At 65.2% G+C, this 56,453-nt stretch carries 54 protein-coding genes, 1 other RNA gene and 5 pseudogenes (1 of these 60 only partly in view); 20 read left to right on the top strand and 40 right to left on the bottom strand.

All coding sequences use genetic code 11. The annotated features are described in order from the left end of the window. Positions 1-47: 47 nt before the first annotated feature. Both ACVWWN_RS31430 and ACVWWN_RS31425 read right to left on the bottom strand, forming a co-directional pair. Positions 48-1,160 (bottom strand): hypothetical protein, encoded by a 1,113-nt coding sequence (locus ACVWWN_RS31430; RefSeq protein ID WP_457147336.1) that lies wholly within the window; start codon positions 1,158-1,160, stop codon positions 48-50. Continuing rightward, on the bottom strand, positions 1,160-2,290 hold the full coding sequence (locus ACVWWN_RS31425) for a phosphotransferase family protein (protein WP_457147335.1): 1,131 nt from the start codon (positions 2,288-2,290) through the stop codon (positions 1,160-1,162). The genes ACVWWN_RS31430 and ACVWWN_RS31425 overlap by 1 nt, the downstream gene beginning before the upstream one ends. A 46-nt stretch (positions 2,291-2,336) precedes the next feature. On the opposite strand from ACVWWN_RS31425, the gene ACVWWN_RS31420 reads away from it, so the two are divergent. The 3 genes from ACVWWN_RS31420 (at position 2,337) to ACVWWN_RS31410 (ending at position 4,259) form a co-directional block, all read left to right on the top strand. Beyond that, complete coding sequence (locus ACVWWN_RS31420; protein ID WP_457147334.1) at positions 2,337-2,939, top strand: TetR/AcrR family transcriptional regulator; 603 nt, start codon at positions 2,337-2,339, stop codon at positions 2,937-2,939. Between the two features lie 80 nt (positions 2,940-3,019). Next, positions 3,020-3,508: a hypothetical protein gene (locus tag ACVWWN_RS31415; RefSeq protein ID WP_457147333.1), complete on the top strand. Its 489-nt coding sequence runs from the start codon at positions 3,020-3,022 to the stop codon at positions 3,506-3,508. A gap of 58 nt (positions 3,509-3,566) precedes the next feature. Further along, on the top strand, positions 3,567-4,259 hold the full coding sequence (locus tag ACVWWN_RS31410) for a PIG-L deacetylase family protein (RefSeq protein ID WP_457147332.1): 693 nt from the start codon (positions 3,567-3,569) through the stop codon (positions 4,257-4,259). A 115-nt stretch (positions 4,260-4,374) separates the two neighbouring features. Here ACVWWN_RS31410 and ACVWWN_RS31405 read toward each other — a convergent pair. The 18 genes and pseudogenes from ACVWWN_RS31405 to ACVWWN_RS31320 all read right to left on the bottom strand — a co-directional run bounded on the left by ACVWWN_RS31405 (position 4,375) and on the right by ACVWWN_RS31320 (position 22,129). Continuing rightward, a pseudogene (locus tag ACVWWN_RS31405) lies at positions 4,375-5,077 on the bottom strand (enoyl-CoA hydratase). A gap of 22 nt (positions 5,078-5,099) precedes the next feature. Beyond that, on the bottom strand, positions 5,100-6,671 hold the full coding sequence (gene nuoN / locus ACVWWN_RS31400) for an NADH-quinone oxidoreductase subunit NuoN (RefSeq protein WP_457149351.1): 1,572 nt from the start codon (positions 6,669-6,671) through the stop codon (positions 5,100-5,102). A 14-nt stretch (positions 6,672-6,685) separates the two neighbouring features. Next, entirely contained in the window at positions 6,686-8,257 is a 1,572-nt protein-coding gene (locus ACVWWN_RS31395; protein WP_457147331.1) for an NADH-quinone oxidoreductase subunit M, read from the bottom strand. After that, the gene (gene nuoL, locus ACVWWN_RS31390) at positions 8,254-10,164 is read right to left on the bottom strand and encodes an NADH-quinone oxidoreductase subunit L (protein ID WP_457147330.1); all 1,911 of its coding nucleotides are present in this window, start codon (positions 10,162-10,164) and stop codon (positions 8,254-8,256) included. Before nuoL ends, ACVWWN_RS31395 begins: the two co-directional genes overlap by 4 nt. A 7-nt stretch (positions 10,165-10,171) precedes the next feature. Beyond that, a complete protein-coding gene (nuoK, locus tag ACVWWN_RS31385; RefSeq protein WP_457147329.1) occupies positions 10,172-10,471 on the bottom strand; it encodes an NADH-quinone oxidoreductase subunit NuoK in 300 nt (99 codons plus the stop codon). Continuing rightward, positions 10,468-11,241, bottom strand: a complete 774-nt coding sequence (locus ACVWWN_RS31380) for an NADH-quinone oxidoreductase subunit J (RefSeq protein WP_457147328.1) — start codon at positions 11,239-11,241, stop codon at positions 10,468-10,470. The genes nuoK and ACVWWN_RS31380 overlap by 4 nt, the downstream gene beginning before the upstream one ends. Continuing rightward, on the bottom strand, positions 11,238-11,762 hold the full coding sequence (gene nuoI / locus ACVWWN_RS31375; protein WP_457147327.1) for an NADH-quinone oxidoreductase subunit NuoI: 525 nt from the start codon (positions 11,760-11,762) through the stop codon (positions 11,238-11,240). The genes ACVWWN_RS31380 and nuoI overlap by 4 nt, the downstream gene beginning before the upstream one ends. Then, positions 11,755-12,984: an NADH-quinone oxidoreductase subunit NuoH gene (nuoH, locus tag ACVWWN_RS31370; protein ID WP_457147326.1), complete on the bottom strand. Its 1,230-nt coding sequence runs from the start codon at positions 12,982-12,984 to the stop codon at positions 11,755-11,757. Before nuoH ends, nuoI begins: the two co-directional genes overlap by 8 nt. Next, positions 12,981-15,374 carry an NADH-quinone oxidoreductase subunit G gene (locus tag ACVWWN_RS31365; protein ID WP_457147325.1) on the bottom strand — a complete coding sequence of 798 codons (2,394 nt, stop codon included), beginning with the start codon at positions 15,372-15,374 and terminating at the stop codon, positions 12,981-12,983. The genes nuoH and ACVWWN_RS31365 overlap by 4 nt, the downstream gene beginning before the upstream one ends. Positions 15,375-15,408: 34 nt before the next feature. Then, positions 15,409-16,725, bottom strand: a complete 1,317-nt coding sequence (gene nuoF, locus ACVWWN_RS31360; protein ID WP_457147324.1) for an NADH-quinone oxidoreductase subunit NuoF — start codon at positions 16,723-16,725, stop codon at positions 15,409-15,411. After that, the gene (gene nuoE, locus ACVWWN_RS31355; RefSeq protein WP_457147323.1) at positions 16,722-17,597 is read right to left on the bottom strand and encodes an NADH-quinone oxidoreductase subunit NuoE; all 876 of its coding nucleotides are present in this window, start codon (positions 17,595-17,597) and stop codon (positions 16,722-16,724) included. The genes nuoF and nuoE overlap by 4 nt, the downstream gene beginning before the upstream one ends. A 28-nt stretch (positions 17,598-17,625) precedes the next feature. Then, the gene (nuoD, locus tag ACVWWN_RS31350; protein WP_457147322.1) at positions 17,626-18,951 is read right to left on the bottom strand and encodes an NADH dehydrogenase (quinone) subunit D; all 1,326 of its coding nucleotides are present in this window, start codon (positions 18,949-18,951) and stop codon (positions 17,626-17,628) included. Continuing rightward, complete coding sequence (locus ACVWWN_RS31345) at positions 18,951-19,682, bottom strand: NADH-quinone oxidoreductase subunit C (RefSeq protein ID WP_457147321.1); 732 nt, start codon at positions 19,680-19,682, stop codon at positions 18,951-18,953. The genes nuoD and ACVWWN_RS31345 overlap by 1 nt, the downstream gene beginning before the upstream one ends. Next, positions 19,679-20,233 carry a NuoB/complex I 20 kDa subunit family protein gene (locus tag ACVWWN_RS31340; protein ID WP_457149350.1) on the bottom strand — a complete coding sequence of 185 codons (555 nt, stop codon included), beginning with the start codon at positions 20,231-20,233 and terminating at the stop codon, positions 19,679-19,681. Before ACVWWN_RS31340 ends, ACVWWN_RS31345 begins: the two co-directional genes overlap by 4 nt. After that, positions 20,224-20,598, bottom strand: coding sequence for an NADH-quinone oxidoreductase subunit A (locus ACVWWN_RS31335; RefSeq protein ID WP_457147320.1), 375 nt, complete (start codon positions 20,596-20,598; stop codon positions 20,224-20,226). The genes ACVWWN_RS31340 and ACVWWN_RS31335 overlap by 10 nt, the downstream gene beginning before the upstream one ends. Positions 20,599-20,772: 174 nt before the next feature. Beyond that, positions 20,773-21,186, bottom strand: a complete 414-nt coding sequence (locus tag ACVWWN_RS31330) for an Rv3143 family two-component system response regulator (protein ID WP_457147319.1) — start codon at positions 21,184-21,186, stop codon at positions 20,773-20,775. A gap of 10 nt (positions 21,187-21,196) precedes the next feature. Next, entirely contained in the window at positions 21,197-21,724 is a 528-nt protein-coding gene (locus ACVWWN_RS31325) for a YceI family protein (protein ID WP_457147318.1), read from the bottom strand. 24 nt (positions 21,725-21,748) lie between these two features. Then, positions 21,749-22,129: a nuclear transport factor 2 family protein gene (locus ACVWWN_RS31320; protein WP_457147317.1), complete on the bottom strand. Its 381-nt coding sequence runs from the start codon at positions 22,127-22,129 to the stop codon at positions 21,749-21,751. A gap of 93 nt (positions 22,130-22,222) precedes the next feature. Here ACVWWN_RS31320 and ACVWWN_RS31315 point away from each other — a divergent pair, with 93 nt between their 5' ends. Then, a complete protein-coding gene (locus ACVWWN_RS31315) occupies positions 22,223-22,852 on the top strand; it encodes a class I SAM-dependent methyltransferase (protein WP_457147316.1) in 630 nt (209 codons plus the stop codon). 64 nt (positions 22,853-22,916) lie between these two features. Here ACVWWN_RS31315 and ACVWWN_RS31310 read toward each other — a convergent pair whose 3' ends face one another. The 10 genes and pseudogenes from ACVWWN_RS31310 to ACVWWN_RS31265 all read right to left on the bottom strand — a co-directional run. After that, positions 22,917-23,264: a DUF6285 domain-containing protein gene (locus ACVWWN_RS31310; RefSeq protein WP_457147315.1), complete on the bottom strand. Its 348-nt coding sequence runs from the start codon at positions 23,262-23,264 to the stop codon at positions 22,917-22,919. Then, a pseudogene (locus ACVWWN_RS31305) lies at positions 23,261-24,233 on the bottom strand (phosphotransferase family protein). The gene ACVWWN_RS31310 and the pseudogene ACVWWN_RS31305 overlap by 4 nt, the downstream one beginning before the upstream one ends. Beyond that, on the bottom strand, positions 24,218-25,456 hold the full coding sequence (locus tag ACVWWN_RS31300; RefSeq protein ID WP_457147314.1) for an acyl-CoA dehydrogenase family protein: 1,239 nt from the start codon (positions 25,454-25,456) through the stop codon (positions 24,218-24,220). Before ACVWWN_RS31300 ends, ACVWWN_RS31305 begins: the two are co-directional and overlap by 16 nt. Before the next feature lie 30 nt (positions 25,457-25,486). Beyond that, a complete protein-coding gene (locus ACVWWN_RS31295) occupies positions 25,487-26,179 on the bottom strand; it encodes a TetR/AcrR family transcriptional regulator (RefSeq protein WP_457147313.1) in 693 nt (230 codons plus the stop codon). A 4-nt stretch (positions 26,180-26,183) separates the two neighbouring features. Then, complete coding sequence (locus ACVWWN_RS31290; protein ID WP_457147312.1) at positions 26,184-27,101, bottom strand: hydroxymethylglutaryl-CoA lyase; 918 nt, start codon at positions 27,099-27,101, stop codon at positions 26,184-26,186. Further along, positions 27,098-28,300 (bottom strand): CaiB/BaiF CoA transferase family protein, encoded by a 1,203-nt coding sequence (locus ACVWWN_RS31285; protein ID WP_457147311.1) that lies wholly within the window; start codon positions 28,298-28,300, stop codon positions 27,098-27,100. Before ACVWWN_RS31285 ends, ACVWWN_RS31290 begins: the two co-directional genes overlap by 4 nt. Beyond that, complete coding sequence (locus ACVWWN_RS31280; protein ID WP_457147310.1) at positions 28,297-29,481, bottom strand: alpha/beta hydrolase family protein; 1,185 nt, start codon at positions 29,479-29,481, stop codon at positions 28,297-28,299. The genes ACVWWN_RS31285 and ACVWWN_RS31280 overlap by 4 nt, the downstream gene beginning before the upstream one ends. A gap of 75 nt (positions 29,482-29,556) precedes the next feature. Further along, positions 29,557-30,196, bottom strand: a pseudogene (locus ACVWWN_RS31275) (hypothetical protein). 92 nt (positions 30,197-30,288) lie between these two features. Beyond that, positions 30,289-30,687, bottom strand: coding sequence for a nitroreductase/quinone reductase family protein (locus ACVWWN_RS31270; protein WP_457147309.1), 399 nt, complete (start codon positions 30,685-30,687; stop codon positions 30,289-30,291). A 170-nt stretch (positions 30,688-30,857) separates the two neighbouring features. Continuing rightward, a pseudogene (locus ACVWWN_RS31265) lies at positions 30,858-31,218 on the bottom strand (TetR/AcrR family transcriptional regulator); the annotation flags it as partial. Between the two features lie 306 nt (positions 31,219-31,524). Between ACVWWN_RS31265 and ACVWWN_RS31260 the strand changes: the two are divergent. Together ACVWWN_RS31260 and ACVWWN_RS31255 are read left to right on the top strand one after the other, a co-directional pair. Further along, positions 31,525-32,499, top strand: coding sequence for an esterase family protein (locus ACVWWN_RS31260; RefSeq protein ID WP_457147308.1), 975 nt, complete (start codon positions 31,525-31,527; stop codon positions 32,497-32,499). A 71-nt stretch (positions 32,500-32,570) separates the two neighbouring features. Further along, the gene (locus ACVWWN_RS31255) at positions 32,571-33,569 is read left to right on the top strand and encodes an MDR family oxidoreductase (protein ID WP_457147307.1); all 999 of its coding nucleotides are present in this window, start codon (positions 32,571-32,573) and stop codon (positions 33,567-33,569) included. Between the two features lie 17 nt (positions 33,570-33,586). On the opposite strand, the gene ACVWWN_RS31250 is transcribed toward ACVWWN_RS31255, so the two are convergent. The 4 genes from ACVWWN_RS31250 to ACVWWN_RS31235 all read right to left on the bottom strand — a co-directional run bounded on the left by ACVWWN_RS31250 (position 33,587) and on the right by ACVWWN_RS31235 (position 38,132). Continuing rightward, on the bottom strand, positions 33,587-34,795 hold the full coding sequence (locus ACVWWN_RS31250; RefSeq protein ID WP_457147306.1) for an acyl-CoA dehydrogenase family protein: 1,209 nt from the start codon (positions 34,793-34,795) through the stop codon (positions 33,587-33,589). 41 nt (positions 34,796-34,836) lie between these two features. Continuing rightward, positions 34,837-36,225, bottom strand: a complete 1,389-nt coding sequence (locus ACVWWN_RS31245; RefSeq protein ID WP_457147305.1) for an acyl-CoA dehydrogenase family protein — start codon at positions 36,223-36,225, stop codon at positions 34,837-34,839. 749 nt (positions 36,226-36,974) lie between these two features. After that, positions 36,975-37,277: a hypothetical protein gene (locus ACVWWN_RS31240; protein ID WP_457147304.1), complete on the bottom strand. Its 303-nt coding sequence runs from the start codon at positions 37,275-37,277 to the stop codon at positions 36,975-36,977. 63 nt (positions 37,278-37,340) lie between these two features. Then, on the bottom strand, positions 37,341-38,132 hold the full coding sequence (locus tag ACVWWN_RS31235) for an inositol monophosphatase family protein (RefSeq protein ID WP_457147303.1): 792 nt from the start codon (positions 38,130-38,132) through the stop codon (positions 37,341-37,343). A 23-nt stretch (positions 38,133-38,155) separates the two neighbouring features. Here ACVWWN_RS31235 and ACVWWN_RS31230 point away from each other — a divergent pair, with 23 nt between their 5' ends. Continuing rightward, positions 38,156-38,518 carry a hypothetical protein gene (locus ACVWWN_RS31230; protein WP_457147302.1) on the top strand — a complete coding sequence of 121 codons (363 nt, stop codon included), beginning with the start codon at positions 38,156-38,158 and terminating at the stop codon, positions 38,516-38,518. Here the strand turns inward: ACVWWN_RS31230 and ACVWWN_RS31225 are convergent. Next, positions 38,515-39,879, bottom strand: a complete 1,365-nt coding sequence (locus ACVWWN_RS31225; protein WP_457147301.1) for an FAD-dependent oxidoreductase — start codon at positions 39,877-39,879, stop codon at positions 38,515-38,517. The genes ACVWWN_RS31230 and ACVWWN_RS31225 overlap by 4 nt on opposite strands. Positions 39,880-40,061: 182 nt before the next feature. Here ACVWWN_RS31225 and prfB point away from each other — a divergent pair, with 182 nt between their 5' ends. From prfB to ssrA, 9 genes are all read left to right on the top strand, one after another. Then, positions 40,062-41,168 carry a peptide chain release factor 2 gene (prfB, locus tag ACVWWN_RS31220; protein WP_457147300.1) on the top strand — a complete coding sequence of 369 codons (1,107 nt, stop codon included), beginning with the start codon at positions 40,062-40,064 and terminating at the stop codon, positions 41,166-41,168. Further along, positions 41,158-42,153 (top strand): mechanosensitive ion channel family protein, encoded by a 996-nt coding sequence (locus ACVWWN_RS31215; protein ID WP_457147299.1) that lies wholly within the window; start codon positions 41,158-41,160, stop codon positions 42,151-42,153. The genes prfB and ACVWWN_RS31215 overlap by 11 nt, the downstream gene beginning before the upstream one ends. After that, positions 42,150-42,611, top strand: coding sequence for a hypothetical protein (locus ACVWWN_RS31210; RefSeq protein ID WP_457147298.1), 462 nt, complete (start codon positions 42,150-42,152; stop codon positions 42,609-42,611). The genes ACVWWN_RS31215 and ACVWWN_RS31210 overlap by 4 nt, the downstream gene beginning before the upstream one ends. Positions 42,612-42,643: 32 nt before the next feature. Beyond that, the gene (gene ftsE / locus ACVWWN_RS31205) at positions 42,644-43,333 is read left to right on the top strand and encodes a cell division ATP-binding protein FtsE (protein WP_457149349.1); all 690 of its coding nucleotides are present in this window, start codon (positions 42,644-42,646) and stop codon (positions 43,331-43,333) included. Further along, positions 43,334-44,227 (top strand): permease-like cell division protein FtsX, encoded by an 894-nt coding sequence (gene ftsX / locus ACVWWN_RS31200; protein WP_457147297.1) that lies wholly within the window; start codon positions 43,334-43,336, stop codon positions 44,225-44,227. Positions 44,228-44,229: 2 nt separating this feature from the next. Further along, entirely contained in the window at positions 44,230-44,724 is a 495-nt protein-coding gene (smpB, locus tag ACVWWN_RS31195; protein WP_457147296.1) for an SsrA-binding protein SmpB, read from the top strand. Further along, entirely contained in the window at positions 44,721-45,566 is an 846-nt protein-coding gene (locus tag ACVWWN_RS31190) for an EamA family transporter (protein WP_457149348.1), read from the top strand. The genes smpB and ACVWWN_RS31190 overlap by 4 nt, the downstream gene beginning before the upstream one ends. A 160-nt stretch (positions 45,567-45,726) precedes the next feature. After that, positions 45,727-46,572 (top strand): maleylpyruvate isomerase family mycothiol-dependent enzyme, encoded by an 846-nt coding sequence (locus ACVWWN_RS31185; protein WP_457147295.1) that lies wholly within the window; start codon positions 45,727-45,729, stop codon positions 46,570-46,572. Between the two features lie 95 nt (positions 46,573-46,667). Continuing rightward, positions 46,668-47,036: a transfer-messenger RNA gene (gene ssrA / locus ACVWWN_RS31180) on the top strand. A gap of 73 nt (positions 47,037-47,109) precedes the next feature. Here ssrA and ACVWWN_RS31175 read toward each other — a convergent pair. Continuing rightward, a complete protein-coding gene (locus ACVWWN_RS31175) occupies positions 47,110-47,643 on the bottom strand; it encodes a dihydrofolate reductase family protein (protein WP_457147294.1) in 534 nt (177 codons plus the stop codon). Positions 47,644-48,141: 498 nt separating this feature from the next. Between ACVWWN_RS31175 and ACVWWN_RS31170 the strand changes: the two genes are divergently transcribed. Both ACVWWN_RS31170 and ACVWWN_RS31165 read left to right on the top strand, forming a co-directional pair. After that, complete coding sequence (locus ACVWWN_RS31170; protein ID WP_457147293.1) at positions 48,142-49,146, top strand: glycosyltransferase family 4 protein; 1,005 nt, start codon at positions 48,142-48,144, stop codon at positions 49,144-49,146. Next, on the top strand, positions 49,143-50,879 hold the full coding sequence (locus tag ACVWWN_RS31165; RefSeq protein WP_457147292.1) for an alpha-glucosidase: 1,737 nt from the start codon (positions 49,143-49,145) through the stop codon (positions 50,877-50,879). The genes ACVWWN_RS31170 and ACVWWN_RS31165 overlap by 4 nt, the downstream gene beginning before the upstream one ends. A 50-nt stretch (positions 50,880-50,929) precedes the next feature. Here the strand turns inward: ACVWWN_RS31165 and ACVWWN_RS31160 are convergent, their stop codons facing one another. Then, on the bottom strand, positions 50,930-51,436 hold the full coding sequence (locus ACVWWN_RS31160; protein ID WP_457147291.1) for an STAS domain-containing protein: 507 nt from the start codon (positions 51,434-51,436) through the stop codon (positions 50,930-50,932). Positions 51,437-51,719: 283 nt separating this feature from the next. Then, positions 51,720-52,226 (bottom strand): fatty acid desaturase family protein, encoded by a 507-nt coding sequence (locus ACVWWN_RS31155; protein WP_457147290.1) that lies wholly within the window; start codon positions 52,224-52,226, stop codon positions 51,720-51,722. Positions 52,227-52,597: 371 nt separating this feature from the next. On the opposite strand from ACVWWN_RS31155, the gene ACVWWN_RS31150 reads away from it, so the two are divergent. Continuing rightward, positions 52,598-54,286 (top strand): CotH kinase family protein, encoded by a 1,689-nt coding sequence (locus ACVWWN_RS31150; protein ID WP_457147289.1) that lies wholly within the window; start codon positions 52,598-52,600, stop codon positions 54,284-54,286. A 30-nt stretch (positions 54,287-54,316) separates the two neighbouring features. Here ACVWWN_RS31150 and ACVWWN_RS31145 read toward each other — a convergent pair. Next, positions 54,317-55,736 (bottom strand): annotated as a pseudogene (locus ACVWWN_RS31145) (penicillin-binding transpeptidase domain-containing protein); the annotation flags it as partial. A gap of 20 nt (positions 55,737-55,756) precedes the next feature. On the opposite strand from ACVWWN_RS31145, the gene ACVWWN_RS31140 reads away from it, so the two are divergent. Beyond that, a complete protein-coding gene (locus ACVWWN_RS31140; RefSeq protein WP_457147288.1) occupies positions 55,757-55,897 on the top strand; it encodes a hypothetical protein in 141 nt (46 codons plus the stop codon). Here ACVWWN_RS31140 and ACVWWN_RS31135 read toward each other — a convergent pair. Further along, positions 55,894-56,453, bottom strand: the 3' portion of a protein-coding gene (locus ACVWWN_RS31135; protein WP_457147287.1) for a TetR/AcrR family transcriptional regulator. 70 nt of this gene lie beyond the right edge of the window; 560 of the gene's 630 nt are visible here — the last part of the coding sequence; its start codon lies beyond the right edge, outside the window — the gene reads right to left on this strand; the stop codon is at positions 55,894-55,896. The genes ACVWWN_RS31140 and ACVWWN_RS31135 overlap by 4 nt on opposite strands.

The raw sequence follows: 56,453 nt of genomic DNA, 5'->3' as shown, positions 1-56,453 counted from the left end.
GGGCAGCCGACCAAGGAATCGGTGGCGGAGCGCCGGTTGGGGAGTGGTCAGGGGGCGACGGTCAACCAGTCGGCGAATCCCGACGGATCATGCCGGCCGAGCGCGCCGTGCTCGAACAGGCCCCAGCCCTCGACGGACTTGCCGTCCTCGCGGCAGACCGCGCGGCCGACATGATCGATGACGCCGAAGCCGGCCCGGCCCACGATGGCCGGATCGGTCATGTCGTAGGTGAGGCGCTCGGTGAACTTCTCGCCCTTCCACATGCCGTGCAACCAGTCCGAATCACCGCCGTATCCGCCGCCGACGTGGATCGGTACCGGGAGCTTGGACTCGACCTCGAATACCACCGCCGCTCCGTCCGGGGTGGTGGCCTCGATGGTGGCGCCGTGGGGGATTCGGGTGCCGGAGTTGTAGTGAATCTGCACCCGGGGCCAGCCCAGCTGCTCGAAGCGGCCGTCGTGCCAGATCCTCGTGCAGTCGTTGAGACTGCGGAACCCGTCGGGCTCTTCCTGGATGATCAGGCAGATCGCATAGTCGTCGAAGGCCATCGGCACGTACAGCCACCACATGCCCTCGAACGGCGGATGCGCGGGCCGGCCGACAGGCTCGGGTTCACCGATCGGCCTGATACCCCAGGAGCGGTCGCGACTGCCGATCCACACCGCCGGGTCGACCTCGATCTCCTCGCCGTCGACCACGATAGCGCCACTCCAGGATCCGACCTGAGCAAAGCGCTGCGCGTCCAATGTGATTCGCGTACCGCTGCGCAGCTGATGGCGTTGCTCCTGGATGACGTCGAAGAGCCCGTTCCAGGTCAGGTCGACTGCGACGCCCTCGGTCTCCTCGAGGATGATGCGCAGCTTGTGCAACGGTTCGGACACCTCGACGCGGTAGCCCAGCACGTGCTGGTTGAGCCGGTCCTGGTCGACGGCGTCACTCAGATGCACCGCCGTCTGAGTCTGCCCGCGCCGGATGAGGACGAACGCGTCCTTGACCCCCAGGTTGGGGTAGTAGCCGATCCCCGTGATCAGGAAAACGTTGCCGGTGCGGTCGTGCGCATTGAAGTAGGACCTGTCGTAGAAGTTGCGGTCCGATGATCCCGGCCACGCGATCGGCTGGGGGATCTGGTGGATCGGGAATTCGTCGGTTGGTCCGAGCATCAGGCCTCTTCCATGAGCCGCTTGAGCAGTGCGCCGTGGTAAAACAGCGATTCGACGTCGTCGGGCTTCTCGATCTCGCCGAACCGCACCCGCCGGGCGCTGGTGCGCATGAACACGCAGGCCCAGATCACGCCCGAATACACATAGAACCAGTGCAATTCGCCGAGTTCGACACCGGTGAGCTCGGCATAGGTCGCTTTCACATCTTCTTCACGCATGAAGTCGGGGAGGCCGGGTAGGCCGGCAAGGCCGGCCAGCTCCTGAAACACCATGTGCGCGAATATCATCCATGCCGCGTCCATCTCGCGCGGCCCGAGGGTGGCCATTTCCCAGTCGAGCACCGCCACCGGCTGGAAGCCAGAGTAGAGCACGTTGCCGACACGGGAGTCGCCCCAGATCAGGACGGGATCTGTGGCCGCCACGTCGGTGGGGAAATTCTCTTCGAGCCAGTTCAGGGCGCGGTCGAGCAGTTTCGAGCGGCCGATGTCGGGAACTGCGAACTGATACCAGGATTGCAGCCAGTTGAGGTTGCGCCGCAGCGCATTCGGGTCCGAATCGTCGGCCAGAAATCCGAATACCTCGCCTGCCTGCGGGATCGAGTGCAGCTTGGCGATCACCTCGACGGTGCTGTCCTGCAGTTCGCGCCGGTTCTCGGCCGGGGCGTCGGCGAACCAGTTGCTGCCGAACGTATAGGGCATCACGTCCGGTGGTACTCGGCCCTCGACGTAGTCCATCAGGAAGAACGGTGTGCCGAGCACCGAGCCTGCCGCATCGAGCCAGCGCACCCGCGGCACCGGGACGCCGGTCTTCTCACCCACCAGCCGGATCACGTCGAACTGGTGATCCATCCGGTACGACGAGAACACGGGAACGTCCTGCGCGGTGGGCGCCACTCTGGCCACCCATTTCTCCTCCCGGCGTTGTCCGTCCTCGTCCCACCGGCCGGTCAGGATGATCGTCTCGGAGGACATGCCGTTGGCGTCGACGCCGCTCTCGACCGCGATCTCGGGCGTGACCCCGCCGGGCATCACCGTCGCCAGCCATCGCGACATCACATCCGGCAGCGTGCTGACGTCGCGGCTCGAATGTTGGAGACGGCTGACATCTTCGACAGCCGGTTCACTGGGCATGGGAACCCTTCCTTCGGCCGACAATTACGATACGGTGGGTAGCGTTATGAAAGCAGACTCGTTCACGGATGACAAGATTCCGGGCGCCGGGCGGCCCCGCGATCCGCGTATCGACGCTGCCATATTGCGCGCCACGGTGGATCTGCTTGTCGAAATCGGCTATTCGAACCTCACCATGGCATCAGTGGCCGAGCGGGCGGGCACCACCAAGACAGCGCTTTACCGAAGGTGGTCGAGCAAGGCCGAACTGGTGCACGAGGCGGCGTTCCCCGCCGCGCCGACGGCGATCGAGACGCCGCCCGGCGATATCGCCGCCGACATCCGCGCGATGATCGGCGCCGCCCGAGACGTGTTCACCAGCCCGCTCGTGCGCGCGGCGCTGCCCGGGCTGATCGCCGATATGGCTGCCGACGCCGAACTCAACGCGCGGGTGATGGCCCGTTTCGTCGACGTCTTCGCCGCCGTGCGCGCGCGTCTCGCCGACGCCGTCGCGCGTGGGGAGGTGCAGACCGGTGTGGACCCCGATCGGCTGGTCGAGGTCATCGGCGGCGCCACACTGCTACGGGTCCTCCTGCAACCGGACAAACCCCTTGGGCAGGACTGGGTCGACCAGACCAGTGACATCGTCATCCACGGCGTGGTGGCGTAGGAAACCCGGTCGGCTGTGAAGTCAGTCATACATTGGCAGTCTCGGGCAGTCTTGGCGGTCGATAATTCGATTAAGTATGTATGACCGGTAATCCACCTGCCCGCGAAGATGTGGGCAGTACGGCAGGCGACGTCTCCTGGACCGAGTGGGAGATTCCTCTCGTCTCTGTCCGTGCCCGCCTCAAGGCCTGGTTGACGCCCGGCCGACTCGACCGTCTGCTCGCGGTAGGAGCACCCGCTCCGGCGGGAAGTGCACTGGCTCTCCATGCCGCGCGAATCACTTCCGCGTCGGAGCGCAACGCAATCGCGGATTCTCTCGGCTTCAGCCTGGAACTGCTCCGCTCCGATATCCCGACTCCACATCCTCGGATCCCGATACACCGGCACAACATCGCCGCAGTCGAGGCGCTGATCGAAACGATCACCTCGCGGTTGCGCTCCCGTCAGCCCGTCGGCGTCCGCGGGATGGCTCGGCTGCGGGCCGTGCTGAGCGACGGCTGCGGACCCTTCTACGACGGCGGCAAAGGCGACCTGGAGGGACGGCTCGGCGCCGTCATCGCCGCACTCTGAGGTTGGTCGACAGCCAAAATCCGCAGTCCAGGGCTCCGCAGCGGAGGATGATCGGGCCATGGTTTCGCCGTGGCTCGAACCGTTTCCCACCCAGTGGCGCTCGGCCTTGATATTGATGCCGCATCCCGACGACTGTGAATACGGTTGTGCAGCAGCGGTGGCCAAGTGGACGGCCGAGGGCAAGACGGTGCACTATGCCTTGGCATGCCGGGGTGAGGTCGGCATCGAGGGAATGTCAGCCGACCGGGCCGGCCCGCTGCGCGAGGGCGAACAACGTCGGTCGGCCGCCATCGTCGGCGTGCACCACGTCGATTTCTGGGACTTCCCGGACAGCAACATTCGCAACACACCGGAGCTGCGCGAGAGGATCGCACAGACCATCGTCACGCTGGCGCCCGACCTGGTCATCACCACCTACAGCGGCGACGAGTGGGCACCCGGTGAGCCCAACCAGCGAGACCACATCGAGTTCTCCAATGCCGTTGCCGTGGCCTATGATTCGCTTGCCGACCCACCGCGGTGGCTGTTCGAGGACGGGCCGGAGGTCACCCACGCCGAGATCATCGACGACGATTGCTTCGAGCGGGCCATCGCCTCGCTTGCCGCGCACGATGTGTATCTGTCGGTCCTGGACCCCGACACACCCGTGGCCGAACAGGCTCGCAATCAGGTGGACATGATCACGACGCCGCGTCCGCAGTTCGGTGGCCGCCGGACGGTCGAGTTCATTCTCAGGCGGCGGACCCCTTAACCGCGACAGTGCGTGTCCGCGCCCGACACGCCGTCGAAAATGACAAGTTCGCGCACGCTCGCGGAGGTGTTCAGCCGTCGATCCGGCGCTTGTTGCGCACCGACACCTCACGGAACTAATCGCCAAGGCCGTCGAAGTCGCGATGCTGTGCGAACGCGATCTCCGCCTCGGCGGCCAGGGCCGGGTCGATCATCGGTGCCGCCCCCGTCGTGAAGATCCCCTTCAGCGCGGCCATTTTCGCGGCGGGAACCTCGCCGATCTGACCGGCCAACTCCAACGCCCGTTCCAGCAGTCGAGCGTGAGCGACGACTTCGGTGACCAGTCCGATAGGCTCGACGCGGGCGGCATCGACCACCTCACCCGTCATGGACAGCCGGCGGGCCATCGCGAGACCGACCAGCCGGGGCAGCCGGGCGGTCATGCCGCCGCCGGGCAGGATGCCGACGCGACTGTGGTTATCGGCGAATACCGCCCGCTCCGAGGCGTCAGGAAGTCGCAGCCGAGCGCCATCTCCAGGCCACCGGTGAACGTTGCGCCGTTGATCGGGGTGCGCATGGCGGCGACCGCCGCGATGCAACTCTGCGAGCGAAACTCCTCGAAGAACTTCAGCCCGTCGCGCTGGGCCTCCGGAGGTCGACACCGGCACAGAATGCCGGACCGGCACCGGTCAGCACGACCGCGCGGACCGACTCGTCGGCGTCGGCCTCGGTCAAGGCCGTATAGGCGGCCTTGATCAGGTCGCGACTCAACGCGTTTCGGGCCTCGGGGCGATTGAGCGTCAATACGCTGACCGCGCCGTAACCGGCGGTGCGGACCAGCGGGTTCGGTCATGCAGGCAAGCTAGCGCAGGAAGTGGTTTGCGGTGTCCACCAGATCCAGCAGGGGCTGCGGCAGCGCGCCGAGGGCGAACGTGATGGCGGCGGTGATCGTGACGACGGCGGTGGTCAGGACGCTGGGCACCACGACCTCCGGCGCATCATCCGGCGGTTCGGTGAAGAACATCAACACGATGACCCGGACGTAAAAGTATGCGGCAACAGCGCTGGCGATCACGCCGACCACGACCAGCGGGATGGCGCCACCCTGGCCCGCGGCCTTGAACACCGCGAACTTGCTGACAAACCCGCTCGTCAGCGGTATACCGGCGAACGCGAGCAGGAAAAGCGAAAAGACAATGCCGACAACAGGGTAGCGCCGCCCGAGTCCGGCCCACCGCGACAACGCGGTGTCCTCTTCACCGTCGGTGTCGCGTACCAGGTTCACGACCGCGAATGCACCAACCGTGCTGAAACCGTAAGCGAACAGGTAGAACAGTGTCGATGACAGGCCCGCGTCGTTAGCGGCGATGACACCGGTCAGAATGAATCCGGTGTGCGCAACAGCGGAATACGCCAGCATCCGCTTGACGTCGCTCTGGGTCACCGCGGTCACCGTCCCGACCGCCATCGTCAGGATCGCCACCGCCCACAGCACGGGTCGCCAATCGTCGCGCAGCGCAGGAAGTGCAACGTAGAAGATGCGCAACATCGCACCGAACGCAGCGATCTTCGTGGCGGCGGCCATGAACGCCGTGATCGGTGTCGGCGCACCCTGGTAGACGTCCGGGATCCACGAGTGGAACGGCGCGGCCCCGACCTTGAACAACACCCCCACCAGCAGCAGCGCGATGCCGATCAGCGCCAGTGGGGTCTTGCCGGATCCGGACGCCGCCTTGTCGGCGATGCCGGCGAGGTCCAGCGTGCCGGCGTAGCCGTACAGCATCGCGGCACCGTAGAGGAAGAACGCGGATGAAAACGCGCCGAGCAGAAAATATTTGAGCGATGCTTCCTGCGACAGCAGCCGCCGTCTGCGGGCCAGGCCGCACAGCAGGTACAGCGGCAGCGACAGTACCTCCAGAGCGATGAACATGGTCAGCAGGTCGTCGGCGGTGGGGAACAACAGCATGCCGCCGATGGCGAACATCGTCAGCGGGAACACCTCGGTCTGCATGATCCCGGCTTTGGTGGCCAGTTGTTCGGCGACGCTGCCTGCGACCGCGGACGCCTGCGGGGTGAACGCGTCGAGGCCGCCGGCGCCGCCATCGGCTCTCGAGCGCGCGGCGATGCGACGCTCGGCGATCAGCAGAATGCCGAGGATTCCGACCAACAGAACGGTGCCCTGGATGAACAATCCCGGAGCATCGATGGCGACCGCGCCGAGCACGGCCTGGCGACCCGGACCGCCATGCAGATCCCGGGCGAGCACGACGACGGCGACGAATGCAGCGACGAGGCCGACGAGGCCGAGCACCAGTTGGGCGGAATACCGGCGCTCGCGGGGGAGGAAGGCCTCGAGCAGCACGCCGACGACCGCGACACCGAACACGATCAGCATCGGGGAGAGCAGACCGTATTCCACGGCGGGAGCGATCATCCCGAGAGCTTGCGTCATCGTGCCGGGCCTTCCGCGATCTTGGGAGCCGGGTCAGGCTGGTCGATGATGGTCAAGGTATGGCTGACGGCCGGGTTGATGATGTCGAGCGCCGGCTTCGGGTAGACGCCGAGCACCAGCAGCAGGGCGATCAGCGGGGCGATCACGGCCAGTTCCCGGGGCACCAGGTCGCGGAGGCGGTCGTTGCCCTCTCGGACCGGGCCGGTCATCATCCGCTGGTACATCCACAGGATGTAGATCGCCGAAAGCACGAGCGCCGCCGACGCGAATACGGCCAGGGCGGGGTAGCGGGTGAAAGTGCCGATGAGGACCAGGAATTCACTGATGAACGGAGCGAGGCCTGGCAGGGACAGCGTTGCCAGGCCGGCGACCAGGAAGGTCCCGGCGAGCAGCGGTGCCACCTTCTGAACGCCACCGTAGGCATTGATCAGGCGGGTACCCCTGCGTGACACCAGGAACCCGGCGATCAGGAACAGCGCAGCCGTCGAGATCCCGTGGTTGACCATGTAGAGCGTGGAGCCCGACTGACCCTGGCTGGTCATCGCGAAGATGCCGAGGATGATGAAGCCGAAGTGTGATATCGACGTGTAGGCGATCAACCGCATCATGTCGACCTGCCCGATCGCCACGATGGCACCGTAGAGGATCCCGATCACCGCGAGCGTGATGATCAACGGACGGAAATACATTGACGCGTCGGGGAAAAGCTGCAGGCAGTAACGCAGCATGCCGAAGGTGCCGACCTTGTCCATGACGGCCATCATCAACACGCCGCTCGCCGGTGTGGCCTCCACCGCGGCATCGGGGAGCCAGCGGTGCAACGGCCACAACGGCGCCTTTACCGCGAACGCGAACATGAATCCACCGAAGAGCAGGTTCATCACGACCGGGCTGAGCGCGAACTGGCCGCTCGACACCGCGGTGACGATCTCGCGGAAGTCGAAGGTGCCCGCAGCGAACGCATGACTCTGTGCGGTCACCACGTAGAGGCCGATCACCGCGGCAAGCATGATCAGGCCGCCGAAAAGGTTGTACAGCAGGAACTTCACTGCCGCTCTGGAGGATTCGCCGCGGTTGCCGCCGAAGCCGCCGATGAGGAAGTACATCGGGATGAGCATGGCCTCGAAGAAGACGTAGAACAGCAGGATGTCCAGCGAGACCAGCGACATCAGCACCATGCCTTCGACGGCCAGTGTCAGCGCGAAGTAGGTGTGCACCGAACGGCCGCCCCAGCCGATCTGGTCACTGGCGTCGTTCCAGCCGGCGATGATCAGCAGCGGCATCAACACCGCGGTGAGCACCACCAGGGCGAGGGCGATACCGTCGACACCCAGGATGTACCCGGTGCCGAAGGAGGGTATCCACGTATGTGATTCGACAAACTGGTACTGCTCGCCGCCGGGACGGAAGCCCACCGCGACTACGAGAGTCACCGCGAGCACCGCGATCGAGATCGCCAGCGCCAGCCACTTCGCCACCGTGCGCAGCGCCGCGGGCAGCAGGATGACCACGGCGGCGCCGACGGTCGGAATGGCCCACAGCAGTGTCAGCCAAGGAATGGTGCTCACCACAGTCGCACCGCCAGGATCGCGGCGACCACCAGGGCCGCACCGCCCAACATGGACAGCGCGTAGGAGCGGGCGAACCCGGTCTGCAACTGCCCCAAGCCATCCGAGAAACGTCCGACCAGTCGGGCCAGTCCGTTGGCCGCACCGTCGACGGCGTCGTCGTCGATCTCCACCAGACCCTCCGTGACGAGCCGGCCCGGCTCCATGAACACTCGCTCGTTGAACGCATCGCCGTAGAGGTCCCGGCGGGCCGCCACAGTCAGCACGGAACCGGCAGGCACCTCTGCCGGCACGGCCCGTGTGGCGTACATGCGGTAGGCGATGCCGATGCCGACGGCGACCACTACCAGTACCACCGTGGTGACCACCCAGGCGGGCGTGGCGTGCGCGGCCTCATGGCCGCCGACGACGGGTGCGAGCCAGTGCTGCAGGGTGCCGCCGATCGCCAGGGCGCCGCCGGAGACCACCGACCCGACCGCGAGCAGGATCATCGGCAAGGTCATGACCGCAGGCGACTCGTGCGGATGAACACTCGCTCGATCTTCCGTCACTTCGCTCGCCCCTGCCTCCCAGCGCTTTTCACCGAAAAACGTCATCAGCATCACCCGCGTCATGTAGAACGCGGTGATGCCGGCGCCGAGTATCGCCGCTCCGCCGAGTACGAAGCCTTTGGCCCCTCCCGCGCCGAGCGCGGCCTCGATGATCCCGTCCTTGGAGAAGAACCCGGCCAGTGGGGGGATACCGATGATCGCGAGATAGCCCAGCCCGAACGTGGCGAAGGTGATGGGCAGCGCCCTGCGCAGTCCGCCGTAGCGGCGCATGTTCACCTCGTCGTTCATGGCGTGCATGACCGATCCGGCGCCCAGGAACAACCCGGCCTTGAAGAAGCCGTGGGTGAGCAGGTGCATGATCGCGAACGCGTAGCCGGCCGGCCCCAGTCCCGCCGCGAGCACCATGTATCCGATCTGCGACATCGTGCTGGCGGCGAGCGCCTTCTTGATGTCGTCCTTGGCGCACCCGACGATCGCCCCGAACAGCAGGGTCACCGCGCCGACGATCACGACGCCGGCTTGTGCGGCCGGTGCCAGGTCGAACACGGGGCCGGACCGCACGATCAGATAAACACCGGCGGTGACCATGGTGGCGGCGTGGATGAGCGCCGACACCGGGGTCGGGCCTTCCATCGCGTCCCCCAGCCACGACTGCAGCGGCACCTGAGCCGACTTACCGCACGCGGCGAGCAACAGCAGCAGACCGATGGCCGTCAGTACGCCCTGCCCGAGTTGCGGCGCGGCGGCGAAGACCCCTTCGAAGGAGATTGAGCCGATGTAGGTGAACATCACCATCAACGCGATGGCCAGGCCGAGGTCTCCGACGCGGTTGACCACGAACGCCTTCTTGGCCGCGGTGGCCGCCGACGGCTTGTGCGACCAGAACCCGATCAGCAGGTAGGACGCCAGACCGACGCCTTCCCAGCCGACGTAGAGCCCGAGGTAATTGTCGGCAAGCACCAACAGCAACATCGCCGCCAGGAACAGGTTCAGATACGCGAAAAACCGCATGCGGTCGGGGTCTTCGGCCATGTACCCGATCGAGTAGATGTGGATCAGCGACCCGACGCCGGTGATCAGCAGCACGAAACAGACCGACAGTTGATCGAGCTGCAGACCGAAGTCGACGTGCAGGGCGCCGACCGGCACCCAGGAGAACAGGGTCTCGTGCACCCCGCGGTGCTCGGCGTCGCGGCCCAGCATGTCCGCGAACAGCACGGCTCCGAGAGCGAACGACGCGATCGCGGCGGCGCAGCCCAGCAGGTGGCCCCAGCGGTCCGTCCGCCGGCCGACGAGCAGCAGGATCACCGCACCCGCGAGGGGAAGGGCGATCACCAGCCACAACAGAGTTGTCATGCTGTCCTCAGTGTTTCAGCAAGCTGGCATCGTCGACCGAGGCCGAGCGGCGGGTCCGGAAAATGGTCATGATGATGGCCAGTCCGATCACCACCTCGCAGGCGGCGACCACCATCGTGAAGAACGCGACGACCTGGCCGTCCAGATGTCCATGCATGCGCGAGAACGCTACGAACGCCAGATTGGCCGCATTGAGCATCAGCTCGACACACATGAACATGATGATGGCGTTGCGGCGCAACAACACCCCGGCGGCGCCGATGGTGAACAACAGTGCCGACAGGTACAGGTAATTGTCGGGATTCATCGATCACCCTGTTTTCCGTTGGTCGGCACCTCGATCGTCTGTTTCTGCAGGATCGGGCTGATCGACAGTTCGGAGCCCGTGCCGTCGGGCAGCCGTGCCGGTGTGTCGACGGCGTTGTGCCGCGCGTACACGCCGGGATTGGGCAGCGTCGTGGCATGGCCGCCTGGCCGGAACCGTTCCTCGGCGAGCTCTCGCTGCGTCTTGCGATGTTCGAAGCGCTCACGGTGCGCCAGCACCATCGCGCCGAGCGCAGCGGTGATCAGCAGCGCCCCGGTCAACTCGAACGCCCACAGATACTTCGTGAAGATCAGCGCGGCGAGCCCCTCCACGTTGCCGCCCGCATTGGCCTGCGCCAGGCCGGTGAATCCGGCCACGGACACGTTGCCGATGCCCGCGATGAGCAGAACGCCGAAACCCACTCCGGCTGCCAACGCCGCGATGCGTTGTCCACGAATGGTTTCCACAAACGACTCAGACAGATCGACGCCGATCAGCATCAGCACGAACAGAAAGAGCATCATCACCGCGCCGGTGTACACGACCACCTGCACGACACCCAGGAACAGGGCGTCCTGGGCGATGTAAAGTACCGCCAGCGCGATCATCGTGCTGGCCAGGAACATCGCCGAGTAGACCGCCTTCGGTGCGGACACCACGCCGATCGCGCCCACCACGGCGACGGCACCGAGCACCCAGAACAGCACGGCCTCCGTCGTGGTGGTATGCCCGGCGGTATCGGCGGTGAGAGCAGCGACGACGTCGACCCTCACTGCACATCCTGGGTGATGGGTTTGATTTTCCCCAAGTAGTAGTCCTCGTCGGTGCTGCCCGGCGCCATCGGATGGGGCGGCGACTCCATCCCAGGCTGCATCGGCGCGAGGAGTTTGTCCTTGCCCCAGATGAGGTCGGCGCGATTGTCGTCGGCCATCTCGTACTCGTTGGTCATCGTCAGTGCGCGGGTGGGGCAGGCTTCGATGCACAGGCCGCAGCCGATGCAGCGCAGATAGTTGATCTGGTAGACCCGCCCGTAGCGCTCCCCGGGTGAAAATCGTTCGCCCTCGGCGTTATCGGCACCCTCGACGTAAATGGCATCAGCGGGGCAGGCCCATGCGCACAGTTCGCAACCGATGCACTTCTCCAGCCCATCCGGATATCGGTTCAATTGGTGTCGGCCGTGGTAGCGCTTGGCCACAGGTCCGGGCTTCTCCGGATACTCCTCGGTGATGGGCTTCTTGAACATGGTGCCGAGGGTCACTGCGAATCCGGCGATGGCATCGAGGAACTTAGGCATCAGCTCGCTCCTTCCTGGGCAGCGGCGGAACCGGGAAGGCCCCGGCGGCGGGTGCCACGACTTGTTGCGGGATCTTGCGAATGCTTCTGGCCCGCAGAGTTCTCCACAGCACGAACAGCAGGATGAGGGCCACCACGATGCCCACCGTGATCAAACCGGTGGCCCATGCCTCGTAGCCGTGGGTGCGCAGGCTGTGGGTGATGGCGACGATCATGATCCAGGCCAACGACACCGGGATCAGGATTTTCCAGCCCAGTGCCATGAACTGGTCGTAACGCATCCGGGGGAGGGTCGCCCGCAGCCACATGAACAGGAACAGGAACAGCCATACCTTGGCGATGAACCACAGCAGCGGCCACCATCCCGTGTTGGCGCCGTCCCACATGTTGATCGGCCATGGGGCGTGCCAGCCGCCGAGGAACAGTGTGGTCGCCAACGCCGAGACGGTGGTCATGTTGACGTACTCGGCCAGCATGAACATCGCGAACTTCAGCGAGGAGTACTCGGTGTGGAATCCGCCGACGAGTTCACCCTCGGCCTCCGGCAGATCGAAAGGCGCCCGGTTGGTTTCGCCCACCATCGCCGTCACGTACACGAGGAACGACGGCAACAGCAGGAAGACATACCAGGTGCCCTGTTGGGCCGCCACGATGCCCGACGTGGACATGGTGCCCGCATAGATGAAGACGGCTGCGAAGGACAGCGCCATCGCGATCTCGTAGGAGATCACCTGCGCGCTGGAGCGCAGGCCGCCCAGCAGCGGATAGGTGGAGCCGGAGGCCCAGCCGGCCAAGACGATGCCGTACACCCCGATTGAGGTGACGGCGAGGATGTAAAGCACCGCGACGGGCAGATCGGTCAGCTGTAGCGCGGTGCGGTGCCCGAACACCGACACCTCCCCGCCCAGCGGGATGACGGCGAACGCCATGAACGCCGGAATGACCGAGATGACCGGCGCCATCAGGTACACCCACTTGTCCACACCGGCGGGGATCAGACCTTCTTTCAGCGCGAGTTTGACGCCGTCGGCCAGTGACTGCAGCAGGCCGAGGGGGCCGACCCGGTTGGGGCCGAAGCGCATCTGCATGCGTCCGAGGATCTTGCGCTCGATCAGGATCGCGGTCAGCACCGTCAGCAACAGGAACACGAAGATGCCGAGCGACTTCGCCAGGATCAGCCACCACGGGTCGTGGCCGAACAGCGTCGGGTCCGGATACGTCACGAGTCCGACCGTCCGATCGACACGACGGCGCCGGTGGCCACCCCGAGCTGCAGGTGCACGGTGGATCCGGCCGAGTTCAGCGGCAGCCACACCACCCGGTCTTCCATCTCGGTGACTGCCAGCGGCAGCGTGACCGCACCGCGATCGGTCCCGACGGTGACCAGATCACCTTCAACCGCGCCTATTTCGGCGGCAGTGCCCGCCGAGAGCCGGGCGACAGATGGGCGGGCAGTGCCTGCCAGATACGGTTCGCCATCCTGCAATCGGCCGAGGTCGAGCAGCATCCGCCAGCCGGCGAGCACGGCCTGACCCGGCTCGAGTCGCGGTGGGCGCGGCGGAGAAACCTGCAGTGCGTCCGGTCGCGCCCCTGACCACAGCCCGAGCCGGGCCAGTTCTTCACCCGCAGCGAGTGCGGTCGGCAGGTTGAGGTCGACGCCGATCTGGTCGGCCAAAATGTTCAATACGCGCCGGTCCGGATTGGCGTTGGTGTGCAGTGACGACTCGAATGGCCGAATCCGTCCCTCCCAGTTCATGAATGAACCGGCCTTCTCCACTACCGGTGCGACGGGAAAGACGACGTCGGCCAGCGCGGTGACCGCGCTTTCCCGCAATTCCAGGCTGACTACGAACGGCGCGGCTTCGACGGCGGCCAGCGCGGCCTCGGGGTCGGGCAGATCGGCGAGCTCGACGCCGCCGATCAGCAGCGCGCCGAGTTCGCCGCCGCGCGCCGCACTCAGAATGCCGCTCGTGTCTCGGCCGACCGTGGCGGGCAGCGTCGAGATGTTCCAGGCGCCGGCGGTCTGCTCGCGGGCGGCGGGATCGTTGACGGGCCGGCCGCCGGGCAGCAATCCGGGGAGGGCGCCGGCCTCCAGCGCGCCACGCTCACCGGCGCGACGCGGGACCCAAGCCAGCCGGGCGCCGGTCGCAGCGGCCAATCTGATTGCCGCGGAGAAGGCCCCGGGCGACGTGGCCAGGCGTTCGCCGACGAGGATCATCGCGCCGGGCAATGCGAGCAGTTCGTTGTCGGTGAGGTCATCCAGCGCGGTGGCTTCGGCGCCGGGCGCACAGCGGATGAGCGTGCCGGCCATCTTGCCCAATGCCCGCGTGGCGAAGGGCGCGACCGACAGCACCTGCAGGGAGTGCTTGCGGGCCGCCTTGCGCAGCCGCAGGAAGACGATCGGCGATTCCTCTTCCGGTTCGAGCCCGACCAGCAGAACAGCCGGCGTGCTGTCCAGATCGGCGTAGGTGACCGACATCGACCGGCCGGCGACGTGTGCGGCGAGAAAGTCGGCCTCTTCGGCGCTGTGTGGCCGGGCGCGAAAGTCGATGTCATTGGTGGCCAGCACCATCCGGGCGAACTTCGAGTAGGCGTAGGCGTCCTCGACGGTGGCACGACCACCCACCAGTACTGCGGCGCTGCCCGTCGCCGCGGCAAGCCCGGCCGACGCTACGCCGAGCGCTTCCGACCACGACGCGGGCCGCAGTTTGCCGTCGTCGTCGCGCAGGAGCGGTGTGGTGATGCGATCGCCGATCGTCGGGTAGGCGAACGCCCACCGGCCTTTGTCGCAGTTCCATTCCTCGTTGACCTGAGGATCGTCGCCGGCCAAGCGGCGCAGCACCTTTCCCCGGCGGTGATCGGTACGTTGAGAGCATCCCGACGAGCAGTGCTCGCACACACTGGGGCTGGACACCAGATCGAACGGGCGGGCGCGGAACCGGTACGCGGCGCCGGTGAGCGCACCCACCGGGCAGATCTGCACGGTGTTGCCGGAGAAGTACGACTGGAACGGCTCGCCGGGGGCGATGCCGACCTGTTGCAGCGCACCGCGTTCGAGCAGATCGATGAAGGGGTCGCCGGCGATCTGATCGGAAAACCGGGTGCAGCGGGCACACAGCACGCAGCGCTCCCGGTCCAGCAGCACCTGTGAGGAGACGTTGATCGGCTTGGGGAACGTCCGCTTGACGTCCTCAAAGCGGGTCTCGACGCGGCCGTTGGACATCGCCTGGTTCTGCAGGGGGCACTCGCCGCCCTTGTCGCAGACCGGGCAGTCCAGCGGATGGTTGATCAGCAGCAGTTCCATCACGCCGTGCTGGGCCTTGTCCGCAGCCTCCGAGGTGTGCTGGGTCCGCACCACCATGTCCGGTGTGACCGTCGTGGTGCACGACGCCATCGGCTTGCGTTGCCCCTCCACCTCCACCAGGCACTGCCTGCATGCACCGACCGGATCGAGCAGCGGATGGTCGCAGAAGCGGGGAATCTGGACGCCGATCAACTCGGCCGCCCGAATCACCAAGGTGCCTTTGGGCACACTGACTTCGACGTCGTCGATGGTCAGGTTCACCATCTCCACCGGGTTCGCTTCGGTGCTGGCATCAGCGGTCTGTGTCATCTACACCCCCAACCTTCCCACCTCGCGGTCAAAGTCACACGCCCGCCTCTTCGGCGGCCATCAGCGTGGAAGCGTGCGGATCGAACGGGCAACCCTCGCCGAGGTGCGCGAGATACTCGTCACGGAAGAACTTGATCGACGACAGGATCGGGCTGGCCGCACCATCACCCAACGCGCAGAACGACTTTCCGAAGATGGTGTCGGAGATGTCGAGCAGCTTGTCGATGTCGGCATCGGTACCCGTGCCCGTCTCCAGGCGCTCGTAGATTTGCCCGAGCCAGTACGTGCCCTCGCGACACGGCGTGCACTTTCCACACGACTCGTGTGCGTAGAACTGCGTCCATCGGCGCACCGCGCGCACCACGCAGGTGGTGTCGTCGAAGATCTGTAGCGCCTTGGTGCCGAGCATCGATCCGACTCCCGCCATGCCCTCGTAATCGAGTGGGACGTCGAGGTGTTCGCCGGTCAGCAGGGGAGTCGAGGACCCGCCGGGAGTCCAGAATTTCAGGGTGTGGCCCGCCCGCACGCCACCCGCGTAATCCAACAGCTCGCGCAGCGTGATCCCCAGCGGGGCCTCGTACTGTCCGGGCGTTGTGACGTGCCCGGACAGCGAGTACAGGGTGAAGCCCGGCGACTTCTCCGAGCCCATCGACCGGAACCAGTCGACGCCGTTGAGCAGAATCGGGGGAACGCTCGCGATGGACTCCACGTTATTGACCACCGTCGGGCAGGCGTAGAGCCCGGCCACGGCGGGGAACGGCGGCCGCAGCCGGGGCTGGCCGCGGCGGCCCTCGAGGGAGTCCAACAGCGCGGTCTCCTCGCCGCAGATGTACGCGCCCGCCCCGGCGTGGACGATCAAATCGAGATCGAAGCCGGAGCCGCGGATGTCGGCACCCAGATAACCGGCGTCATAGGCTTCCGTGACCGCGGCCTGCAGTCGGCGCAGGACCGGTAGTACCTCGCCGCGGACATAGATGAACGCGTGGTGCGCCCGGATCGCGTATGCGGCGATGATCGCCCCCTCCACCAGGAAGTGAGGCGTGGTCAGCATCAGCGGAATGTCTTTACACGTGCCGGGTTCGGACTCGTCGGCATTGATCACCAGGTAATGGGGTTTGGCCCCGGCGCCGGTGTCGTCCTGTGGGATGAACGACCACTTGGTCCCCGTCGGGAATCCGGCACCGCCACGGCCCCGCAGCCCGGAGTCCTTCACTGTCGCGATGACGTTGTCGGGATCCATACGCAGCGTACCTTCCAGCGCGCGATAACCGTCGTGGCGGCGATAGGTCTCGATGGACCATGGCTCGGGCTCGTCCCAGAACCGGCTGAGCACGGGAGTGAGGGGGGTCATGATGTCGAATCCGTTGCAGTGGGATCGGTTTCCGGTGTCGAGGGCTCGGCCGGGACTGTCGCCGACGGCGCAGGCGCCGGCTCGTCCTTGGTGGTCTCGACGGCGGCGGCTTCAGTGCGCTCCGGCTGGCTCCGCGCGGCATGCCCAGATGCGTCCGGTGCGTCCGGTGCGCTCATCCCGCGGTCCCTGGCGATCTGTAAGCCGGCGAGGGTGGCGGCGCCGGGTTGCCCGCCGGGTGAACCCGAACCGGGAAGTCCGGCAAGGGTCCTCGACGTCTCCCGGAAGGTGCACAGGGCCCCGCCGCGGGTCGGTAGCGGAGGGTCACCCGCGCCGCGGAGTCCGTCCACCAGCTCGCAGGCCGACGACGGAGTCTGGTTGTCGAAGAACTCCCAATTCACCATCACGACCGGGGCATAGTCGCATGCCGCGTTGCACTCGACATGCTCCAGGGTGACCCGGCCGTCATCGGTGGTCTGGCCGGCGTCGATGGCCAGATGATCTTGCAGCGCTTCGAGAATGGCGTCGCCGCCCATGATCGCGCACAGCGTGTTCGTGCACACACCAACCAGGTACTCGCCGGTCGGTGAGCGCCGGTACATCGAATAGAACGTGGCGACCGCGGTGACCTCGGCGTCGGTGAGGCCGAGCCGGGCGGCGCAGAACGCGATACCCGCCGGCGTGAGACAGCCGTCCTCCGACTGCACCAGATGCAGCAGCGGCAGCAGCGCCGACCTGGCGCTGGGGTAGCGTGCGATGATCTGCTGCGCCTCGGCCGTCAGCCGGGTCGCGACATCGGCGGGGTACGTCTTGAGCCCGTTGATCGGCGGCCCGGGTTCATCGGGGCGCTGCCCGAGTTCGAGAAATACGCTCATGACCGTCTGTTCTTCGCGCAAGCGCTCATCACCTGTCCACCCCGCCCATCACCGGGTCGATCGACGCCACCGCCGCGATCGCGTCGGCGACCATGCCGCCCTCGCACATCGCCGCCACGGCCTGCAGGTTGTTGAACGACGGGTCTCGGTAGTGCACCCGGTAGGGCCGGGTGCCGCCGTCGGACACCATGTGCACGCCTAGTTCGCCGCGCGGTGACTCCACCGCTGTATACACCTGTCCGGCCGGCACCCGGATACCTTCGGTCACGAGCTTGAAGTGGTGGATCAGCCCCTCCATCGAGTGGCCCATGATCTTGGCGATGTGTTCGGGGGAGTTGCCCAGTCCGTCGGGACCGACTTTGAGATCGGCGGGCCAGGCCAGTTTCTTGTCCTCGATCATCACCGGCCCGGGCTTGAGCCTCTCCACGCACTGCTCGACGATCTTGATCGACTCGTGCATCTCCTTGACGCGAATGAGGTAGCGGCCGTAGGAGTCGCAACCATCGTCGGTGATGACGTCGAAGTCGTAGGTCTCATAACCGCAGTACGGCTGTGCGCGCCGGAGATCGTGCGGCAGACCGGTGGAGCGCAGCACCGGGCCGGTGATGCCCAGCGCCATGCATCCGGTGAGGTCCAGATAGCCGATGCCCTGAGTGCGTGCCTTCCAGATGTAGTTCTCGTTGAGCAGGTTCTCCAAGTCGCGCAACCGTTTCGGCAGCAACTCGAGCAGTTCGCGGATCTGCGGCACGGCCTCGTCGGGTAGGTCGACCGCCACGCCGCCGGGCCGGATGTAGGCGTGGTTCATCCGCAGCCCGGTGATGGTCTCGAAGACCGACAGGATGAGTTCGCGTTCGCGGAATCCGAAGAACATCGCGCTCATCGCGCCCAGTTCCATGCCGCCGGTAGCCAGCGCCACCAGGTGGCTGGAGATGCGGTTGAGTTCCATCAGCATCACGCGGATGACGCTGGCGCGCTCCGGAATCGCGTCGGTGACGTCCAGCAGCTTCTCCACACCCAGGCAGTACGCCGTCTCGTTGAAAAACGGTGATAGGTAATCCATTCGGGTCACGAATGTGACGCCCTGCGTCCAGTTGCGGTATTCGAGGTTCTTCTCGATGCCGGTGTGCAGATAGCCGATTCCGCAGCGGGCCTCGATGATGGTCTCGCCCTCGATCTCGAGGATGAGCCGGAGCACACCGTGGGTGGACGGATGCTGTGGTCCCATGTTGACCACGATTCGCTCGCCCGCGTGCTCGTGGGCCGCCGCCACCACCGCTTGCCAGTCCTGGCCTCCGACGACCACGACCGTGTCCGTACCGCCGCCGTCCTCGGGCGGAGTCATGGGGGTGTTCATCAGCTGTAGGCCCTCCGCTCGTCGGGCGGTGCAATCTCGGCGCCGTGGTACTCCACCGGTATGCCGCCCAACGGGTAGTCCTTGCGTTGCGGGTGACCCACCCAGTCATCGGGCATTTCGATGCGAGTCAGTGCGGGGTGACCGTCGAAGACGATGCCGAAGAAGTCGTAGGTCTCCCGTTCGTGCCAGTCCGTGGTGGGGTAGACGCCGAACAGCGACGGGATGTGCGGGTCGGCGTCGGGCGCGGCGACCTCGAGGCGGATGCGTCGGTTATGGGTGATCGACATCAGCGGGTAGACGGCGTGCAGTTCGCGCCCGGCGTCGTTCGGATAGTGCACCCCGCTGACCCCGAGACATAGTTCGAATCGCAGACCCTGGTGGTCGCGGAGCATCTGCGCCACCGCAGGCAGTTGCTCGCGGGCCACTTCCAGCGTCAGCTCGTCCCGGTAGACCACCACTCGCTCGATCGAGCCGGCGTAGCTGGCATCGCCGAGCGCGTCGGCCAGTGCGTCGACGACCTCGTCAAAGTAGCCGCCGTACGGCCGCGGTGAGCTTCCCGGCAACGCCACGGGTCGAACCAGGCGACCATAACCCGACGTGTCACCGCTGCCTTTGGCGCCGAACATGCCGCGGCGCACACCGATGATCTCGGGAGCGTCGTTGCCGGCTCCGGTGCGTGCGACGTCGGAATCCGTGACGGCAGGCTGGTCTTCGCCCGAGGGGCCTGTCAACGCAGCAACCCCTTCAGCTCGATCGTCGGGGGGATGGCCAGCGCGGCCGCTTCCGCCTCGCGGATCGCTTCCTCGCGGTTGACGCCGAGCGGCATTTGCTGAATCTTGTCGTGCAGCTTGAGGATCGCGTGCAGTAGCATCTCCGGCCGTGGCGGGCACCCGGGCAGGTAGATGTCCACCGGCACCACGTGGTCGACGCCCTGGACCACGGCGTAGTTATTGAACATCCCGCCGGAGGAAGCACACACTCCCATCGCCAGCACCCATTTGGGTTCGGCCATCTGGTCATAGATCTGGCGCAGCACCGGCGCCATCTTCTGGCTGACCCGACCGGCGACGATCATCAGGTCGGCCTGCCGCGGGGTCGCCGAGAAACGCTCCATGCCGAAGCGCGCAATGTCGAACCGTGGGCCTGCCGTCGCCATCATCTCGATGGCGCAACAGGCCAGCCCGAAGGTCGCCGGCCACAGCGAACCCTTCCGCACGTAGCCGGCCACCTTCTCGACCGTGGACAGCAGGATCCCGCCCGGCAGCCGTTCTTCTAGTCCCAACTCAGGCCTCCCCGCCGCCATACGTAGGCGTACGCAACGAACACAACGATCATGAAAAGCAACATCTCTACCAGCGCGAACAGGCCGAGACTGTCGAACGCGACCGCCCACGGGTAGAGGAAGACGATCTCGATGTCGAAGACGATGAACAGCATCGCTGTCAGGTAATACCTGATCGGAAATCTTTGTCCGGTGGCCTGCTTGGCGGGATCGGACAGCTCCATCGGTTCGATGCCACACTCGTAGGCCTCGAGCTTGGAGTGGTTGTACCGCCGCGGCCCGATCAGCACCGCGATGGCGACCGAGCCGACCGCGAAGGCAGCGGCTATCGCGCCGATCACCAGGATTGGCGTGTACAGGTTCATGCCGTTCAACCGCTCCCTCGTGGGCTGTCGATGTGAGCTAACCCACAGCCTAGCGAGGATTTGGTTGCATGCCACATATTTTGGTTAGTATCGCTACTAGCACCGTGTCGCTATGCCGTCATGCCACGAAAAAGCAAGGGTGACAGTCAGTTTCAGGTCAGGCGCGATCAGGCGCTACTGAACCGGGGCGCGCAGCAGCGCGACCACGGCGTCACCCAATCGGATCGGGTCGATCGGGTGAGGGACCGCGGCCTCCGCGCGCGACCAGCTGGCCAGCCACGCGTCGTCCGCACGCCCGGTGAGCACCAGGATCGGTGGGCAATCGGTGATCTCGTCCTTGAGCTGCTTGGCGATTCCCATGCCGCCGACGGGCGTGGCCTCGCCGTCGAGAATGACGAGGTCGAATCCGCCTTCGTCCATCTGTGTGATCACCATTGCCCCGGTGGCGACCTCGACGTAGGTCAGCTCGGGAAGATCGGGGTGGACCCGTTTGCCCAAGGCGAGTTGCACCTGCTCGCGGGTCCGCGGGTTGTCGCTGTAGACCAGGATCCGCAACGGACGAGATGCCAGCGGGGATGCCTGAGCCATGCGCCAGATGCTAGCTGCGCCGGAATACGACGTCAGCCGAAATCGTGGTCGTGTCGACGACCATTCCCAGCAGGTTGCCGTCCACGCCGAAATCCTTGCGGTCGATGGTGGCTTGCGCTGTCACCCGTACGCGGCCGTCATCGAGCACCCTGACGTTTGCGCGCAGGGGCACCGGCGCGGTGGTGGCCTTCACGGTGAGCTGGGCTCGCAGGTCGACGGTGTCTGCCCCGGCGTCGGCGCCGGTGACGACGACGCTGATCTCGGGAAACTTCTCGACGTCGAAGAAGTCCGCGGACCTGAGGTGGTCATCCCGCTTGCGGTTCTTGGTGTCGACTGTCGTCGCCTTGATGTCGATTCTGCCGAATACCGTTTGGGCACCCGTGATTTGGCCGTCGCCAGTGAACTCGCCGAAACGACCCTTCACGGGCGCGATGCCCCACAACGATCCGCATTTGAAGCCGATCGTCGATTGTTCTGGCACCGCCGTCCAGACACCAACCGACGCGGGGTCGGCCAGAAGGTCCTCCACGCTACTCATATATCACCTTTCGTGGGCTTGCGGTCACCAGGGGGGCGATCCCCGCCGGATGAAGTATTCGTCGAACCGGCTGATCAGGCCGTTGGCGCGGAGCTTGATCACGATGCAGACGCGCAGGGCGATCGAACCCGCCGTTGCGGCCCTTCGCGTGCAGGATGTGCTGCTGGACGCTCCGCCGTCGAACAACCGGCGGTCAAGGATCTCGTACCGACGGTCGGTGGTCGTGTTGACGAACCACATGACCACGCGCAGCGCGCGCTCCTTGTCGGGGTCATGATCGGCGACCTTCGAGACGACGAGGTCTTCGTTCCACAATTGCCCGACCATCGCGATGTCGCTCTGCTCGATCGCCTGGAACAGGCGGTCGGCGACATCGGCGATGGCACTGGAATCCGTGACGGGCATCGGCCCCTCCTCCCTGCCGATGGTGTACCAGGCCGCCGCCATGTCAACAACGGGGTTGACCTCAACCCCGCTTGAGGTGGAACCATCGAGTTGATGGACACCACACCCGCGGTTACCCGGTTCGACGACCTCTACCGATCCCGCACCGCACCGTGGGTCATCGGTGAGCCGCAGCCGGCGATCGTTGAGCTGGAACGGGCCGGCAAGCTTCAGGACAAGGTGCTCGACATTGGTTGCGGCACCGGTGAACACACGATTATGCTGACCGGGCTCGGCTACGACGTGTTGGGTGTCGACTTCGCTCCGGCGGCCATCGAGCAGGCGCGCGCAAACGCCGGGCAACGGCGTGTCGATGCCCGCTTTGAAATCGCCGACGCCATGAACCTCGACGCCACCGACGTCTACCAGACGATCATCGACAGCGCCCTCTTTCACATCTTCGACGACGCCGACCGGGCGAAATATGTGCGCAGTCTGCACATGGCGTCGCGCCCGGGCGGGTTCGTGCACGTCCTGGCCCTTTCCGACGCCGGTCGCGGGTTCGGACCCGAGGTCAGCGAGTCCGACGTCCGGGGGGCGTTCGGCGACGGCTGGGTGTTGGAGGCGCTGGACTCCGCCAGATACCGCGGAGTGGTGCAGGAGATGCACACCGAGGCGATCGGGCTGCCCGTGGGCACGCTGGTGGATGAGCCCGCCTGGCTTGTGCGGGCCCGCCGGGTCTGACGCGACTTCTGCATGAGAGCTGTGAATGCGCGCGGGATCCACGATGCTGGTGCAGAAATCGTCGTCATGACCGCTTGTCGTAGCCGGGATGGGCGACCGCGAGCCTTCGACGCACCAGGGTGCGCAGGACGGGCAGCAGGGCTTCGGCGCGGTGGTCCAACTCGCCGGCCCGGATCGCGGCGGCCAGCTGCGACTCCTGGCTGAAGCCGACGCTGGCCAAGGCGCTGCGGACCTCGGTCTCTGGCTCGTCGAGCAGCTCACGTTCGACCATGCGCAGCATGTTGGCGGCGACCCGGGCGTGGAAATCGACCTGCGCTTCGGGGTGGGTGGCCGCGCGCACCTCGTTGTCAAGGAAGTCGGCCACCGCCGCGACCAGTTCGGCCGCGGTGGGCCGTCCGTACAGCCAGTTCACCTCGGACCGCCTCCCTCCAGCAGATCGAGCACATCCCACTCGGTTTCGGCCACTCGCCTGCCGATCGCGGCGAGCTCCACCGACGGGGTCTGCCCGGACAGGTGCCGCTCCGCCTGAAAACGGCAGATGACTCCCCAGCGCAGAGTGGCCAGGGTCAACCACCAGCGAAACGCCGTGCGGTCGATGTCTGTCGCCGCGGCCGCTTCGTACGCCGAAAGGAACGCTTCCACGCCGCCCAGCCCGCCTGCGCCGAGCCGCTCGGGGGCACCGAACCGCCAGGCCCGAATGCAGAACCAGGCCAGGTCCTCGTACGGATCGCCGATGTGCACAAGCTCCCAATCCAGCACCGCGGCCAGACCGGATTCGTCGACGATCAGGTTGCCCATCCGGAAGTCGCCGTGGACCAACCTTGGCGGTCCCGGCGCCGGCCGGTGAGCGGACAGCCAGCGGAACGCCCACTCGAATGTGGCCGTGGTGTCGCCCATCTCGTCCAGCCGCCCGCGCCATTCCGCGAGCTGGTCCGTCTCGGTGAGGCCGACGCCGCCGGGGTCGGCGCGATGGATCGCGGCGAGCGCCTGCGCACATTGTTCCAGCAAGCGAGGCGCCCCACCTCATCGAGGCTCCGGTGGATCCGCCTGCCGAGTGTCTCACCGCCGATCGCTTCGCAGATCAGAAACGGATTGCCCAGCACCGCAGGAGAACTGTCGGCAGTAAGGACGTGGGGGACTGGAGTGCCCGCGGCCGCCGCGCGCCGCTGGACCGCCGCCTCCAATTCCATGCCGGCGTGTACGTCGTCAGGGGGCCGGTGCGCAAGATCAATGACCGCCGCCCGGTACTGGTGATCGCATCGAAAGCCCACGTGGTGCGACTGGCGCCGCCGGTCAACGCGGTCAGATTCTCCACGATGACATCCTCGCCGAGGTGCGGGCGCAGCACCGTGGCGGGTTCGTCCTTCACTTCCGGCCGAATCCGAAGAGCCGCTGGGCCACCCGGCGAATCTGGATCTCCTCGGCGCCCTCGGGGATCCGGTAGCGGCGGTGATGACGGTAGATGTGTTCGAACGGCTCGTGACGGCTGTATCCGACCCCGCCGAACACTTGCATCGCGCGGTCGGCGGCCTCGCACACCAATCGGTTCGCGCGATAGTTGGCCATCGACACCTCGTCAGAGACCTCCATATGGTGACCGCGGTCGAGGTGGCTGGCGGCGTAATAGACCAGCAGGCGCACCATCTGTGCCTCGGTCTGCAGTTCCACCAACGGCCACTGCACGGCCTGGTTCACCGCCAGCGGTTTGCCGAACACATTCCGGTCGTTGGCGTACGCGACGGCACGGTCGATGCAGTACTGAGCGGCGCCGAGGCTGCTCGCCGCCTGCCGAATCCTGTTCTCGTGCAGAAAGGTCTGACCCACCTCCAGCCCACGACCCACCTCACCGAGCACAGCATCCCCGGGCACTTGAACATCGTTGAGCTCGACCTCGCCGTGATCGGTCGGCATGTTGAACGTCCACCAGTAGTAAGGCACGGAGAATCCGAGGGTGTCGGTCGGCACGAGGAACGCGGTGATGCCCCGCGGCTGGCCAGGATCACCGGACGTTCGGGCGAAAACGAGGTCGTGCGTAGCCCGGTGCACGCCGGTGTTGAACCGCTTGCCGCCGTTGATGATCCACCCGTCGCCGTCGGACACCGCGCGAGTCTCCAACCAGGTGGCATCGGAGCCGTGGTTCGGCTCGGTCAACCCGAACGCCATCGAGCGTTCACCGGTGATCAGCGCCTCGGTCCATTCGGCCTTCTGCGTATCGGTGCCGAACCGGTCCATCATGATGACCTGCGGGAAGTTGCCCACGATCGATGACTCGTCCTGCAGGTCATTGTGCAGCCCGAGACCCTTGTGTGCCAGATGTTCCCGGATGACCGCCATATCGATGTTGGTGCCGTCCCTGCCGCCGAACTGAGCCGGCAGGCCGTATCGCAGCCAGCCTGCCTTGTCGGCACGCCTGCGCATCTCGCCGAGCAGGTCCTCCCAGGCTCGCCGCGGCGTGCCACCGTTGTCCCAGTCGGTGCGCGCATACTCGCGGCGCTGGTCGAAATACTGAATGTGGTCGCGTTCCAGCGGTTTGATTTCGGCCTCGATGAACGCGTCCATCTCGGCGAGTAAGCCGGGAAGATGTGCTGGGAGGTTGAAATCCACAGTGGGTTCTCCTTCGTTCGACCGAAATCGTCAAAACCCGTAGAGGGTCTTCTTCCAAATCCTCGACAGCGTGATGATGGCGTCCTCGTCGCTGACCTGGACTCCGAGACCGGACGCGCCGACGAAGACGGTGGTGAAATTCTCGAACAGCAGGGCGATGGCGGCCGCGGTCAGCGGGGGATCGAGATCAGCACCGTACCCCTGCTCCTGGGCGCGACGCACGGATGCCGCCACGATGTCCATGCCGAACCGGCGGAATTCATTCTGCACGGCGGCGAACCGGGTTTGGGTGGCGGCCAGCTGGGTGACCGCGATCATGATGCCGATGTTCTGCTTGAACATGTTCCAGTAGCCGGTCACCACGGAGGTGAAGAAGGCTTCGTCGTCCGGTGAGTCCGGCAAGTGCACGCTCAGGCCCGACGGCGCCACGATGTCGTGCAGGAATGACTCGGCGAGCGCGGCCAGCAGATCCTCTTTGTCGGCGAAATACCGATAGAACACCGCAGGCGACTTTCCGGCTGCCGAGGTGATGTCGGACAGCGTTGTTCCGTGAAACCCGCGTTCGGCGAAGAGCTTGCGGGCCGCCTGCTCGATTGCCAGACGGGTCTGGCGGCCCTTGGCGCTCAGCGTATCGGCAGAACCGTTTTTGCTCCTCGCGTGCGCAGAGCCGTTTTTGCTCCTCGCGTGCGCAGAGCCGTTTCTACTCCTCGCGTCCGCGGCCATGTGGTTACTCGCCGAGAATTCGGTCACCGGCCCGCAGCAGCGAACTTGGCAGGTCATGGCCGACCAGCTCCTGCGCGACGCGGGCACCTGCGATCGCGGTCTGCAGATCGACATGCACGTGGATTCCGCTGTCTCGCAAGAGATAGACAAGATCTTCGGTGGCGATGTTTCCGCTTGCGCCGGGCGCGAAGGGGCAGCCGCCGAGCCCGCCGACCGAGGCGTCGAGCCGGGTGATGCCTGCTGTCACCGCGGCGTAGGCGCTGGCGAGTCCGGTACCGCGCGTGTTGTGGAAGTGCGCACCGAGTGGCGTGTCGGTGATCAGCGGCCGGATCCGTTCGACCAGATCCCGCACCCGTCGTGGCGTAGTCGTCCCGATGGTATCGGCGATCGCGAGCCGGTCGGCGTCGTTGCCGAGTGCCGCGGCGATCACGTCGACGACCCGCTGGTGCGGCGTCGGCCCATCGAACGGGCAGTCCCACGCCGTGGCGACGATCACCTCGACGGTGGCGCCACTGTCGTGGGCGATCGCGACGATCTCGGGGATGAGCGCCGTGGACTCTGCCGTCGTGCGGCCCACGTTGGACCGGCTGTGGCCGTCGGCGGCCGACACCACGTACTCGATCGACCGCAGCCCCGAGGCGATCGCCCGCTTGGCACCGTTGGGGCTGGCCACCAGGGCGGAGAACTCGATGCCGTGAGAGGAGCGGAATCCGTCCAGCTCGCCCGCGAGCTGCGCGGCGTCGGCCAGCGCAGGCACCTTTGACGGCGACACGAAGGCCGTGGCCTCCATCTCGCGGACGCCGGTGGCGGCCACCGCGGCGAGAAGTTTCAGCTTCGAGGCCAACGGAATTGGATCTTCGATCTGCAGCCCGTCGCGCAGCGAGACGTCCCGGATATCGACATGTTCCGGCAGATCGGTCACAGCACACCCTCGGCACGCAAAGAGTCCAGCTCGGCGTCGGACTTGCCGAGCAGCCCGCGGTAGACCTCGTCGTTGTGTTGTCCCGGCCGGGCTGGACCGGCGCTGCGAATGGTCCCCGGCGTCTCCGAAAGCACCGGTATCACACCGGGCCCCAGCACCGTTCGGCCTACTCGCTCGTCGAAGTGCTCGGCGATCATTCCGCGGGCCAGCAGCTGTGGGTCCGTGACCACTTCGGCCACGGTGTTGATCGGCCCGCTGATCACCCCGGCCGCGCCGAGGATGGAGATGATGTCGGCGGGCCGGCGAACGGCGGCCCAGTCGCCGATGATCTTGTCGAGCTCGTCCTGATTGCGTCCACGGGCCACGTGGTTGGCGAATCGCTCGTCGGTCGCCAGTTCATCCCGGCCCATCGCCGCGCACAGCCTGCGAAAAACGGTGTCCTGGTTGGCGGCGATCACCACCCAGTTGCCATCGACCGTCGGATAGATGTTCGACGGCGCGATGCCCTCCAGCCTGGTGCCCGAGGGTCCGCGCACCACACCGCCCACGTCGTAGTCGGGGATGGTGGATTCCTGGACGGCCAAGCAGGATTCGGTCAGTGCGGCATCGACGACCTGGCCTTCGCCGGTGACCGTGCGCCGGTAGAGGGCGGCCATGGCGCCCTGTGCGGCGAACATGCCGGCGAGGCTGTCACCGAGCGACAACGCGAGCCGCGGCGGCGGGCCGCCCGGGAAGCCGTTCATGTACCTCAGGCCACTGGCCGCCTCGGCCACCGACGCGTAGCCGGCCTTGTGGGCCTCGGGTCCGGTCTGGCCGTATCCGGACACCCTCACGAGGATGATGCCCCGATTGCGTGCGTGCAGAACGTCGTAGCCGAGCTTCCACTTCTCGAGTGTGCCCGGCCGGAAGTTCTCGACGATGATGTCCGAGCGCTCGACGAGGTCGAGGAAGATGTCGCGTCCGCGGGCCTCACGCAGGTTGAGCGTGACGGCTTTCTTGTTGCGGGCGTGCACCGTCCAGAAGAAATGGTGACCGTTGAGTTCGGCCTGCCCCCAGGTCCGTAACGGGTCGGGCGCACCCGGCGGCTCGATCTTGATGACCTCAGCACCCATGTCGCCGAGCAGCCGTCCCGCGAAGGGCCCCGAGATCAGCGTGCCGACCTCGATCACACGGATGCCGTCCAGAGGGCCTGTTGTCATTGTGCAAATCCGTGCCGATGCAACCAGTCGGTGACGACAGTGACCGCCGCGCGGAGCTTGTCCGGTTGGTCGGTGCCCGCGTAATAGTGGTTGGCGCCGGGGATCTCGTGCATCTCCTTGTCGGAATGCCCGATCGCCTCGTACAGCCGGTGGGTGTGGCTGGGTGTGCAGGCGTCGTCGGCGCGGTTGCCGATCACCAGTGTCGGCACCGCGATATCGGGTCCGCACCGCACGGCGTCGCCGTTGGCGTCGTCGTAGCTCCACTGAGACAGCCAGCTGCGGAGGGTGCAGAACCGGGCGAGTCCGACTGGGCTGTTGTTCACCACCTGAGGATCACCCAGGTAACAGGTTCCCGGGGTGCGCTCATTGGGGTCGACCGAGGGATCGAGCCAACGGGGATCGGCCATGGTGCCGTGTACGACGAATGCGAACTCGTCGTCGGCGCGACCTTCTTCGGACAGTTTCGCCAGTTTCTCTTTGACCCACTTGGTGATTCGCCGGTTCCGTGCGATCTGCGCCGCTCGGTAACGGTCCAGGAACTCGGCGGTGTACGGTGGCTGGTTCGGATTGTCCGGGTTATATAGATCCAACTCGGGATCGCGCTTGGACGGGTCGTTCTCGTCGACGATCGAGGCGTCCAGCCACTCGGTCATCGTGCGGTGCCGGCTGACATGAGCGGCCAGCAGCATGATGCCATCGGCGGGCAGCAGTCCAAGCTTCGTCAGGTCAGGTCCGTCGCCGGACGGGCTCGCGGTCAGCGTCGGATTCTGTGCCTGCTGCTGATAGAAGACCGACAGCGAACCGCCCCCACTCCAGCCGGCCAGTACGACCTTGGAGTAACCCAGCCGGTTCTTGGCGTCCTTGATGCACTCGCCGAGGTCCTCTACGACCTTTTCCATCAGCAGCGCGGAGTCGGTGCCGCGAAACCGGCTGTTGCAATAGATGACATGGTGGCCGGCACGGGCCAACGCATTGTTCATCGGTAGGTAGGCGCCGCCGCCGATCGGGTGCATGAACACCAGCACGGTTTCTGACGGTTTGGCCTTCGGCCTGAGCAGATAGCTCTCCAGCACTACCAGCTCGGCAACGCCGCCGTAGACGTCGCGTGTCGTCGAAGTGTTCTGATAGGCAACGAGATACGGGATGCGGTCGTACTCGAACTCGACGGGGGCGGTCTTCACGCAAGCGCTCATCAGTGCTGTCGCTTCTTCGCGCAAGCGCTCATCAGTGCTGTCGCTTCTTCGCGCAAGCGCTCATCAGTGCTGTCGCAGATCGTTCCTCAGTACCTCCGCGGACGGGACAAGCGGGCGGCGGGTGTGGATGGCGATCATCGACCAGTCGACCTTGTCGTAGTCGTCGAATTTGCGTCGGGCCCGCTCCCGTGCTTTCAGGCGCACCGTGGTGGACGCCTTGCGGCGCATCCGAAATGAGGCCCACTGGCATTGGGATGCCGTACAGCGACCCGCCGTGAAAGAACGCGATCTTGTCATAGTCGACGTTGCGGTGGTACCACGGTGTTCGTTCGGTGCCGGGGACGCCATCCGCGGGCTTGGGAATGAAGTTCATCACGTAGACGCCGGCGGCCTGCATGAACAGATGCACCGTCGGCGGCAGATGAACGCTGTCCGAAGTCACCTGGCAGTCCGCATTGGAGAACAGCGGCAGCAGGGCGCCGCGCGCGTCGGCAGCATCCGATGGCTTGAGCTCGCTCGACAACACGTCGACGGGCCGCAGCGGACCGGCGGAGCGGTAGGCGCTGGAATCGTGTCTGCGGTAGATATTGGCCGTGCGACCGGTGAACCCGCCGCGCCCGAGGTCGTCGTCCTTCAGGCCGTCCAGATCCGCCTGCAAACGCCGTGGTGTCCAGCCTTTGCGCAAATGAACAAAGGATTCCATGGTTCGCTCCATCGACGGCATCGGCGGGCGGCAGCTGAACTAAAACTGACATTACTTTTACTTCGCGGCACACGTCAATGCGTTGCGCCCCGTCAGTGCGAAAGGTCGACCCGGATCGTGAGCAGGTTCGTGCCGAATGTCCGCACGCCCATGCTGTTGAACTGGGGCAGCGAGCGCAGTCGTGCGCGCGGGTCGTCTTCGGGCACCAGGTGGGCGGTGCCGTTGAGCCAGCGCCCGCGCAAACGTACGCGCACCTGCGCATTGGCCTGGATGTTCTTCACGTACTGCGATTTTTCGCCGAACTCCGAGACGAACCAGAACTGGTCGCCGATGCGACTGCCGCCCAGCGGTGTGCGGCGCGGCTCACCCGACTTCCGTCCTGTCGTTTCCAACAGCGTTTGGATGGGCACCCGCCGCATCAGCGGGTTCGCGACGTGTTTTTGAAAGAAGCCGGTAACGCGATCGCGGATGTCTTCAGTGTCGCTGGCCATGAGGGCTTCCTCTCGTCGGCGTGCCGATCACACCATTGCGGTGGGCGTGAGTTCCATGGCCAGTATCGGTGCACCGGCGGCGGCCCGCCGAGCCTGCGGCCAGATCGCGGAAACGGCGGGTCAGGCGATCTGACAGCAGTCTCAGCGCGAATTGTCACATCTCGAGCGGTGAGAAACCCGATCCCGGCGGCGAAGGTGGCGTTGGCCCGCAGGGCGGCGTCGTCCCCGTCGAACCCTGTAGAGACGTCATCATTTGCGAGAGTCGCTCCCGCGGTGGGCTGGCGGTCAGTTCGCCGAAGTGGCGTCGATCCTGGTCGCGGAGCGTCCCCCAAGGAGTCGACCAGGGCTGCCCGATAACCGGCCATATCGGTGAAATGCCAAGTAGAAGCTGCCCTTCGTCACGCCGAGGCGTTTGCACAGGCGGTCGATCTCGAGGTCCTTGATGCCTTCGTTGGCGAGAATCACATAACCGGGCCGGGTCCAGTCATCGCCGGACAACCGGCCGCCGCCGCCTGCACGGTCCTTTGCCATGAGCGGCAGCGCAGGCGAATCAAGGCAATGGCACCGGGCCCGATTGATGGCGCCGCCCGAGGCTGACGTTACTTCTGGTGTCGACGGGAATTCCGCAGCGTGGGCCGGTCGGTGTTCCTCACGCGGTGGTCACATGCTTTACTGCTGTCGCACAACTGAAATTTTCTCGGTCTGCTCAGCCGCCGTCCGGGCGTCGTTGAGCGGGCGCGACATCGCGGTGAAGAAACTGCCGCGGTGGCGGTGGCGGCCTGTGCGGTCGCGGGAAAGCGTGTTACGCGGTAACCGGAAGATGGATGGAATTGCGGTATGAGGCTCATTGACAAGATTCGTGGCCCCTGGGCGCGTCGGTTCGCGGTCGCTGCGATAGCAGCGGCTGTTTTACCTGGCGTGATCGGTCTCACAGGCGGGTCAGCCACAGCCGGGGCCTTCTCCCGGCCCGGCCTGCCGGTCGAGTACCTGATGGTGCCGTCGCCGTCGATGGGCCGGGACATCAAGGTCCAGTTCCAGAGCGGTGGTAACGGCTCGCCGGCCGTCTATCTGCTCGACGGCCTGCGTGCGCAGGACGACTTCAACGGCTGGGACATCAATACCCAGGCGTTCGAGTGGTATCTGGACTCGGGGCTGTCGATCGTGATGCCGGTCGGCGGGCAGTCGAGCTTCTACTCCAACTGGTACAAGCCTGCCTGCGGCAAGGCCGGCTGCTTGACCTACAACTGGGAGACGTTCCTGACCTCCGAGCTGCCCAACTGGCTGGCGGCGAACAAGAACGTGAAGGCCAGCGGCATGGCCGCGGTCGGCCTGTCGATGGCGGGCGGCTCATCGCTCGTCCTGGCGGCCCACCACCCCGCCCTGTTCCCCTACGCGGGCTCGCTGTCGGGCTTCCTGAACCCGTCCGAGGGGCAGTGGCCGTTCCTGATCAACCTGTCCATGGGTGACGCGGGCGGTTACAAGTCCGACGACATGTGGGGCCCCGCTGAGACGGACCCGGCCTGGAAGTACAACGACCCGATGGTGCAGATCCCTCAGCTCGTCGCCAATGGCTCGCGAATCTGGGTCTACTGCGGTAACGGCAAGCCGAACGAGTTGGGTGGCGGTGACCTTCCGGCCACCTTCCTGGAAGGCCTGACGATCCGGACCAACGAGACGTTCCGTGACAACTACCTTGCCGCCGGCGGTACGAACGGCACGTTCGACTTCCCGGACAACGGCACGCACAACTGGGCCTACTGGGGCCGCGAGCTGCAGGCGATGAAGCCTGACCTCATCGCGCACCTTCTCTGACACCACGACGACGCAAGGATCCCCGGCATGCGAGTGCCGGGGATCTTTGCGTTTGGTGAACAATGTGAGCCATGGCTGCTCTCAACGCATTGGTCGCTCATCAGGATGCAGAAGGGTCGATCACGCTCGGCCACGAGGTGCTGGACGACACGTTCCTGCCCGACGGTGACGTGCGGATCGCCGTCGAGTACTCGGGTGTCAACTACAAGGACGCGCTCGCGATCACACCGAAAGGCGGTGTCGCCCGGTCATACCCGCTGATACCCGGAATCGACGTCGCGGGTACCGTCACCGCCAGTTCCGCTCCCGGCTTCGCGGTCGGGGACCGTGTGATCGCCCACGGCTACGACATCGGCACCGGCCGCCACGGCGGATACGCCGACAGCGCGCGCTACCCGGCCGACTATCTGGTCAAGCTCGACGGTTTGACCACGGCGGAGGCCGCCGCGATCGGCACCGCGGGTTTCACCGCGGCCATGAGCGTCGACGCGATCCGGGCGCACGGGGTGACCCCCTCCGACGGGCCGGTGTTGGTCACCGGTGCCACGGGTGGCGTGGGTAGCGTCAGCGTGGACCTGCTCGCCGGCCTCGGCTACGAGGTGATCGCCTCGACGGGAAAGACAGAAGCCCACGACTACCTGATGGGGCTCGGCGCGTACGAGGTGATCGGCCGGGTGCCCGCCGAGGGCGAGAAGGTCCGGCCGCTCGGCAAGTCCACGTGGGCAGCAGTCGTCGACAGTGTGGGCGGTGACACGCTGGCGTACGCGCTGAGCACGCTGAATTATGGCGGCGTGGCAGCCATTTCAGGCCTTGCTCGTTCGGTGGATCTACCGACGACGGTGATGCCGTTCATTCTGCGGGGAGTGACGCTCGCCGGTATGGAATCGGTTCTGTTGCCGATCGACGCCCGCCGCGATGTCTGGAGTCGGCTTGAGGGCGAGCTGAAACCGCGGCACCTCGGCGAGATCACCAGCGACGTGTCGATTCTCGAAGCGCCGGAGACGCTGCGTACGATCATCGGCGGCGGTGTCACGGGTCGCACGCGCGTCGTGGTGAAGGACGGCTTCTGATGGCAGCGCGGGCGCGCTTACTTCAGTTCGGATGACGACAGGCCGAGTAGACGGCGGGCGACCACCAGTTGCTGAATCTGCTGGGTCCCCTCGAAGATATCCAGGATCTTCGAATCGCGCGCCCATTTCTCCAGCAGTGTTGCCTCGGAATACCCTGTGGTGCCCGCCATTTCGACAGCCTTCAAAGTGATGTCGCTGGCCACCCTGGCGGACTTGGCTTTGCCCATCGAGGCTTCCTTGGAGTTGGGGATGTTGTTGTCGGCCTGCCATGCCGAGCGCACCGTCAGCAGGTAACCGGCCTCCCAGTCGGCCTCCATCCGCAGGAACTCGGCGGCCGCCGCGCTCTGCGCATGGGCCGGCTTGTCGTAGGAGATGTCGACGCCGGCGTCGGTCAGGATCTTGCGCAGCTCCTCCAGGGCGGCGCGGGCGATTCCGACGGCCATCGCGGCCACTACCGGCCGAGTGTTGTCGAACGTCTCCATCACCCCGGCAAAACCCTTCTCCACGTGGACCTCCGGGCTGCCGAGCAGGTTGTCCTTGGGGATACGGGCATTGTCGAAGCGGATGACGGCGGTGTCGGACGCCTTGATGCCGAGCTTGTGCTCCAGCCGCTCGACCGTCACCCCGGGATGTTCGCGCGGGACGATGAACGACTTGATCGCCGCGCGACCGAGTGACTTGTCCAATGTCGCCCACACCACGATGTGGCTGGCTCGCGAGCCTGCGGTGACGAAGATCTTCTCGCCGTTGATCACATACTCGTCGCCGTCGAGCACCGCGGTCGTCGACACCGCAGCCGAGTCGGAGCCGAAGCCGGGTTCGGTGATCGCCATGGCAGCCCACACCTTGCCCAGGCGCTCCAACTGCTCGTCGGTCGCCACCCCGGATATCGCGGCGTTGCCCAGGCCCTGAAACGGCACTGACAGCATCAGTGCGACGTCTCCCCAGCTGACCTCGATCACGTTGAGGATCGCCGACATGTTGGCGCCGTTGTGGTTCTCGCTCTTGCCCTCGGCATCACGGAAAGCCTCGGCGCCCGCGAACGAGATGGTCTTGGCGTCCGAGATGCCTTCGAAAAGGCTTGCGAGCGTGTCGAGTTCGACCGGGTAGGCATGCTCTTTCAGGTCGTACTTGCGCGAGATCGGTCGTAGCATCTCGGCGGCGCCCTGGTGACCCTTCTCGATGACCGTCTGCAGCTTCTTGGGCATTTCCAGATTGATTGCCATGACAGGTCTTTCCGTTCGGTTCGTGAGGACCTCGATGATCCTCAGATGACGACGACGCCCTCGGCGACGCCGATCGCGCGCAGATCGCGGTACCAGCGTTCGACAGGGTGTTCCTTGGTGTAGCCGTGGCCGCCGAGCAGCTGCACACCGTCCAGGCCGATCTGCATGCCCTTGTCGGTGCCGAGCCGTTTGGCCAGTGCGGCCTCGCGGGCAAACGACAGGCCCTGGTCAGCGCGGGCCGCACCGCGCCAGGTGATCAGGCGCAGGCCGTCGAGTTCGATGGCGATGTTGGCGCACATGAACGCCACCGCCTGGCGACGGGCAATTGGCTCGCCGAACGCCTGTCGCTCCTTGACGTAGGGCACGACGTAGTCGAGCACCGCATGAGAGGTGCCGACCGCCAGCGCCGCCCAGCCGAGCCGGGCCAGCGCGATCGCCTCGGAGTAGATCCTGTCCTTCTCTGCCGGTGGCGCTTCGTCCTCGCCGAGGCGGGCGCCCAGCGGAACCGTGACATTGTCCAGTTCGATGCGTCCCAGCGCGGCGGGGCGAATCCCCATACTCGGGTCGGACTTGACGGACAGGCCCTGCGTGGACGATTCGACGATGAACAACGCAGGCTTGCCGTTCAGTTGGGCGCCCACGACGAAGAGTTCGGCGTCCGAGGCGGCGGGCACGAGGGATTTGACGCCGGACAGCCGGTATCCGCTAGGGGTGCGCACCGCGGTGGTCTTCAGCGCGGTCGGGTCGAACAGCGCCTGGGGCTCGGCGATCGCCACGCACGCCTGGGGGACGTGGTCGCCGGCGAACTCCTTGAGGTAGGTGGCCTGTTGATCGGCACTGCCCCAGTGGGTCAGGGCCGACGCGACGCCGCCGGGCGCCAGAATCGGTAGCGCCAGGCCCATATCGCCGTAGGAAAGCGCCTCGGCGACCAGCGCGTTGGTCACCGTCGAGCGCTGGGCGGCGATGCCGTCGAAATCCTCGGGGATGTTGATCGCGGTGATACCGAGTTCGGCCGCCTTGGTGATCAGCCCGGGCGGATAGCCGGCCGCGTCGTCGGCATCGCGGGCCGCCGGTCGCAGGATCTCATCGGCAAACTCCTCGACGGTCTCGACGATCATCTTCTGGTCCTCGTCGGGGGTCAGATCGAAGTAGTCCCCGCCGCTCGCCTTGAGCCGGGTCGGCGCCTTTCCTACGCCTTGGATCCGCTTGAACTGACGCGTCGACGCGCCGGCGGCGGAAAACGCTTGCTTGATGCCGTATTTCAGGCCGCGGTTGAGCGGATCGCGCAGGTGATAACGGTCCAGGAACTCCTGACCGACGATGGGGGTGATCAGCGCCAACCCGACGTCGATCGCCGTCCGCTGGTGCTTCTGCTTGCCCACGGCGCTTTCGTGCCCGGTGCGCTTTTTGGGCGGCAAGGTGTTCGTCATTGTCAGCTGCCTCGCTAGACGTCGGAAGTGCGCAATCACGCAGCTGACTCCAGAGTAAGGTACCCGAACTGACTCCCGAGTAAGATCGGCGCTTTTGTTACTCAACTCACAAGCGTTGCGCCAACCAGATTCACGGCCGCCGGGCGCGGTAGCCGGGTCATAGATCAGCAGCATCTCGATCTGCACCGGAGTCTCGGGCCACTCTGCGCGAAGCGGGCCAGCTCAGCTGCTGCACTCGCGCTCCGTTCTCCATCGACCCTGCTGTCGTCAGGTTCTGCCGACCACGTCCGGTTCAGTCGCTAATCGCGTTTGCGAGGGAGATCAGCTCCATCTCGGCCAGTGTTTCCTGCACGGCCCGGCATCTCGTAGAAATAGCACGGAGTATTGAAGTCTCGAGTTCGTCGTGCAGCAATCTGCACCTGCGACAGATCGATGCCGACCACCCGAGCCTGCTGACGCGCCGCCGCGTACGGAATCAGGTTCCCCTTGCGGCACAGCCCATTCAAGGCCGCGAGCCGAAGGCACTTCGGGTGGGGCCAGGCCGAACAAGTAGGTGATCGCCGCCAGCTGTCCCGGCGGCGATTGCGGAAACGAGTTCGATGTGTACGGCGTCATCTCGTAGGTGGCACGCGGCAGGTCGACCGCGTCGTCGTCGGCGGAGCGCGCGTGCGTGTGGTCAGCAGGACGAGTCGATGCCATGCTTGCTGTGATAGGCCGTCGAACTGACGATATGAATCCCGTGCGCTCGCTCAGCCGCCGTCGTGGTTGGGACACACGACGTCGACGTACACCGTGGTGAACATCGCCGTGGCAGGCGGCGCATCGCCGGGGTCGTCGATGCCGGTCACCCGGCACAGCGACAGTGGTTTGGTGTCGAAACCGTTCACCCAGTTGATTTCCACGTTGTAACCCTGGGTCTGCAACTCATCGATGACGGTGTCGGCGGGCCCGTCGATGTTGGCGGACGGCGCCGCCGTCGCCATCGGCGCGACGGCGACCGGGGTGATACAGCACGCGGCCAGCGCCACCATTCGTCGTGAGATGAGCAACATGCGCTCAAAGGTCCTCGCCGCAGCGCCGGATGGGCCGTGTAGTCCCTGAGAACATGCCCTCAATCAGTTCGCGCGACGGTGGCCCAGCCTGGTCAGCACCGCCTTGTGGAGCAATCCGTTGGTCGCGACGGCGCTTCCCGTGTGGGGGCCGGTGCTGCCATCCAGACCGGAGAACGCGCCACCCGCCTCGCGGACAAGAATGTCGAGCGGCGCCAGATCCCACAGCTTGACCTCCGGCTCGACGGCGATATCGGCCGCGCCCTCGGCGACGAGGCAGTACGACCAGAAGTCTCCATAGCCGCGAACCCGCCATACTGTGTCGGTCAACTCGAGGAAACGCGCCCGCAGATCGTCCCAGCCGGTGGTCAGGTCGGAGTACGACAGGCTCGCTGAACCGAGGTCGTCGACGCCGGAGACAGTGATGCGTCGGGTCGCCCCGCCGAACGACGTGAACGCGCCCCCGCCGGCCCCGGCCCACCATCTGCGTCCCAGTGCCGGCGCACTCACCACGCCGACCGTGGGGACACCGTCGAGCAGGAGCGCGATCAATGTCGCCCAGACGGGCACGCCGCGAACGAAGTTCTTGGTGCCGTCGATGGGATCGACGACCCACTGCCGACCGCTGAACGTGGTTGTCCCACCATACTCTTCGCCGAGCACCGCATCATCGCGGCGATGCGTCGCCAGCGACGCCCGCAGAACCTCCTCGGCCGATCTGTCCGCGTCTGTGACCGGGGTCAGGTCGGGTTTGGTTTCGATCCGCAGATCCAGAGCGCCGAACCGCTCCATGGTCAACGCATCGGCCTGATCGGCCATCCGCAACGCCAGGGCGACATCATCTGCGACGGAGCTCATGGCTGCAGTCCTACCATGACGGGGTGTGGGAATTCGCGATGGTGCTTTTGCTCGTGGGGGCAATCGTCCTTCTGGCAGCGCCGAGGATCATGCGCCGTCGCGGGACCGGCAGCAACTGGGTGCCAGGGACGCTCTTGGTGACCGGCGTCAGTCCGCGGCCGGACGGGGTCACCGGTGTGCAGTACAGCACGATCACCGGAGTCATCAACGGTCCGACGACCAACGAACACGTGGTCTATCAGCGGCTCGAAGTAGACGTCGACCAATGGCCGTCAATGGGGCAGTTGTTCCCGGTGATCTACGCACCGAACAACCCCGACAACTGGAGGTTCGCCCCGCAGGAGCAAACGCCGCCACCGGGACCGCCGCCTCCGCAGGTCTACTAGCCGTGGCCGATGCGCAGCAGTTCGGCAACGCTGGTCAGCTTGACCCGCGGCCGGCCCGAGCCTTCTCCCGTCGCCCGCTCGTGCTCGTCGATCAGCTTCCAGTGGTCGTCGGTGACCAGTTTCGGCTGCCGCGACAGTAGCCATTCGACCAACTTCTCCGAACGGTCCGCTCCGACGTCTGGCGGTTCGGCGCCGCGCAGGTCTTCGGTCAGGGTGTCGACGGTCTGCTGCGAGTCTTTCTTGTTGGTCCCGATTACGCCGGTGGGGCCCCGTTTGATCCAGCCGACCACGTATTCATTGCGGCTGCCGTCGATGCGGCCGTCGGTGTGCGGAATCGTGCCGCTGCGCTCGTCGAACGGCAGGCCGGGCGTGGGCACACCCCGGTACCCGACGGCACGCACGATCAACTGCGCAGGCACCTCTTCGCGCTCGCCGGTGTCCTTGGCGACGATGCGTCCGTTGTCGTCGACCAGTTCGTTGCGGCCGAGCACGATCGATTCCACCTTGCCGTGGCCCTTGATCTCGACGGGCGACGTCCGGAACCGGAACACGATGCGGCGCTTGGCCCCTCGCGGCTCACGGTCGGCGTAACCACGCAACACCTTGATGTTGTTGCGGACCGTTTTGCCCGCCGCCTCCAGATCCTCGTGGGAGATGTCGGCGAAATCGGCCGGATCGACGACCACGTCCACATCGGCCAGACCCTCGAGGTCGCCGAGTTCGCGCAACTCGAGCGTGGTGAACGGGGCCTGCAGCGGCCCCCGTCTGCCGACGATGAGCACCTCCTCGACACCACGGGCATGGAGGGACTCCAGGGCATGGTCGGCGATATCGGTCAAGCCCAGCACGTCGGGATCGGTGACCAGGATGCGGGCCACATCCAGCGCGACGTTGCCGTTGCCCACGACGACCGCACGGCCGCTGGAGATGTCCGGGGCCATCTCCTGGAAGTGCGGGTGAGCGTTGTACCAGCCCACGAAATCGACCGCGGCGACGCTGCCCGGCAGATCCTCGCCAGGAATGCCCAGCGATCGGTCGGACTGCGCCCCGACGGCGTAGATCACCGCGTCATAGCGCTCGGCCAGCTCGCCGGCCGCGACGTGGTCGCCGACCACGATGTTGCCGAAGAACCGGAACCGCGGATCGTTCGCCGTCTTCTCGAACTGGGCGCTGATCGACTTGATCTTCGGGTGGTCCGGCGCGACGCCGGAACGCACCAGCCCCCACGGGGTGGGCAGCATCTCCAGCATGTCGACGCGCACGTCGGCGTCATCGGTCGCATCGGCGAACTTCAGCAGGGACGCCGCGGCAAAGTAACCCGAAGGGCCTGAGCCGACGATCGCCACATGGTATGGGCGCATACGCAAAGCCTTCTGTTGCGAGCCCGGCTACGCGCAAGGGGCTGTCGCGTCGCCGCCGGGCTGGTTGCCATACCGATGCTAAACGTGCGCCCTGTCCGTCGCGCCCAGTGACGGCGAACTGGCGCGGCGCGGTGGGGCAGGACCGGAACGACCGGGGGAAAGGGTGAGTAACCTGAACTCCCGTGGAACCCGACCGTCAAGCCGATCTCGCCGCCCTCGACTCCACCCTGACCACGGTGGAGCGGGTGCTCGACGTCGAGGGGCTGCGCGGCCGCATCGAGAAGCTGGAGACCGAGGCCTCCGACCCGAACCTGTGGGACGACCAAAACCGCGCCCAGAAGGTCACCAGCGAGCTGTCGCACACCCAGGGTGAGCTGCGCCGCGTCGAGGAGCTACGGCAGCGCCTCGACGATCTGCCGGTCCTTTACGAGCTGGCCACCGAAGAGGGTGCAGCCGATGAACTCGCCGAGGCCGACACCGAGCTGAAGAAGCTGCGCGAGGACATCGAGGCGATGGAAGTGCGCACGTTGCTGTCGGGGGAGTACGACGAGCGCGAGGCGCTGGTCAACATCCGCTCGGGCGCGGGCGGCGTGGATGCCGCGGACTGGGCCGAGATGTTGATGAGGATGTACATCCGCTGGGCGGAGCAGCACAAGTATCCGGTCGAGGTGTTCGATACGTCCTACGCCGAAGAGGCCGGCATCAAGAGCGCGACGTTCGCTGTGCACACGCCGTTCGCCTACGGGACATTGTCGGTGGAGCAGGGTACGCACCGGCTGGTCCGGATCAGCCCGTTCGACAACCAGGGCCGCCGCCAGACGTCATTCGCCGAAGTCGAGGTTCTGCCGGTCACCGAGACCACCGACCACATCGAGATTCCGGAGACCGACGTGCGTGTCGACGTGTACCGCTCCAGCGGTCCCGGCGGTCAGTCGGTCAACACCACCGACTCGGCAGTTCGACTCACCCACATCCCTACCGGTATCGTGGTTACCTGCCAGAACGAGAAGTCCCAGCTGCAGAACAAGGTGTCTGCGATGCGCGTTCTACAGGCAAAATTGTTGGAGCGCAAGCGTTTAGAAGAGCGTGCCGAGATGGATGCCCTGAAGGGTGACGGTGGCAGCTCGTGGGGTAACCAGATGCGTTCCTACGTGTTGCACCCGTACCAAATGGTGAAGGACCTGCGCACCGAGTACGAAGTCGGGAATCCGGCGGCTGTGCTCGACGGAGATATCGACGGCTTCTTGGAGGCCGGAATCCGGTGGCGCAATAGGAAAGATGACGAATAGCACCGTACTTGCATTTTCGATGGCCGATCGTTGGCACGGTTTTTGGGCCGGCGACATTGGCGTGTGGATTCTGGAAAGAGGCGTCCGAATCGGCCTGCTGCTGATCGGTGGCCTGCTGGCCGCCCGCTTCATCAACTGGGGCGCGCAGCGGATTGTGCGCCGCATCGACGTCCAATATCAGGAAAGCGAAGAGCTGGTGCGCTCGGAGAGCACCAAGCACCGGCAGGCCGTCGCCTCGGTGATCTCCTGGGTGTCGGTCGCTCTGCTGTTCGTCGTGGTGGCGGTGGAGATCACCGACATCCTGGCGATTCCGGTGGGGTCGCTGGTGGCGCCCGCAGCGGTGCTGGGCGCGGCGCTCGGGTTCGGTGCGCAGCGCATCGTGCAGGATCTGCTCGCCGGGTTCTTCATCATCACTGAGAAGCAGTACGGCTTCGGTGACCTGGTAGCCCTGACGGTAGCCGGAATCGCCGCCCCGGCCGAGGGCACGGTCGAGGATGTGACGCTACGAGTCACCAAGCTCCGCTCCTCCGAGGGTGAGATGTTCACCATCCCGAACGGTCAGATCGTGAAGTCGGTCAATCTGTCGAAGGACTGGGCCCGCGCGGTCATCGACATCCCGGTGCCGACGTCGGCTGATCTCAACGTCGTCAACGACCTCCTGCACGAAGTGACGGACAACGCGATGGACGATCCAGCGCTGCACGACCTGCTGCTCGACGCGCCGCAGTTGATGGGCGTGGAGAGCATCGAGCTGGAAACCGTGACCTTGCGGATGGTCGCGCGCACACTGCCCGGTAAGCAGTTCGAGGTCGGACGGCGGCTGCGGGTACTGGTCATCCGCGCGTTGCGCCGCGCGGGCATCACCGCGCCGTCGGACGGACAGACTCCGATGGTCGCGGCAATCCCGCATCCGTCGGAGGTTCACGAGAATCCTGAAGACACCCAAGAAACAGAGACCCGCGCCTCCCCGGAGCAAAAACGGTGACTTCGTGGCTGAAGGCCAGGCTGGGCCGCATGCGGGTGTCGACGGCTGTGCTGATCGTCGCGTTCATCGCGCTGTTCTGGGTGCAGCAGACGTTCGAGCCGAAACCCGCGGCGCCGGCGCCGGCGATCGTGCCGCCCGGCTTCGTGCCGGATCCCAACTACACGTGGGTGCCAAGGACCAATGTGCGGCCCAAGGAGCCGGAATATCCGATCGCGACCACCACAACGACCAGCCCGACCACGACGAGCCCGACCGAGACGACGTCACCCACCGAGATCACCAGCCCGACTTCGCCGACGGATACCACGGACACGACGCCGTCGACCGCGGTCACCGACCCTGATGGTCCTGGCCCGTTGCTGCCGCAGACCGCTCCTGCGACGCCGTCGCCGATACCGGCCACGTCGCCCGCTCCCGGCTCGGGACCGGCGGCGCCGGCGCCCGCGTTGCCGCGGTAGCTCGGCCGTCCCCGCTACACTGGCGTGCCGTGATGATCACCCTTGACCATGTGTCCAAGCAGTACAAGTCGTCGGCACGCCCCGCGCTCGACAACGTCTCGGTCAAGATCGACAAGGGTGAGTTCGTCTTCCTCATCGGCCCGTCCGGGTCGGGCAAGTCGACGTTCATGAGGCTGCTGCTCGCCGAGGACTCACCGAGCCAGGGCGATATCCGGGTGTCGAAGTTTCACGTCAACAAGCTTTCCGGCCGCCATATCCCCGGGCTGCGCCAGGTCATCGGCTGCGTGTTCCAGGACTTCCGGCTGCTGCAGCAGAAGACCGTCTTCGACAACGTCGCGTTCGCACTCGAGGTCATCGGCAAGCGCGGGGACGTGATCAACCGGGTGGTGCCGGACGTGCTGGAGATGGTAGGCCTGTCCGGCAAGGCCAACCGGCTGCCCGGCGAACTGTCCGGCGGTGAGCAACAGCGAGTCGCCATCGCCCGCGCGTTCGTGAACCGGCCGCTGGTGTTGTTGGCCGACGAGCCGACCGGCAACCTCGACCCCGAGACCAGCAAGGACATCATGGATCTGCTCGAACGCATCAACCGCACCGGGACGACGGTGCTGATGGCCACCCACGACCATCACATCGTCGACTCGATGCGCCAGCGCGTCGTCGAGCTGGAACTCGGCAGGCTGATTCGCGACGAACAGCGCGGCGTCTATGGAATGGATCGCTAAGTGCGCTTCAGCTTCCTCGTCAATGAGGTCCTGACCGGCCTTCGCCGCAACGTCACGATGACGATTGCGATGATCCTGACCACCGCCATCTCGATCGGGCTGTTCGGCGGCGGCCTGCTGGTCGTGCGGTTGGCCGACCAGTCGCGGAACATCTATCTCGATCGCGTGGAGAGCCAGGTCTTCCTGACCAACGACGTGTCGGCCAACGATCCCACCTGCGACGCGGACCCGTGCAAAGGTCTGCGGGCGCAGATCGAAGGCCGCGACGACGTGCGCTCCGTGCGGTTCCTGAACCGCGACGACGCCTACAACGATGCGATCAAGAAGTTCCCGCAGTACAAGGATGTGGCGGGTAAGGACGCATTCCCTGCGTCGTTCATCGTCAAGTTGGACAATCCAGAGCAGCACAAGGATTTCGACGAGGCGATGGTCGGCCGGCCCGGCGTGCTCAACGTGCTCAATCAGAAGGACTTGATCGACCGGCTCTTTGCGGTGCTCGACGGCCTGTCCAACGCGGCGTTCGCGGTCGCATTGGTGCAGGCGATCGGCGCAGTCCTGTTGATAGCCAACATGGTTCAAGTGGCGGCGTATACCCGCCGTACCGAGATCGGCATCATGCGTCTCGTCGGCGCGAGCCGTTGGTACACGCAGCTGCCGTTCCTGGTGGAGGCGATGCTGGCCGCCTTCGTCGGTGTACTCATCTCGATCTTCGGGCTGATCCTGGTGCGGGCACTGTTCCTGGAGAACGCCCTGGATCAGTTCTACCGAGCCAATCTGATTGCCAGGATCGATTACGCAGACATCCTCTACATCTCACCGTTCCTGTTGATAGTCGGTGTGGCAATGGCCGGTGTCACCGCCTATGCCACCCTGCGCCTCTACGTGCGTCGTTAGCCGTGGCCAAGAAAGCGGACCCGACGCGGTCGAGCAACAACAAGGTCGTCGCGACCAACCGCAAAGCGCGGCACAACTATTCGATCCTCGAAACGTTCGAGGCCGGCGTGGCATTGGTAGGAACCGAGGTGAAAAGCCTGCGGGACGGGCAGGCATCGCTGGCAGACGCGTTCGCGACGGTTGACGACGGCGAGATCTGGCTGCGCAATCTGCACATACCGGAATATCACCACGGCAGCTGGACAAACCACGCGCCGCGGCGCAACCGAAAGCTGTTGCTGCACCGCAAGCAGATCGACAACCTGGTCGGCAAGATCCGCGACGGCAACCTCACCCTGGTCCCCCTGTCGCTCTACTTCACCGAGGGCAAGGTCAAGGTCGAGCTCGCCCTGGCCCGCGGCAAGCAGGCCCACGACAAGCGGCAGGACATGGCCCGCCGGGACGCACAGCGCGAGGTGACCCGCGAACTGGGCCGGCGTGCCAAGGGCATGGCCTGATCGGCGTTGCCCTGGCCCTGGCGTCCGCACTGGGCTACGGCGTCAGTGATTTCGTCGGCGGCCTGGCATCGCGGCGGGTCGCGGCCCTGCGCGTGGTGCTGGTGTCCTATCCGATCGCGCTGGTGCTGTTGACAGTCGTGGCCACGCCCGTCGGCGGCGACATCACCAAGGGGGCGGTGCTTTGGGGTGTCCTGTGCGGCATTTCGCAGGCCTTCGGCGTCTGGTGGTTCTACGCCGCCCTCGGCGCCGGTCCGATCTCGGTGGTGTCACCGCTGACCGCCATCCTGGTCGCCGGCATTCCTGTCGGTGCCGGCATTGTGCTGGGAGAGCGACCGGGCGTTGTCGCCGGCGTCGGGATCGTGCTGGCGCTGGTCGCGGTAGTGCTGGTCAGCCGCGAAGCGACCGACGAGGATGTCACACCGCACACCTTCACGGCCAAGGTCGCCTGGCTGACCCTCGGTTCTGGTGTCGCGTTCGGACTGAATTTCGTGCTGATCCACCAGGCGCCCGTTGAGGCCAGGCTCTGGCCGCTGGTTTTCGCGCGCGCATCGGCGACCGTGGTGGTGGTGATGGTGGCGGCGGTTAGCGACAACCTGCGTCCACCGACCGGCCCGCCGCTGCGCCTTGCCGTCACGGCGGCGATGCTGGACACAGCGGCAAATATTGCCGCGTTGCTGGCGTTGCAGGCTTCGTTGCTTTCACTGGCCGGTGTGCTGATGTCGCTGTATCCAGCGGCGACGGTGTTGCTGGCGATTGTGTTGCTGCGGGAGCGGGTGACGCGCTGGCAGGCGCTCGGGATGGTGCTGGCATTAGCGGCTGTCGCGATGATCGCCTCGAATTAACGGGAACGGAATATTTGCCGGACGGAAGTGTTCCCATCACGGCTCGAGCATCGAGCACCCGCTGGGATAGGGCATCATGGCAAGAACGATGTGGGCTTGACCGCCACTTTCGAATTCAATTTCGGGCACGCTAGTCGGCCGCGAGCGCTACGTTCGCGCCATGAGTGGCCCCTCACGTCCGGTGACGAATCTCGACAAGACCGCGACTCTGGACGGCTTGTTCGCCGTCTGGGATGACATCGACACGCTGCTCGACGGGCTGGGGGAGCAGCACTGGCAAACGCACACCTCGCTGCCGGGATGGGACGTTCACGACGTGACGTCACATCTGATCGGCACCGAGTCGATGTTGCAGGGTGCCGCGACACCCGAGGCCGACGTGGACATCTCGACGCTCAAGCATGTGCGCAACGATATCGGCGTGCTCAACGAACGCTGGGTGCGCAAGTTACGCGGTGTCGGGCCCGCAGATCTGCTGGAGCGGTTCCGCACGACGACTGCACAGCGACGAAAAGCGTTGTCGGGCATGGACGACGACGCGTGGAACCAGATCACGGCGACACCGGCCGGGCCCGACACCTACGGCCGGTTCATGCGTGTGCGCGTCTTCGACTGCTGGATGCACGAAATCGATATTCGTGACGCCATCGGGCAGCCCGACGCGAACTTCGCGGGTGCCTCATCGCCCCTTGCGCTCGATGAGATGGCGGCCAGCATGGGGTTCGTCGTCGGCAAGCTCGGTGGAGCGCCCGACGGCTCGCGGGTCGCCATCGAGTTGACCGGCCCACTCGCCCGCACCATCCACGTTGATGTGCAGGGTCGCGCGAAGGTTGTCGACGATTTCGGCGGCGATGAGCCGACGGCGACGATCCGGCTCGACGGAGTGCTCTTCAGCCGGTTGGCGGGTGGACGTACGACGCCGGGCCGACACGCAGACGCCATCGCTTACGGCGGCGACCGGGACGTGGGCGAGCGGATCGTCGAGCACCTCAACTACGTCATTTGAACTGGGGAAACCAGACCGGTCGGGATGAAATTGGTGCGGCGATTCGTTGCACATCGAGTACCATGGAATCCTGCCGAAAGTCGGTAGGGATGCGAGGGGCTGAACGGTTTCGACTTCGCGCATCGAATCAAGGGAAGCGTGCCGGTGCAGGCAAGAGACCACCGTAAGCGTCGTTGCATCCAATTAAGCGCCGATTCCAATCAGCGCGACTTCGCCCTCGCTGCCTAAGCGACGGTGAGTCTGTCAGACCGGGAGCGCCCTCGGCCCGGACCCTGGCATCAGCTAGAGGGACAAACCGATACGTCCGGTCGCGGGACATATCGGGACACCAAACAGCGACTGGGATCGTCATCCTGACTTGTTCGCGTGATCAGGAGATCCGAGTAGAGACATAGCGGACTGCGCACGGAGAAGCCTCGAGGGAATGCCGTAGGACCCGGGTTCGATTCCCGGCAGCTCCACCGGAAAGAAGCAGGTCAGGCCCATAAAGCCTGACCTGCTTCTCATTTCGGCATCCGCAGCTGTGCCTCTGACGGTCTATCCGGCCGTCGGCTGGTATGCCAGCCTCACCATGCCGGATGCGTATGTCGTCGCCGAGATCAGGCGCAGTCGAAGGGGGAGTTCGCCTGCATGGAACGGCCTCACGCCGTCGCCCCAGATGTAGGGATGTATCCAGAACCTCGCCTCGGCGACGAGGTTCTGATGCGCAAGGTAGTTCGCCAGTTCTCCGATTCCGTAGAGAATCACGTCGCCGGAATAGCGCTTCTTCAGGGCCGCGACGTCGTCGGCGAGATCAGCGCCGAGCAGTTGAGCGTTCCATCTCAACGGCTCCTTCAGGGTGCGCGAGGCAACGTGTTTGGGCATCGGATTGATCAGTTTCGCCCATTCGTCGTCCGATTTCGGCCAGAAGTCGGCGAGCTTTTCGTAGGTTTCTCGACCGAGGATGATGGCGTCGGCCGCACTCAGTTGGGCGAGGCCGTCGGCCATCGCCAGGTCTGGCTGAAACCACCCCTCCAGGGGATCAATCACCATGTCCGCCGTCATGTTTGCCGACACGATCAGCCTGCCCATCGCGATACCTCCTCGTCTGGCTCCTGCATATGGAGACTGAGCAGACGGCATGAACTCATCGACCGATCTCGCGCGACGACGGGTCGAGCGGCCACTGTGCGTCGACTGCGTGCGTTGACGATTCGCACGGGGTGGTTGGCCAAAGCGCTGTTGATGCCATCAATAGCTTTCGCCTATCCGCAGGTCATCTCGCGTAACGTCCCGTCGTTTCGTGTAGTCAAGGTCAACGTTTACGCTGGTCAAGCTTATGTCCGCGCCGAGTTCGATTCCCGGCAACTCCACCGGACAGGTGCGGGCCAAGACTGAGAAGTCCTGCCCGCATCGCATTTCAGGTCAACACCCGCGTCGCCACAGCTTGGCGATAGGCCGCCGACGGGGCCTCTTCTGTATCCGGCCGGCTCCCGGCAGTTTCTGCAGCTAGCTCGGGGGGATTCGTTGTCCGGGTAGCCTGGGCACATTCCCATCCAAGGCGACGTTGACGGCCCGATCCGAGTCGCCGTGCTGGCGCCGATCGCATGGAGGACACCGCCTCGCCACTACGGGCCGTGGGAGCAGTTCGCCTCGTTGCTCACCGAGGGTTTGGCGGCGGCCGGCCATCACGTCACGCTGTTCGCCACCGCAGACTCCATCACCACGGCGAGCCTGCATGCAACCGCGCAGCGCGGCTGGTCTGAGGACGCCAGGATCGACGCCAAGGTTGCCGAGTGCCTGCACATCGCGTCGGCGTTTGAGCGCGCCGGCGAGTTCGACATCATCCACAACGGGTTCGACTTCCTGCCGCTCACGTACAGCGATCTCGTCAGGGTGCCGGTGGTCACCACGATCCACGGGTTCTCGTCCGACCGGATCATTCCTGTCTACGAGCGCTACGACAGCACCACTACTTATGTCTCGATCAGTGACGCCGATCGCCACCCGAATCTGAATTACGCCGCCACCATCCACCACGGGATCGATATCGACGAGTTCGCGATCCATCCACGGCCCGGCGAACACCTGCTGTTCTTCGGACGGGTCCACGCCGACAAAGGCACCGCGCAGGCGATCGAGGTCGCCCGCCGATGTGGCCGCCGACTCGACATCGCCGGGATCATCCAGGACGACGAGTACTTCCGCGACGAGGTCGCGCCGCACATCGACGGCGAGCAGGTGCGCTACCTCGGACCTGTCGACGCCTCTACGCGCGCCGAGGTGCTGGGCGGTGCGCACGCGCTGCTCCACCTGATCGACTTCGACGAGCCGTTCGGCTACAGCGTTGTCGAAGCGATGGCCTGTGGCACACCGGTTATCGCCAACTGGAGAGGCTCGATGGGCGAGCTGATCGCGAACGGCGTCACCGGCTTTCTCGTCGACGGCATCGATTCGGCGGTGGCCGCGGTCGCTGCAGCAGCCGAGCTCGACCGGCGCGAGATCGCCGAACTGGCCGCCGAACGCTTCACGGTCACCACCATGATCGACAAGTACGTCAAGGTCTACCGCGACGTCATCGGCAATCGACAGTGAACCTGGGCGACCAACCCGACGCTGCCTGGTGGAAGTCTGCTGTCGTCTATCAGATCTATCCGCGCAGCTTCGCCGACTCAAACGGCGACGGGTTCGGTGATCTGGGCGGCATCACCGGACGGCTTGACTATTTACAGTCGCTCGGGGTCGACGTGATCTGGTTGTCACCGATCTACCGTTCACCCCAGGCCGACAACGGATACGACATCAGTGACTACCGCGATATCGATCCGCTGTTCGGCACCCTCGCCGATTTCGACGCGCTGCTCGCCAAGGTGCACGACCTCGGGATGAAGCTGGTGATGGACCTCGTGGTCAACCACTCCTCGGACGAGCACCCGTGGTTCGTCGAGTCGCGTTCATCCCGCGACAACTTGAAGCGCGGTTGGTACATCTGGCGCGACGCCCGTGACGGCGCCGAGCCCAACAACTGGGGCTCGTTCTTCGGGGGATCGGCGTGGGCCTGGGAACAGAACACCGGCCAGTACTACCTGCATCTGTTCGACCGTAAGCAACCCGACCTGAACTGGGAGAACCCGGAATTGCGGACGGCCGTCCACGACCTCATGGGCTGGTGGCTCGACCGCGGCGTCGACGGCTTCCGGATGGACGTCATCAACTTCATCTCCAAAGCCGAGGGGCTTTCAGACGCACCGGCGATCCCGGGACAGCGGTTCGTCAGTGCCATGGACAAGTTCGTCGATGGGCCGCACGTGCACGACTATCTCGCCGAGATGACGCGCGTGGTGTTCGGCGGCCGCGACGGCGAGTTCCTCACGGTCGGCGAAATGCCGGGTGTCACAACTGAACAAGCGCGGCTCTACACCGATCCGGCTCGAGGTGAGCTGAACATGGTCTTTCAGTTCGAGCACGTGTCCGTCGACCAGGGCCCAGGGGGCAAATTCGACTACCTCGGCCTCGACCTGGTAGTCCTGAAGAAGGCGATCCATCGGTGGCAAGCGGCGTTGGCGGAAACCGGTTGGAACAGCCTGTATTGGAACAACCACGACCAGCCTCGCGTCGTGTCCCGGTTCGGCGACGACCACCCCGACTACTGGGCGGCGTCGGCGAAGGCACTTGCGACTGTGCTGCATGGTATGCGTGGCACCCCGTTCGTTTACCAGGGCGAGGAACTTGGAATGACGAACTATCCGTTCCGGAATCTGCAGGACCACAAGGATATTGAGGCGTTAAGCTACTACCAAAGCGTGCTCGCAGCCGGGGGTGACGAAGGTGCGGCGCTCGCCGGTCTCGCCAAGATGAGCCGCGACAACGCCCGCACACCGATGCAATGGGACGCGGGACCGAACGCTGGATTCACCACCGGATATCCATGGCTGCCGGTCAATCCCAACCATACCTGGCTGAACGCCGCAGCCCAAATCAACACAGCGGAAACGGTTTTCACGCACTATCAAGCTCTTATTCGCCTCCGCCACGCGCTGCCCATCCTGGTGCACGGCGGCTTTACGCCCGTGATGGAGCATGACCCGCAGATCTGGGCGTACACCAGGAACACCCCGAACAGAAAACTCCTCGTGATCGCCAACTGCGGACGCCATCCTCGGACCGTCGAAATCGGCCCAGAATGGATCATGGCCGATCTGCTCCTCGGCAATCTGCCGGATGCCCCTGCCGCGTCGACGTCAACATCATGCTCTTCGCGCGAGCGCTCATCGACATCACTCGAGTTGGCCGGCTGGGACGCGCGCATCTATTCCGCCGGCGGTTGACGGACCAGTCGGGACCCAACGGAACGCCCCCGGATCAGCAGGCGACGCCCTCAACGAAGATCGCGCAACGCGTCCGCGAGTGTGGGATACAGCGCCAGGACAGTGTCAATTCCGAGCAGCCTGATCGGCCTGCTCGTAGCGGCCCCTTCTGCGACTGTCCCGAAGCGTACTGACATCGCATCAGCCGCTTCCCGCGCCGCTACCAGAACACTGATTCCGACGACGGAGAGGAACTCCACGTCCGTGAGGTCAACGATAAATCCGGCCGGCGCCTTCCCCAGCGCGGCACAGATTGCCTCCGCCAACTGAGGAGCGCTGAGCAAGTCGACCGCTCCACCAACCGCCAACACTACGACTCCTTCGCTGCAATGTTCGCGCACCGTGAAGCTCTCCTGATGCGCGCAGACGGCGGAGGTGGTCGGCTTGGCGAAGTGATCGTCCATGGGGGAGCTCGTCTTGATCATTCCAAGGTTGATCATGGCCGTTAGCCTCTCCGAGTCGCGCTGCCATGCGCCTGGACGGGATCCCGTCGAGCGCTCGCGCGAGCTGACCGCCATTCAACACCCCTAGGGGCTGTGTAGTCACACCCTTAGGGAGGTAGTTTGAAGCACACGGCCCATCTATCGAAGACGTTGCCGGCGCGGGTGCGTTTGAGCCAAGTGGGCCCGGCGGGCGACCGATGTGATCGCAATGTCGTGAGGTTGGTGCGGCACCGCGCTCTCTGGATACCTCGATCCGACAGGAGCATCGATGATTTCGTGAGCAGGTTTCCGGCTAACCACCACGGTATCCGCTATCCGAACCTGGCCGCCCATTCCGTGCCGGACGACATAGACAGGTCTAAGCCGCGGTGGCGTCGACCGGGGCCCCTGCCGGGCGGAAGATGAGCCCGGTAAGGCTCGCCGGTTTGGCCGCCGCTGGCACTTTGCGCAGGGCGTCGTTGGGAAGGGATAGCCGGAATACTTTCTTCCATGTGGAGCCAACTTGCTCGACCATCGGGCCGCTCACGTAGGTCAGGCTGTAGCGCTCGAAGAGTTCCTGGATCTTCGGCGCGATCTCCTGGTAGCGGTTACTTGGTAGGTCCGGAAACAGATGGTGTTCGATCTGGAAGGACAGATTGCCGGTCATGAAGTGCAGCAACGGAGTTCCGCTGATGTTGGCCGAACCCAGCATCTGCCGTAGGTACCACGCGCCACGGGTTTCACTGTCGATCGACTTCTTCTCGTAGGTCTGCACGCCTTCGGGGAAGTGCCCGCACATGATGACCGAATGCGTCCAGAGATTACGGACCAGGTTGGCGGTCAGCGTGGTGACCGCCGAGGGACCGGACAGAAGGGGGTGCAGCACGCAGCACGTAGTCCTTGGTAATCTGTCGGCCGATCTTGCGGAGCACGCTCTTGCCTTGGCGGCGGAACTCGTCTTTGTCCGGGCGCCCACCAACTGACACCCGCCCAGGCTACCTAAACGTCCGGCCGTCTCGAGCGCGGATCCGGTCGGTGGGCGCTACTCGTACAGGCATGGGCGGGACTTCTTTACGTCGCCTTTCAGGTCGTGAAGCGAGACCTACGCCCGCGCCGTCGATTCATCTCCCTGCATCTGAAGTGTGGCTCCGATTCAGCGCAATGACGATTAACCAAAACAAGTAGCGCGGTACTCGTGTTTAACGCGATGTCGCGCCGCATGCTGTTGGAAGGCCGCGATGTACGGGAGATATGACAATGACCGATCAGCAGCAACGAGCACTCGATTCCTTTTATGCCCTGGACAACGTGGTCACGATCAAGATCACGATGCCGCAGGCCGAGTGGGATGCGGTGCGAATGGAGGAGCCAAAGGGCGGCCGCTGCAACTTCGAATGGACCGGAGACGCCAGGTTCACGTGGCGCAAGGCGAGCGAGGTCGAGATCTCGGGAACGAAGTTTCCCGCCAAGACGAAGTTCACCGGCGTCGGCGTCAAGAAGAAGTCGTTTTGCGGCTCCATCAACAGCGACAAGCCGTGCCTGCATCTCGACTTCGGCAAGTTCGGCGACGCCAACGTGCCCGGCATCGACGCCCTGATCGGCTCGCGTTACGTGACGCTCAACAACTCCATTCAAGACAGGTCCTATATCAAGCAGACACTGGGCTACCGACTGCTGGGAATGGCGGGGTTGCCCAGTTCACGCTGCAACTACGCCCGGGTATTCGTCAACGGAACTCCGGTCGGTCAGGGGATCCCCGGCGTCAACAGCCCCGGCATCTTCGTCAACGCCGAGCCGGTCATGAAGCGCTACATAGAGCGCAACTTCAGCGGCAACATGAAGGGCAATCTCTATGAGCTCGAGCATCACGACGATTTCCTCGAGGAGCGGCTGAAGTTCATCGGGGTGGAGTCGCTGTCCAAATTCGAGGACAAAGCCGACCTGAAATTCGCGATCCGTCACATCGAGGCGAACGGTCTGGCCGGCGCGGATCAGGTACTGGACATGGATCAATTCCTCAAGGTCTACGCGATGGAGTTCTTCCTCAAGCACTGGGACGGCTATGCGGACAACACCAACAACACCTACATCTACAACGACGTGACCGCCGTCGCCGCGCCAGGGGTGGGCAACATCAAGTTCAAGATGATCCCGTGGGGAATCGACCAGACGCTCCAGCCCGACAGGCCGTTCAAGCTCGGCCGCGACGGGATCATCGCCCAACTCGTGCGTAACGACGACACTCGTCGCAAACAATTGTTCGACCAGATTCGGACGTACCGGGAGACCTTGTTCAGCCGCGAGCATCAGCAGACGGTCCTGAAACCCCTGATCGACCAGATGCAGGCACTAGTCGTCGGGTTCGGCGTCCCCAGTGCCGCGGCGGAGATCGATTCTGTGCGCCAGCAACTCCGGCTGGCCGAATCGGCCGGATACATCGCGACAGGTCTGCCTGGTCCCTCCAACTCGGTCTACATCCTCAAGCACGACACCAGTGCCTGTCTGCATGCGAGCAATACCGAGTCGATTCCGCCGGGCATACCCGCTCCGGCGAATTTCGAGGTCTACCATCAGCCCTTGAAGGACGACAACGACAAGACGGACCTGTGGATGTTCAACGACCTCGGGACCGGAAAGTCAATCACCAATCAGGCCTACAACCGCCCCCTGCACGCCAGCGCTACGCAAGTCACGCCGCAAGGGCACAAATACCTCTATACATGTGCGCCGAGTAACGGCGAACATGCTGAAGAGTTCACGATTACCCCGGTGCCCGTCCCGGTCACGGACCCCGCCAATCCGCCGGGCCGGTTCGCCTACACCGGGTACTTCAATCTCGTCAGCGTGCGGACCAATGAAATGGCGAAGTACGGACTCGACCTCACGCCGGGCGGCAGGGCCAGGGTTCACCAAGAACTTCCCGGTTCCAACCTCTATTTCTACTGATGTCGTGAGCTCTGACGTACACCGCCGAGCCTAGGGCGGTGGCACCGGCGGTGCTGCCGGTGGCGGTGCCGGCGCCAGCGGTGGTTCCGCTGGTGGTGCACCCATCGGCAGAGTGATCGGCGGTAGTCCGGGATCTCGATGACGTTGAACGCCGGCGGCGGTGGCGGCGCGTCGGGAGGGGGCGGCGCATCTGGCCGAGGAGGCGGCGGGTAGTACACGGGCGCCGGCTTGATGCCGTTACTCGTGTTGATCGTCACGATCGAACCGGGGATGGTTCGACCTTTCGGGGTCGTCCCCACCACGGCACCTTTCGTGAGGTAGCTGTTGATCGGCGTGGGTTGGTCGGGAACCGGAAAGCCGGAATATATCAAGCGTTTACGCGCCGCATCGAGTTTCAGGCCGGTGACGCTGGGCACCTCGCTGCCGGAACCGCCGGTGACATAGCGCGGATCCGTCGGCGGCAGCGCCACCGGACCGAAGTCTCCTGCGATCGGCCTCATCGCCAGGAACCACGTGCGCGCCGGTTCGGTGCCGCCGAACAAGTTGCCGCTGCTGCATTTTCGCGATGGATACGAACACAGCCCGGACGGTTTGGGGGAGTCGTCGAAGATCTAGTTCGCGGCGGCGTAGTGATTGGTGAAGCCCAGGAATCCCGACGATCGATGAGACTCAGTGGTGCCCGTCTTGCCCGACATGGGCAAGCTCCACCCCGCCGAACCGGCCGAACCGGCGGCGGTCCCGCTGATGGTGTTCTCGCCCAGCGCCTTGGACAGCGTGTTGGCAGCCCCTCGGGCACCACCTGCTCACAGCGTGCGAGGTGACGGCCACCTCGTGGGCCTGCGGTCGAAGATCATGTCGATCGGGCTGGGCGGGCACCACATCCCGTCAGAGGCCAGGGTCGCGGCGACATTCGACAACTCGAGCGCGTTGATCTCGAACGGGCCGAGTGTGAAGGAACCGATGTTCTGCCGCTTGATGTAGTCCGCGTGGTTGTCGGGGTCGTAGGCGCGGGCCGTTCCGGGCTCGGCGTATGACCGCAAACCCAACTTGACCGCCATATCGACCGCGCGCGGGACACCGACCTGCCGATCAGATTGGCGAACGCGGTATTTGGCGACTGCGCGAGCGCGTCGGTGACACTCATGGAGCTGCGGTAGCCGCCGGCGTTCTTCACACAGCACGTCTGCGGTGGACAGCCGGGGGTGTTGCTGCTGCCCAGGCCCGTCCCCTCGAACTTCTGCGGGACGTGGAGTTGAGCGTTGATCCCCATCCCCATGTCGAGCGCCGAGGCGGTGGTGGTGAAGATCTTGAATATCGACCCGGCGCCGTCACCCACCAGTGAGAAAGGTAGCGGCTGGATGGTCTGGCCCGCGGCAAGATTGAGCCCCTAGGTGCGGTTGTCCGCCATCGCCATCACCCGGTGCGCGTCTCTGCCCGGCCTGATCACGCTCGCTCGAGCAGCTCACCACGATGGCGTTCGAGGACCTGCTCCGCAAGGTGTGGAACGAACGGATCGACTTCGTGAAGGTCGGCGGCAATGAAGCCGAGAAATTGCCGATCGGTCCCAACACGGTGATTGGCGACGATCTCGGATTTGTCCGGCCGTCCTAGTCAGGCAGCGCCTTGCCGGTCGCGTGCGATTCGACGTACGCGATCGCCGCGTACAACGCATCACGAAGCGGAGTGATATCGCGGGCGGCCTGGGTGAGGAGTAGGCCACCCTGGAATGCGGCCATCAGCACGTGCGCGAGTTGCTCGGGGTCGGCATCACTTCGCAGGTCGCCACGCTCGCCCATGGCGAGCAGGCCGGTGCGGAACTGTTCCTTCCATCGAGCGAACCCCTCGACGACCTCCAGGCGTACATCCAGACCGGACTTCATGACTTCACTCGCCAGTGAACCGAAACTGCATCCCCCTTCGACGACTGTCTCCGGTCTCATCAAGTAGCCGTCGGCCCACGCGTGGAGTGCTGCGAAACTGTCCAGCGGTCCCTGGCGCGGATGGTCCTGCAACCCCATCATCGAATCGGCGCGCCACCGAAGGACGGCCCGGACGAGGCTTTCCTTGTCAGGGAAGTAGTGGCTGAGTTGTGAACCCGAGATGCCGGTGGCATCGCGGACCATCTCATTGTTCGTGTCATGAACTCCATGCCGGTATATCAACGCCG

The organism is Mycobacterium sp. URHB0021 (assembly GCF_054057895.1).
The sequence above is the reverse complement of the archived record's forward strand: the minus strand, read 5'-3'. Positions and strand labels throughout refer to the sequence as shown.

Coding starts and splice junctions, on each gene's coding strand:
- ACVWWN_RS31430 (WP_457147336.1), bottom strand. CDS start 1,160: ATGCTCGGACCAACCGACGAATTCCCGATCCACCAGATCCCCCAGCCG.
- ACVWWN_RS31425 (WP_457147335.1), bottom strand. CDS start 2,290: ATGCCCAGTGAACCGGCTGTCGAAGATGTCAGCCGTCTCCAACATTCG.
- ACVWWN_RS31420 (WP_457147334.1), top strand. CDS start 2,337: ATGAAAGCAGACTCGTTCACGGATGACAAGATTCCGGGCGCCGGGCGG.
- ACVWWN_RS31415 (WP_457147333.1), top strand. CDS start 3,020: ATGACCGGTAATCCACCTGCCCGCGAAGATGTGGGCAGTACGGCAGGC.
- ACVWWN_RS31410 (WP_457147332.1), top strand. CDS start 3,567: ATGGTTTCGCCGTGGCTCGAACCGTTTCCCACCCAGTGGCGCTCGGCC.
- nuoN (WP_457149351.1), bottom strand. CDS start 6,671: ATGATCGCTCCCGCCGTGGAATACGGTCTGCTCTCCCCGATGCTGATC.
- nuoL (WP_457147330.1), bottom strand. CDS start 10,164: ATGACAACTCTGTTGTGGCTGGTGATCGCCCTTCCCCTCGCGGGTGCG.
- nuoK (WP_457147329.1), bottom strand. CDS start 10,471: ATGAATCCCGACAATTACCTGTACCTGTCGGCACTGTTGTTCACCATC.
- nuoI (WP_457147327.1), bottom strand. CDS start 11,762: ATGCCTAAGTTCCTCGATGCCATCGCCGGATTCGCAGTGACCCTCGGC.
- ACVWWN_RS31365 (WP_457147325.1), bottom strand. CDS start 15,374: ATGACACAGACCGCTGATGCCAGCACCGAAGCGAACCCGGTGGAGATG.
- nuoF (WP_457147324.1), bottom strand. CDS start 16,725: ATGACCCCCCTCACTCCCGTGCTCAGCCGGTTCTGGGACGAGCCCGAG.
- nuoE (WP_457147323.1), bottom strand. CDS start 17,597: ATGAGCGTATTTCTCGAACTCGGGCAGCGCCCCGATGAACCCGGGCCG.
- nuoD (WP_457147322.1), bottom strand. CDS start 18,951: ATGAACACCCCCATGACTCCGCCCGAGGACGGCGGCGGTACGGACACG.
- ACVWWN_RS31335 (WP_457147320.1), bottom strand. CDS start 20,598: ATGAACCTGTACACGCCAATCCTGGTGATCGGCGCGATAGCCGCTGCC.
- ACVWWN_RS31330 (WP_457147319.1), bottom strand. CDS start 21,186: ATGGCTCAGGCATCCCCGCTGGCATCTCGTCCGTTGCGGATCCTGGTC.
- ACVWWN_RS31325 (WP_457147318.1), bottom strand. CDS start 21,724: ATGAGTAGCGTGGAGGACCTTCTGGCCGACCCCGCGTCGGTTGGTGTC.
- ACVWWN_RS31320 (WP_457147317.1), bottom strand. CDS start 22,129: ATGCCCGTCACGGATTCCAGTGCCATCGCCGATGTCGCCGACCGCCTG.
- ACVWWN_RS31315 (WP_457147316.1), top strand. CDS start 22,223: ATGGACACCACACCCGCGGTTACCCGGTTCGACGACCTCTACCGATCC.
- ACVWWN_RS31295 (WP_457147313.1), bottom strand. CDS start 26,179: ATGGCCGCGGACGCGAGGAGTAGAAACGGCTCTGCGCACGCGAGGAGC.
- ACVWWN_RS31285 (WP_457147311.1), bottom strand. CDS start 28,300: ATGACAACAGGCCCTCTGGACGGCATCCGTGTGATCGAGGTCGGCACG.
- ACVWWN_RS31270 (WP_457147309.1), bottom strand. CDS start 30,687: ATGGCCAGCGACACTGAAGACATCCGCGATCGCGTTACCGGCTTCTTT.
- ACVWWN_RS31260 (WP_457147308.1), top strand. CDS start 31,525: ATGAGGCTCATTGACAAGATTCGTGGCCCCTGGGCGCGTCGGTTCGCG.
- ACVWWN_RS31255 (WP_457147307.1), top strand. CDS start 32,571: ATGGCTGCTCTCAACGCATTGGTCGCTCATCAGGATGCAGAAGGGTCG.
- ACVWWN_RS31250 (WP_457147306.1), bottom strand. CDS start 34,795: ATGGCAATCAATCTGGAAATGCCCAAGAAGCTGCAGACGGTCATCGAG.
- ACVWWN_RS31245 (WP_457147305.1), bottom strand. CDS start 36,225: ATGACGAACACCTTGCCGCCCAAAAAGCGCACCGGGCACGAAAGCGCC.
- ACVWWN_RS31240 (WP_457147304.1), bottom strand. CDS start 37,277: ATGTTGCTCATCTCACGACGAATGGTGGCGCTGGCCGCGTGCTGTATC.
- ACVWWN_RS31235 (WP_457147303.1), bottom strand. CDS start 38,132: ATGAGCTCCGTCGCAGATGATGTCGCCCTGGCGTTGCGGATGGCCGAT.
- ACVWWN_RS31225 (WP_457147301.1), bottom strand. CDS start 39,879: ATGCGCCCATACCATGTGGCGATCGTCGGCTCAGGCCCTTCGGGTTAC.
- ACVWWN_RS31215 (WP_457147299.1), top strand. CDS start 41,158: ATGACGAATAGCACCGTACTTGCATTTTCGATGGCCGATCGTTGGCAC.
- ftsE (WP_457149349.1), top strand. CDS start 42,644: ATGATCACCCTTGACCATGTGTCCAAGCAGTACAAGTCGTCGGCACGC.
- ACVWWN_RS31185 (WP_457147295.1), top strand. CDS start 45,727: ATGAGTGGCCCCTCACGTCCGGTGACGAATCTCGACAAGACCGCGACT.
- ACVWWN_RS31175 (WP_457147294.1), bottom strand. CDS start 47,643: ATGGGCAGGCTGATCGTGTCGGCAAACATGACGGCGGACATGGTGATT.
- ACVWWN_RS31160 (WP_457147291.1), bottom strand. CDS start 51,436: ATGGCGGTCAGCTCGCGCGAGCGCTCGACGGGATCCCGTCCAGGCGCA.
- ACVWWN_RS31150 (WP_457147289.1), top strand. CDS start 52,598: ATGACCGATCAGCAGCAACGAGCACTCGATTCCTTTTATGCCCTGGAC.
- ACVWWN_RS31140 (WP_457147288.1), top strand. CDS start 55,757: ATGGCGTTCGAGGACCTGCTCCGCAAGGTGTGGAACGAACGGATCGAC.